This window comes from Halobellus sp. GM3, from assembly GCF_052545375.1.
Map to the genome: position 1 here is coordinate 393,827 of NZ_JBQWLT010000001.1, position 57,671 is coordinate 451,497.

General features: G+C 68.5%; 50 protein-coding genes and 2 tRNA genes (2 of these 52 running past the window's edge). 18 read left to right on the plus strand and 34 right to left on the minus strand.

Features of this window, described 5'->3' with window-relative positions:
* On the minus strand, positions 1-110 hold the start of the coding sequence (locus ACT3HL_RS01955) for a hypothetical protein (protein WP_445085117.1). 1,867 nt of this gene lie to the left of the window's left edge; only the first 110 of its 1,977 coding nucleotides appear in the window; the start codon lies at positions 108-110; its stop codon lies off the left edge, out of view.
* A gap of 305 nt (positions 111-415) precedes the next feature.
* Between ACT3HL_RS01955 and ACT3HL_RS01960 the strand changes: the two genes are divergently transcribed.
* From ACT3HL_RS01960 to ACT3HL_RS01990, 7 genes are read left to right on the plus strand one after another with little or no spacing between them, the layout of a single operon-like run.
* A complete protein-coding gene (locus tag ACT3HL_RS01960) occupies positions 416-4,165 on the plus strand; it encodes an ATPase, T2SS/T4P/T4SS family (RefSeq protein WP_445085118.1) in 3,750 nt (1,249 codons plus the stop codon).
* A complete protein-coding gene (locus ACT3HL_RS01965) occupies positions 4,162-6,213 on the plus strand; it encodes a type II secretion system F family protein (protein WP_445085119.1) in 2,052 nt (683 codons plus the stop codon). The genes ACT3HL_RS01960 and ACT3HL_RS01965 overlap by 4 nt, the downstream gene beginning before the upstream one ends.
* Positions 6,210-6,674 carry a DUF7287 family protein gene (locus ACT3HL_RS01970; RefSeq protein ID WP_445085120.1) on the plus strand — a complete coding sequence of 155 codons (465 nt, stop codon included), beginning with the start codon at positions 6,210-6,212 and terminating at the stop codon, positions 6,672-6,674. Before ACT3HL_RS01965 ends, ACT3HL_RS01970 begins: the two co-directional genes overlap by 4 nt.
* The gene (locus ACT3HL_RS01975; protein WP_445085121.1) at positions 6,674-7,258 is read left to right on the plus strand and encodes a DUF7288 family protein; all 585 of its coding nucleotides are present in this window, start codon (positions 6,674-6,676) and stop codon (positions 7,256-7,258) included. The genes ACT3HL_RS01970 and ACT3HL_RS01975 overlap by 1 nt, the downstream gene beginning before the upstream one ends.
* Positions 7,246-8,286 carry a hypothetical protein gene (locus ACT3HL_RS01980; RefSeq protein WP_445085122.1) on the plus strand — a complete coding sequence of 347 codons (1,041 nt, stop codon included), beginning with the start codon at positions 7,246-7,248 and terminating at the stop codon, positions 8,284-8,286. The genes ACT3HL_RS01975 and ACT3HL_RS01980 overlap by 13 nt, the downstream gene beginning before the upstream one ends.
* A complete protein-coding gene (locus ACT3HL_RS01985; RefSeq protein WP_445085123.1) occupies positions 8,283-8,831 on the plus strand; it encodes a DUF7266 family protein in 549 nt (182 codons plus the stop codon). The genes ACT3HL_RS01980 and ACT3HL_RS01985 overlap by 4 nt, the downstream gene beginning before the upstream one ends.
* A gap of 19 nt (positions 8,832-8,850) precedes the next feature.
* On the plus strand, positions 8,851-10,332 hold the full coding sequence (locus tag ACT3HL_RS01990) for a DUF7289 family protein (protein ID WP_445085124.1): 1,482 nt from the start codon (positions 8,851-8,853) through the stop codon (positions 10,330-10,332).
* A 12-nt stretch (positions 10,333-10,344) separates the two neighbouring features.
* On the opposite strand, the gene ACT3HL_RS01995 is transcribed toward ACT3HL_RS01990, so the two are convergent.
* From ACT3HL_RS01995 to ACT3HL_RS02015, 5 genes are all read right to left on the minus strand, one after another.
* Positions 10,345-10,719 (minus strand): hypothetical protein, encoded by a 375-nt coding sequence (locus tag ACT3HL_RS01995; protein WP_445085125.1) that lies wholly within the window; start codon positions 10,717-10,719, stop codon positions 10,345-10,347.
* Positions 10,720-10,816: 97 nt separating this feature from the next.
* Positions 10,817-11,614 carry a DUF7289 family protein gene (locus ACT3HL_RS02000; RefSeq protein ID WP_445085126.1) on the minus strand — a complete coding sequence of 266 codons (798 nt, stop codon included), beginning with the start codon at positions 11,612-11,614 and terminating at the stop codon, positions 10,817-10,819.
* Positions 11,615-11,894: 280 nt separating this feature from the next.
* Positions 11,895-16,436 (minus strand): glutamate synthase large subunit, encoded by a 4,542-nt coding sequence (gltB, locus tag ACT3HL_RS02005; protein WP_445085127.1) that lies wholly within the window; start codon positions 16,434-16,436, stop codon positions 11,895-11,897.
* Positions 16,437-16,640: 204 nt separating this feature from the next.
* Positions 16,641-18,770, minus strand: a complete 2,130-nt coding sequence (locus tag ACT3HL_RS02010) for a PAS domain S-box protein (protein WP_445085128.1) — start codon at positions 18,768-18,770, stop codon at positions 16,641-16,643.
* 115 nt (positions 18,771-18,885) lie between these two features.
* Complete coding sequence (locus tag ACT3HL_RS02015) at positions 18,886-20,040, minus strand: UbiA family prenyltransferase (RefSeq protein ID WP_445085129.1); 1,155 nt, start codon at positions 20,038-20,040, stop codon at positions 18,886-18,888.
* Between the two features lie 348 nt (positions 20,041-20,388).
* Between ACT3HL_RS02015 and ACT3HL_RS02020 the strand changes: the two genes are divergently transcribed.
* Positions 20,389-21,705 carry an RNA-guided endonuclease TnpB family protein gene (locus ACT3HL_RS02020; protein ID WP_445085130.1) on the plus strand — a complete coding sequence of 439 codons (1,317 nt, stop codon included), beginning with the start codon at positions 20,389-20,391 and terminating at the stop codon, positions 21,703-21,705.
* A gap of 346 nt (positions 21,706-22,051) precedes the next feature.
* On the opposite strand, the gene ACT3HL_RS02025 is transcribed toward ACT3HL_RS02020, so the two are convergent.
* The 8 genes from ACT3HL_RS02025 to thsB all read right to left on the minus strand — a co-directional run bounded on the left by ACT3HL_RS02025 (position 22,052) and on the right by thsB (position 32,138).
* A tRNA-Gly gene (locus ACT3HL_RS02025) sits at positions 22,052-22,122 on the minus strand.
* Positions 22,123-22,266: 144 nt separating this feature from the next.
* Positions 22,267-23,328, minus strand: a complete 1,062-nt coding sequence (locus tag ACT3HL_RS02030) for an FAD-dependent oxidoreductase (RefSeq protein ID WP_445085131.1) — start codon at positions 23,326-23,328, stop codon at positions 22,267-22,269.
* 160 nt (positions 23,329-23,488) lie between these two features.
* Positions 23,489-24,265, minus strand: coding sequence for a methyltransferase domain-containing protein (locus ACT3HL_RS02035; RefSeq protein ID WP_445085132.1), 777 nt, complete (start codon positions 24,263-24,265; stop codon positions 23,489-23,491).
* Positions 24,266-24,384: 119 nt separating this feature from the next.
* Positions 24,385-26,616, minus strand: coding sequence for a type II secretion system F family protein (locus ACT3HL_RS02040; protein ID WP_445085133.1), 2,232 nt, complete (start codon positions 26,614-26,616; stop codon positions 24,385-24,387).
* Positions 26,603-28,489 carry an ATPase, T2SS/T4P/T4SS family gene (locus ACT3HL_RS02045; protein WP_445085134.1) on the minus strand — a complete coding sequence of 629 codons (1,887 nt, stop codon included), beginning with the start codon at positions 28,487-28,489 and terminating at the stop codon, positions 26,603-26,605. The genes ACT3HL_RS02040 and ACT3HL_RS02045 overlap by 14 nt, the downstream gene beginning before the upstream one ends.
* A gap of 93 nt (positions 28,490-28,582) precedes the next feature.
* On the minus strand, positions 28,583-29,086 hold the full coding sequence (locus ACT3HL_RS02050; RefSeq protein ID WP_445085135.1) for a DUF7549 family protein: 504 nt from the start codon (positions 29,084-29,086) through the stop codon (positions 28,583-28,585).
* Positions 29,087-29,157: 71 nt separating this feature from the next.
* Complete coding sequence (locus tag ACT3HL_RS02055; RefSeq protein WP_445085136.1) at positions 29,158-30,147, minus strand: ornithine cyclodeaminase family protein; 990 nt, start codon at positions 30,145-30,147, stop codon at positions 29,158-29,160.
* Between the two features lie 341 nt (positions 30,148-30,488).
* Entirely contained in the window at positions 30,489-32,138 is a 1,650-nt protein-coding gene (gene thsB / locus ACT3HL_RS02060; protein WP_445085279.1) for a thermosome subunit beta, read from the minus strand.
* A gap of 443 nt (positions 32,139-32,581) precedes the next feature.
* Here thsB and ACT3HL_RS02065 point away from each other — a divergent pair.
* A tRNA-Ser gene (locus ACT3HL_RS02065) sits at positions 32,582-32,666 on the plus strand.
* Between the two features lie 383 nt (positions 32,667-33,049).
* Positions 33,050-33,226: a hypothetical protein gene (locus tag ACT3HL_RS02070; protein WP_445085137.1), complete on the plus strand. Its 177-nt coding sequence runs from the start codon at positions 33,050-33,052 to the stop codon at positions 33,224-33,226.
* Positions 33,227-33,336: 110 nt separating this feature from the next.
* On the opposite strand, the gene ACT3HL_RS02075 is transcribed toward ACT3HL_RS02070, so the two are convergent.
* Both ACT3HL_RS02075 and ACT3HL_RS02080 read right to left on the minus strand, forming a co-directional pair.
* Positions 33,337-34,917 (minus strand): 2-isopropylmalate synthase, encoded by a 1,581-nt coding sequence (locus ACT3HL_RS02075; RefSeq protein ID WP_445085138.1) that lies wholly within the window; start codon positions 34,915-34,917, stop codon positions 33,337-33,339.
* A 106-nt stretch (positions 34,918-35,023) separates the two neighbouring features.
* A complete protein-coding gene (locus ACT3HL_RS02080) occupies positions 35,024-35,371 on the minus strand; it encodes a DUF192 domain-containing protein (RefSeq protein WP_445085139.1) in 348 nt (115 codons plus the stop codon).
* A 134-nt stretch (positions 35,372-35,505) separates the two neighbouring features.
* On the opposite strand from ACT3HL_RS02080, the gene ACT3HL_RS02085 reads away from it, so the two are divergent.
* From ACT3HL_RS02085 to ACT3HL_RS02095, 3 genes are all read left to right on the plus strand, one after another.
* The gene (locus ACT3HL_RS02085; RefSeq protein ID WP_445085140.1) at positions 35,506-36,084 is read left to right on the plus strand and encodes a DUF7097 family protein; all 579 of its coding nucleotides are present in this window, start codon (positions 35,506-35,508) and stop codon (positions 36,082-36,084) included.
* 123 nt (positions 36,085-36,207) lie between these two features.
* Positions 36,208-36,756 carry a GMP synthase subunit A gene (locus ACT3HL_RS02090; RefSeq protein ID WP_445085141.1) on the plus strand — a complete coding sequence of 183 codons (549 nt, stop codon included), beginning with the start codon at positions 36,208-36,210 and terminating at the stop codon, positions 36,754-36,756.
* Positions 36,757-36,975: 219 nt separating this feature from the next.
* Complete coding sequence (locus ACT3HL_RS02095; protein WP_445085142.1) at positions 36,976-38,925, plus strand: DUF2070 family protein; 1,950 nt, start codon at positions 36,976-36,978, stop codon at positions 38,923-38,925.
* 104 nt (positions 38,926-39,029) lie between these two features.
* On the opposite strand, the gene ACT3HL_RS02100 is transcribed toward ACT3HL_RS02095, so the two are convergent.
* The 13 genes from ACT3HL_RS02100 to ACT3HL_RS02160 form a co-directional block, all read right to left on the minus strand.
* Positions 39,030-39,287 carry a DUF3194 domain-containing protein gene (locus ACT3HL_RS02100; RefSeq protein ID WP_445085143.1) on the minus strand — a complete coding sequence of 86 codons (258 nt, stop codon included), beginning with the start codon at positions 39,285-39,287 and terminating at the stop codon, positions 39,030-39,032.
* 4 nt (positions 39,288-39,291) lie between these two features.
* On the minus strand, positions 39,292-39,696 hold the full coding sequence (locus ACT3HL_RS02105) for a prefoldin subunit beta (RefSeq protein ID WP_445085144.1): 405 nt from the start codon (positions 39,694-39,696) through the stop codon (positions 39,292-39,294).
* Positions 39,697-39,751: 55 nt separating this feature from the next.
* Entirely contained in the window at positions 39,752-40,060 is a 309-nt protein-coding gene (locus tag ACT3HL_RS02110; RefSeq protein ID WP_445085145.1) for a KEOPS complex subunit Pcc1, read from the minus strand.
* Between the two features lie 12 nt (positions 40,061-40,072).
* Positions 40,073-40,207 (minus strand): DNA-directed RNA polymerase subunit P, encoded by a 135-nt coding sequence (locus tag ACT3HL_RS02115; RefSeq protein ID WP_445085146.1) that lies wholly within the window; start codon positions 40,205-40,207, stop codon positions 40,073-40,075.
* A 70-nt stretch (positions 40,208-40,277) separates the two neighbouring features.
* Entirely contained in the window at positions 40,278-40,550 is a 273-nt protein-coding gene (locus tag ACT3HL_RS02120) for a 50S ribosomal protein L37ae (protein ID WP_445085147.1), read from the minus strand.
* Positions 40,551-40,657: 107 nt separating this feature from the next.
* Complete coding sequence (locus ACT3HL_RS02125) at positions 40,658-41,992, minus strand: cobyrinate a,c-diamide synthase (protein WP_445085148.1); 1,335 nt, start codon at positions 41,990-41,992, stop codon at positions 40,658-40,660.
* Positions 41,993-42,049: 57 nt separating this feature from the next.
* On the minus strand, positions 42,050-42,862 hold the full coding sequence (locus ACT3HL_RS02130; RefSeq protein WP_445085280.1) for an adenosylcobinamide amidohydrolase: 813 nt from the start codon (positions 42,860-42,862) through the stop codon (positions 42,050-42,052).
* Positions 42,863-42,912: 50 nt separating this feature from the next.
* Complete coding sequence (locus ACT3HL_RS02135; RefSeq protein WP_445085149.1) at positions 42,913-43,923, minus strand: aminotransferase class I/II-fold pyridoxal phosphate-dependent enzyme; 1,011 nt, start codon at positions 43,921-43,923, stop codon at positions 42,913-42,915.
* Positions 43,913-44,944, minus strand: a complete 1,032-nt coding sequence (locus tag ACT3HL_RS02140; protein ID WP_445085150.1) for a nicotinate-nucleotide--dimethylbenzimidazole phosphoribosyltransferase — start codon at positions 44,942-44,944, stop codon at positions 43,913-43,915. The genes ACT3HL_RS02135 and ACT3HL_RS02140 overlap by 11 nt, the downstream gene beginning before the upstream one ends.
* Positions 44,935-45,579, minus strand: a complete 645-nt coding sequence (locus ACT3HL_RS02145; RefSeq protein WP_445085281.1) for an NTP transferase domain-containing protein — start codon at positions 45,577-45,579, stop codon at positions 44,935-44,937. The genes ACT3HL_RS02140 and ACT3HL_RS02145 overlap by 10 nt, the downstream gene beginning before the upstream one ends.
* A complete protein-coding gene (gene cobS, locus ACT3HL_RS02150; RefSeq protein WP_445085151.1) occupies positions 45,579-46,367 on the minus strand; it encodes an adenosylcobinamide-GDP ribazoletransferase in 789 nt (262 codons plus the stop codon). Before cobS ends, ACT3HL_RS02145 begins: the two co-directional genes overlap by 1 nt.
* Positions 46,364-47,326: an adenosylcobinamide-phosphate synthase CbiB gene (gene cbiB / locus ACT3HL_RS02155; RefSeq protein ID WP_445085152.1), complete on the minus strand. Its 963-nt coding sequence runs from the start codon at positions 47,324-47,326 to the stop codon at positions 46,364-46,366. The genes cobS and cbiB overlap by 4 nt, the downstream gene beginning before the upstream one ends.
* A complete protein-coding gene (locus ACT3HL_RS02160; protein ID WP_445085153.1) occupies positions 47,317-47,985 on the minus strand; it encodes an HAD family hydrolase in 669 nt (222 codons plus the stop codon). The genes cbiB and ACT3HL_RS02160 overlap by 10 nt, the downstream gene beginning before the upstream one ends.
* Positions 47,986-48,157: 172 nt before the next feature.
* Here ACT3HL_RS02160 and ACT3HL_RS02165 point away from each other — a divergent pair, with 172 nt between their 5' ends.
* From ACT3HL_RS02165 to ftsZ, 3 genes are all read left to right on the plus strand, one after another.
* Positions 48,158-48,772, plus strand: coding sequence for a double zinc ribbon domain-containing protein (locus tag ACT3HL_RS02165; RefSeq protein ID WP_445085154.1), 615 nt, complete (start codon positions 48,158-48,160; stop codon positions 48,770-48,772).
* A gap of 214 nt (positions 48,773-48,986) precedes the next feature.
* Positions 48,987-49,169: a ribbon-helix-helix protein, CopG family gene (locus ACT3HL_RS02170; protein ID WP_445085155.1), complete on the plus strand. Its 183-nt coding sequence runs from the start codon at positions 48,987-48,989 to the stop codon at positions 49,167-49,169.
* Between the two features lie 4 nt (positions 49,170-49,173).
* On the plus strand, positions 49,174-50,382 hold the full coding sequence (ftsZ, locus tag ACT3HL_RS02175; protein WP_445085156.1) for a cell division protein FtsZ: 1,209 nt from the start codon (positions 49,174-49,176) through the stop codon (positions 50,380-50,382).
* A gap of 138 nt (positions 50,383-50,520) precedes the next feature.
* Here ftsZ and ncsA read toward each other — a convergent pair whose 3' ends face one another.
* Positions 50,521-51,486 (minus strand): tRNA 2-thiolation protein NcsA, encoded by a 966-nt coding sequence (ncsA, locus tag ACT3HL_RS02180; RefSeq protein ID WP_445085157.1) that lies wholly within the window; start codon positions 51,484-51,486, stop codon positions 50,521-50,523.
* 313 nt (positions 51,487-51,799) lie between these two features.
* Between ncsA and ACT3HL_RS02185 the strand changes: the two genes are divergently transcribed.
* Positions 51,800-52,444: a DUF7095 family protein gene (locus ACT3HL_RS02185; RefSeq protein WP_445085158.1), complete on the plus strand. Its 645-nt coding sequence runs from the start codon at positions 51,800-51,802 to the stop codon at positions 52,442-52,444.
* A gap of 58 nt (positions 52,445-52,502) precedes the next feature.
* On the opposite strand, the gene ACT3HL_RS02190 is transcribed toward ACT3HL_RS02185, so the two are convergent.
* The 4 genes from ACT3HL_RS02190 to ACT3HL_RS02205 all read right to left on the minus strand — a co-directional run bounded on the left by ACT3HL_RS02190 (position 52,503) and on the right by ACT3HL_RS02205 (position 56,621).
* Positions 52,503-53,312: a methyltransferase domain-containing protein gene (locus ACT3HL_RS02190; protein WP_445085159.1), complete on the minus strand. Its 810-nt coding sequence runs from the start codon at positions 53,310-53,312 to the stop codon at positions 52,503-52,505.
* Between the two features lie 51 nt (positions 53,313-53,363).
* Entirely contained in the window at positions 53,364-54,746 is a 1,383-nt protein-coding gene (locus ACT3HL_RS02195) for an endonuclease/exonuclease/phosphatase family protein (protein ID WP_445085160.1), read from the minus strand.
* 87 nt (positions 54,747-54,833) lie between these two features.
* Entirely contained in the window at positions 54,834-55,664 is an 831-nt protein-coding gene (locus ACT3HL_RS02200; RefSeq protein WP_445085161.1) for a deoxyribonuclease IV, read from the minus strand.
* 132 nt (positions 55,665-55,796) lie between these two features.
* Complete coding sequence (locus ACT3HL_RS02205; RefSeq protein WP_445085162.1) at positions 55,797-56,621, minus strand: lipoyl protein ligase domain-containing protein; 825 nt, start codon at positions 56,619-56,621, stop codon at positions 55,797-55,799.
* Between the two features lie 135 nt (positions 56,622-56,756).
* On the opposite strand from ACT3HL_RS02205, the gene ACT3HL_RS02210 reads away from it, so the two are divergent.
* Positions 56,757-57,671: the 5' portion of an RIO1 family regulatory kinase/ATPase domain-containing protein gene (locus ACT3HL_RS02210; RefSeq protein ID WP_445085163.1), read on the plus strand. It continues 9 nt past the right edge of the window; only the first 915 of its 924 coding nucleotides appear in the window; the start codon lies at positions 56,757-56,759; its stop codon lies off the right edge, out of view.

A 57,671-nucleotide genomic window follows, 5' to 3' on the forward strand; every position in this document is an offset into this window, starting at 1 on the left:
CGGAACTTGATCGCCGGAACGGGGAACTCGTCGCCGGCGAACGACTTCTCGACGGAGACCACGTCATCTGAGACGGATATCGTTCGATCGACGTCGGGCTCGTTGCTCATAGGCCACCTTACCGAAACTGATCACATAAAACAACCGGGCAAAATACCGATCGTGATAGCGTCGTCGCCGACGACCCGTCCCCGTCGACGCGCTGAGTAGTCAGTCGGTGTCTCGTAGTCGCCCGCCGCTGATTGCGCAATCGATCGCGCGTCCGTCTCCGATCGAACGACGACGTGCGTACGGCTGCGATCGTGGTTCTCGACCGGGGCCGTCGTGGACCCCCCGCGTTTCACGACAACTGCCAGATAGATACGCGACCGGGGCGGCAGAAGTCTTTTTCCGTGACGAAGACGAGCCCCGAACGATGGCAACCGACGACGACGCGTCGGACGCCGATCCCGGACGGGACGGCGACGACGCGTTGGGGGGGGACGGCGAGGGTTCGCCGTCGACTCTCGAGGGGGGAGCCGTCGATCGGGTCGCCGGGGAGGGGGATGCGGCGCGAATCGACGCTGCCGAGGAATCGAGCGGAGATGACGAATCGGCCGGTGACGGTGGTGCCCCGGACGACGGGTCGACAGCGGCGGCTGTGCAGCCCGCGGCGGACGACGAACCGGAACCGAACAGCGAGACGGCCGTCGAGGACGATCCGGAAGCTGCCGAGGGCGATTCAGAGGCTACCGAGGACGATCCGGAGGCCGTCGAGGACGATTCGGTGGCCGCCGAGGGGCAGCCCGCGGACGACGGATTGGTCCCGAACGACGAAGCTGTCACGGGCGACGACGCTGTCTCGAACGACGACGCCGCCCCGGACGCCGGCCCGCGGGTGGCCCTCGGCGAGTACACGTGGGCCGAATTCCTCGAGGAGTACGGCGTCGACGGCGACGTCCGAGCGCTCTATCGGGGCTCCGACCCGCGCGAGATCGAGCGCGAGCGCGATGCCGACGAGGGGGGCACGCGCTGGGACGACGGCACGGCGGTGGAGCCCCCGACGCCCACCCGCGCCGACTGGGACGAAGTCAGCCTCGACCCGGAGTCGTTTCTCGCCTTCCATCCGACGGACGCCGCGGAGACGGTCGAATCGGCGATCGAGAGGGCGCTCCGGCTCGACGAGGAGTTCGAGGCGTTCTGTGATCCCGAGACGACGCCGGTGGTCAAAGACGTCTGGCTCTGGGAGCACTACAAACGCGAGTACTACTACGAGCCGGACGGCTCGCGCCCCCGCGACGACGACGGCGAGATCGAACGGTTCGACCCGGCAGACGCGCTGGGTTTCGATCCGGACGCGATCGAGAACGCGCTCGCTCGGGGGGCCGACCGCGCCGCGGAACTGGACGCGGTCGTCGACGACCGAACGGTGGACGTCGACCCGGCGTTCGACGAGGACGCGTTCTTCGCGGACGCGCGCGGCGCGACAACCGTCGTCAACCGCTACGACCTCGAGAAGGCGGTGCCGATGGAGAAGAAGCTCCACTTCCGTGAGGTCGAGCGCTACTGGGTGAACAAACCGCACTCGTTCGTGATCATCTTTCACTCCCGAAAGGAGAACGAGAAGAAGTACTACGTGGTCGAGCCGTACCAGAACCGGATCGAGGCCGACTTGGCGGAGTTCCTCACCGGCAAGCTCCGAACGGCGATCAAATACGACGACGAGAGCGTCATCGGCGAGGGACCGAACGCGCGGCGGCGCGTCATCGAACAGCAGGCGCTCGAACTGCTCGAACGCTACGGCCTCTATCGCGCGCCCGAACGGCCGAGACGCGCCGGGCTCTCGATCCTTCCGCCGACACGGGGTGAGGGGTCCGACGACGGAGTGCTGTCCGGAATCGACCTCGACCTCGGTCTCGGATTGGGGAGCGACGACGCCGAGTCCGCCGAATCGGGCGGCACCGGTGGAGCGAACGGATCCGTTGGGGCCGGCGGACCGATCGCGAGGTACGCCCGCGCCGTCGGACTAGGTGAGGGCTCGTTCGGCGGTCGGCTCGACTGGCTCTTCGAGGGCGCGTCGGCCGCGCGATCGGATCCCTCACTCGAGGGCATCGCCGCGCGTCCCGAACCGGCGGTACTCGCCGAGGACGCGACGTCATTGACCGACTATCAGGTCGAGAAACTGCTGTACGTCCTCCGGCGTGACTTCATCGGCTACGAGCGGATCGACGCGATCAAACACGACGTGAACGTAGAGGACATCTCCTGTGACGGGTACAACTCCCCGGCGTTCGTCTACCACTCCGATTACGAGCAGATCATCTCGAACGTCTACCACGGCGAGGAGGAGCTCGACGACTTCGTCGTCAAGCTCGCTCAGCGCTCGGGGAAGGGGATCTCCAAGCGGCGCCCGCAGGTCGATGCGACGCTCCCGGACGGGTCGCGGGCGCAGCTGACGCTCGGCCGCGAGGTGTCGGATCACGGGACCAACTACACCATTCGGCAGTTCAAGGACGTCCCGTTCACGCCGATCGACCTGATCAACTGGAAGACCTTCTCCTTGGAGGAGATGGCGTTCCTGTGGCTCTGCATCGAGAACGACAAGAGCCTGATCTTCGCCGGCGGGACCGCCTCGGGGAAGACGACCTCGCTGAACGCGGTCTCGCTTTTCATCCCCTCGAACGCGAAGATCGTCTCGATCGAGGACACCCGCGAGGTGGAGCTCCCCCAGCGCAACTGGGTCGCGTCCGTCACTCGGCCGTCGTTCAGCGACGACGACCGCGGGGACGTCGACGAGTTCGATCTCCTCGAAGCGGCGCTGCGGCAGCGCCCGGACTACATCGTGATGGGCGAGATCCGCGGGGAGGAGGGCCGGACGCTGTTTCAGGTGATGTCGACCGGCCACACGACGTACACGACGTTCCACGCCGACAGCGTCGGCGAGGTTCTCAAGCGCTTCACCACCGATCCGATCAACGTCTCGAAGACGATGTTCACCGCGTTGGACCTCGTCTCGGTCCAGACGTCGACCCGGGTGCAGGGAAACAAGGTCAGGCGGAACAAGTCGCTGACGGAGATCAACCACTACGACGCGGAGAACGACGAGATCAACGTCCAAGACGTCTACCAGTGGCAGGCCGAGGGCGACGAGTTCCTCAAGATGGGCGCGTCGAACACGCTCGAGGACGTCCGGTTCGACCGCGGCTGGACCAGAGCGACGCTTGATGAGGAGCTGTTCAAGCGCCGCGTGGTCCTCGCGTACCTGATCGACCGCGGGCTCAACACGTACTCGCAGGTCGCGGCGACCCTGCAGGCCTTCATCAACGACCCGGAGACGATCCTCGCGCTGATGGCGCGAGACGACCTCGAACGCAGCCTCGAAGACCTCCGCGAGATGGAGTCCGTCAAGATCGACGTCGACCCCGAGAAGGAGGAGATGGTCCCCCGACCCGATCCCGGCGAGGAGATCCGGGACCTCTGTGCCGACATCTTAGCGGAGGCCGAGGAGGACCTGTGGCCCGAGTACCGCGACCTCGAGGACGTGGACGTCGCGGAGGCGCTGCTCGACGTCGAGGCGGCCCCCGACGTCGCCGCGGAAAGCGGCGACCACCCCGAACTCGACGCGCTGGCGGAGCGGGCCGACGTCCCGGAACTGGAGTCCGGATCGGCGAGCGAGACCGATGGAGACGACGACGTATCGACGCCGCCGGCCCTCGAGGGGGATGTCGACGACGCGGCCGACGCGGAAGGTGCTGGCGGCGCGGAAGGCGTCGAAGATGCAGAAGACGCCGGCGACGCGGAAGGCGCTGGAGACGAGGGAGGTGCGGGCGAGGCGGCCGTGACTGTCCCTGAAGAGACCGACGCTGCTGCCGACTCAGCCGACGACGGCCGTGCGGGCGACCCAGCCGACGCTTCGGACGGTGACGTTGACACCGTCGCCGACGAGGAGACCATCGCTGACGCCGACGGTGACGCCGACGAGGAGACCGACGTCTCCGCTGATTCCGACGGCGCTGCGTCGGCAAACGACGGATTCGGGATCGAGGACCTGCTCGATGGGGCGGCCGAGGCCGACGACTCAGACGGCGACGACGAGGAGATGTGGGACTTCGGCGAGTTCGAGCAGGTCGACCCGGACGGTTCGGCCGCGGACGGCGACGCCGCTGATTCGGAGGAGGACGGATGAGCCTCGACGTGGGCGAACAGGAGGGCGGCGAACTCGACCGCGGCACCGACGCGCTGGGGGACCTCTTTTACCCGGTGTTCCGGTGGGCGTTCGACGAGGACGGCGACTTCGTCGCCGACGTCGAGGTGAAGCTCGAACAGGCGCGGATGCCGGCGACGGTCGAACTGTACCTCTCACACGCGCTCGCGGTTGGCGTCATCGCCGGCGGGGCGCTCTGGCTCGTCGGGTCGCTCCTCGCGTGGGCGCTCTTCGAGTTCGGGCTCCTCTCGCCGGACGTTATCAGCATCGGGCTGCCGGCACCCGACGCCGCGACGGCGACCGCGCTGAAGGCGCTCACCGTCCCGGCGACGGTGTTCGTCTCCGGGATCGTGTTCGGGACAATCGGGTTCGGGACGGGCTTCGGCGCGCTCGTCGCGGTCCCGTACTCGAAGGCGTCCGGGCGGAAGCGAGAGATCAATATGCTGCTTCCTGACGCGATCTCGTTTATGTACGCGCTCTCTGTCGGCGGGCTGAACCAACTGGAGATCTTGGAGGCGATGGGCCGTGCCGAGGACACCTACGGCGAGGTGGCAAAGGAGTTTCAGAGTATCGTCCGCGAGACGGAGTACTTCGGTACCGACTACCGGAACGCGATCCGCGAGCAGGCGATGACGACCCCCTCCGAGGATCTCTCGCAGTTCCTGACCGATATGCTCTCGATCGTCAACTCCGGCGGCGATATGGAGCGCTTTCTCGACGACAAAAAGGAGAAACACCTTCGAACTGCGAAGCAGGAACAGGAGACGGTGCTGGAGACGCTCGAACTGTTCGGCGAGATGTATATGACGCTGTCGCTGTTTCCGCTGTTGCTCATCATCATTCTCGTGATTATGAGTATGCTCGGACAGGCGCAAGAGCAACTCCTGCTTGCGACGGTGTACGGCCTCGTGCCGCTCACCGGCGTCGCCTTCCTCGTGCTCGTCTCGACGGTCAAACAGGACGAAATCGGCGACGGGTATCTCCGGCCCGCGGGCGGCTCCGACCGGCTCGCGCAGGCCAACCGCGAGGGGCTGTTCCACATGGGGCTGATCGAGAGCTTCGTCGGCGAGTTCCGGCTGTTCGAGCAGATCCGCGACCGCGAGGGGACGTACAAGACGGCGCAGTTGCTCCGGCGGCCCCACCTGTTCTTTCGCGACAACCCCCTGTACACGCTCGCGTTGACCGTCCCGGCGGCCGCCGCGCTCGTGGCCGTCGCCGTCGTCAACGGGGCCGCCCCGCTCGGCTGGCAGGGGATGCTCAACAACCCGATCTGGGGGACGTTCGTCTGGTGGTACGTCCCGGTGTACGTCATCGGGATTCCGCTGGCGGTGTTTCACTCGTGGAACGTCCGCTCGCGGAACGCCATCACCGGAAAGCTCTCGGACAACCTCCGGAAGCTCTCCAGCGCGAACGACACGGGCCAGACGCTTCTGGAGTCGATCGAGACCGTGGCGGCGACCTCCTCGGGAAAGCTCGCGGACGAGTTCGAGGTGATGCACGCGAAGGTGAACTACGGGATGAGCCTCCGGAGCGCCCTCGTCGAGTTCAACAACAAGTACCACATCCCGCGGCTCTCGCGGACGGTCAAACTCATCTCGAAGGCGCAGGAGGCCTCCAGTCAGATCACTGAGGTCCTGACGACCGCGGCGCAGGCCTCCGAGAACCAAGACGACATCGAGCGCGAGCGCAAATCCCGGACGCGGATGCAGGTGGCGATCATCCTGATGACGTACCTGACGCTTCTGGGCGTGATGGCGATCCTGAAGACGCAGTTCCTCGACGTGATGGCCGGGCTGTCCTCGCAGGCCGGGTCGGCCGGGGGAAGCGAGCTCTCCGGACAGGGGATGGACTTCGGCGGGGGCGTCGACATCGAGTTGCTGTCGGTACTCTTCTTCCACGCCGTGACCCTGCAGGCGGCGCTCTCGGGGTTCATAAGCGGCTACATCCGCGACGCCGAGATCGTCTCCGGCGTGAAGTACGTCGTCATCCTGCAGACGATCGCGCTGTTCGTCTGGATGGTGGTCGGATGAGCCGCGCACAGACGACGATCGACTTCGCGATCGGCATCGGGCTGTTCCTCCTCGTCGTCGCGCTCGTCGTCGCGTTCGTGCCGACGATCTTCACGCCGTTTCAGAGCACCGAGGGGCCGCAGACGGCCGATCGGATCGCGACGTCGCTCTCGACTGACCGCCTCGGCGACCCCACCGAGCCGTACGTGCTGAACGCGACCTGCACGGCGGCGTTCTTCGAGCAGCTGAACGGCGGCGGGGACACGCTCATCGACTGTCAGTTCGACACGACCGCGGACTCGACGAGCGCGATGTTCTCGACCGGCCCGACGCGCGACGTCAACGTCTCGGTGCGCTTCTCGAACGGGACGACTCGGTACGCCGCGGGGCCGCCGATCCCGGAGACGACGTCCGTGACGGCTGCGAGGCGCGCCGTCTCGATCGACCGCGAAGCGCACACGGTCCTCGTGAGGACGTGGTGATGGACCGCGCGCAGGCCCACACGCTGGAGGCCATCGCGGCCGCGATGATTCTCGTGTCGAGTCTCGTCTTCGCCCTGCAGGTGACGGCCGTGACGCCGCTGACCGGCAGCACCTCCAGTCAGCACATCGAGAACCAGCAGGCGGCCGTCGCGGAGGGCGTGCTGGCGTCGGCCGCCGAGAACGGGACGCTGACCCCGACGCTGCTGTACTGGAACGAGTCCGCCGAGAACTGGCACGGCGCGACGCGAAACGGCTACGTGCGGGCCGGCCCGCCGACGGCGTTCGGATCGGCGTTGAACGAGACGTTCCTCGAACGCGGGATCGCCTTCGATCTGACGCTGTACTACGTCGCAGACGACGGGGACCGGACGAAACGGGAGGTCGTCGACCTCGGCGAACCGAGCGACCACGCCTCGGCCGCCCGCCGGCTCGTCACGCTCTCCGACGACGACCGGCTGCGGTACTCCAACGAGTCGGCCTCGGAGACGACACTCTCGGAGGCGTCCTACGTCGTCGAGGACGCCGACCCCCGACAGCGACTGTACTCCGTCGTGGAGGTGGAGCTCGTCGTATGGCGGATGTGAGACCACCCCGGTCCGGCGGCGCATCCGGCGGTCCTACCGACAGCACGGTCGCCGGCTGCACACCCGCCGACCGCACCGATCGCACCGGCCACACACCCGCCGACCGCGGACAGTTGCTCCTCGTCGGCGCGCTCGCGCTCGCGGTGCTGTTCGTCTCGCTGGCGCTCCTTTTGAACACCGCCATCTACACCGGGAACCTCGCGACCCGGGACCCCGGGGTCGACGCCGCGCCGACGATCGAGTACGTCGAAGCGTCGAGGGCCGCCGGCGTCGACGCCCTCGGATCGGTGAACCACCGGAACAACAGCACCGACGCGGACGGGCACGCGGAACTCGCCGCGGCACTCCGCGACACCGTGTCCCGGTGGGACGGGCTCGCGTCACATCACCGGGCCGTCGCGGGCGACGCCGCGGCCGTCGAGGTCGTCGCCGTCACCAACGGCACGCGGATCCAGCAGGACGACGCCTCGCGGAACTTCACGAGCGACGCGTGGGACGAAACGTGGACCGTTGCCGAGGGATCGGACCTCTCGGGGATTCGCACGATGCGGCTGCGCGTCGACCAGTCGGCGCTCGCGGGCGCGGCCGGCGACGCCTTCCGCGTGAACGTCACTTCCGGCGGGACCACGCGGACCCTCTCCGTCTACGAGAACGGCGGAGAAACCGCCGTCCGCGTCACCGACGACGGCACGGTGCTCTCGACGCGCTCGTTCGAGCCGGACCCCGACGGAACGGTCGTGATCGACGTCTCGAACGGCTCCGTCGGCGGGGAGTCGTACTCGGACCTTCGAACGGTGCTCGACGTCGGAGTCGACACCGCGATCACGTACCACCGGGGCGGCAACGCGACCGGCACTTACACGATGGTGGTCGACGAGCCGACGGGCGACCTGGCGCATCCGGGGCTCCTCGAAGACGACCTCGGACAGCCGTACTGGACGCACGCGGTCTACGGCGCTGAGTTCCGGGTCACGTACCGAACCCCGGACCTCGATTACGAGGCTCGAATCGAGGTGGTCCCGCGGTGAGAACGCGCGGGGGCGCTGCCGACCGATCCGACCGCGCCGTCTCGATCACGGTGAGTTACGTCATCGCGCTGGGGATCACCGCCGTGTTGATCTCGGGGTTGCTCGTCGGCGCCGGCGGCTACGTCGAGAGCCAGCGCGACAGCGTCGTCCGCGAGGAGCTCTCGGTCGTCGGCGAACAGCTCGCGGCCGGGATCGACGACGCGGACCGGCTCTCGCGGTCGACCGCGACCTCGCGCTCCGTCCGCGTCGGCGTGGATCTCCCGCGGCGGGTCGCCGGCGAGTCCTATCGGATCGACGTCGCCGAGGTGTCGGACCCGCCGGATCAGCCGGGGCGATACGAGCTGACGCTCCGGCCGACCCGATCCGACGTGAGCGTCACGCTTACCGTGTCGACGATCGTACCGCTACGGGAGGGATCCACGGGCGGGGGCTGGACCGTGGTCCGCCTCGATACGAGCGGGGCGGACCCGAGGCTCGTCCTCGAGGACGGAGATCCGTCGGCGTCGCTGTCGCTCGTGCGGCCGACAGAGGGAGTGAAACTATGACGAAAGGGGCACTCGGTCAATGACGAACCGCGCGCAGGCGTCGAACATCGGGCTCGTCTTACTCTTGGCGCTGACGATCACCGGCGCCGGCGTCGTCGTCGCGGTCGGTTCCTCGGCGCTGGCGGACGTGCAGGATCAGACGTCGACCGATCGGGCCGAACACGCGATGACGCTTCTCGACGCCCGGACGGCCGTCGTCGGCCTCGGCGAGGGCTCCGTCCAGACGGTCCGACTCGGCCGCTCGGGCGGGGGCGGATACACCGCAGACGCCGACAGCGGCTGGATCGAAATCACCCACACCAACTACTCCGACGACAACACGGAGACGATCTACGAGGCGTCCCTCGGCGCGGTCACGTACCGGTCGTCCGGGACCGAGATCGCCTATCAGGGCGGCGGCGTCTGGCGGCATCAAGACGGGGGGACGACGATGGTCTCGCCGCCGGAGTTCCACTACCGGGGGACGACGCTGACGCTGCCGGTGATCCGCGTCCGCTCGAGCGACACCGCGGGCGGCGACGTCACCGCGACGATCCGTCGGCCGGACGAGATGAACCGCGTGTACCCGAACGAGGACGTCTGGTACGGCGATTCGAGCCGTCGATACCTCAATCCCGTCACGAACGGCACCGCCTCGGTGACGGTCCACAGCCGCTACTACGAGGGCTGGGCCGACTACTTCCGCACGCGGACCACCGGGAACGTCTCCGTCGACGAGGCGAACCGGACGGCGACGGTCGTCTTGGAGACGACGGACCCGCTGGGCGCGTTCGACTTCCCGGAGAAAGACGAAAGCGTCACCGTCCGCGGGATCCAGAGCGGCCACTCGGTCACGGACTTCGAGACGTCGATCAAGAAGGACAAAGGGACGTTCAACAACCTTTACGTCTCCTTCTACGTCGAAGAGGGCGACCGCGCCTACGAGGCGGTCGTCGAGGTGCCGAACGGGATCGGCAACAACTACTGCACCGGCGGCGCCGACGACGTCCCGATGACGATGGACGTCTACTACCACGACGAATCGACGACCGAGGGCGTCCACCGGTGGTCGAACGACACCATCTCCTCGAACACCGGACCGGTGCAACTGGCCTGCGACGGCGACGACACGGTGATTGAGGTCGACTTCACCAGCCCAGACCAGAACCTCACGTACGGCGAGAGCAACGTCGGCGAGGAGACCGCGATCGACTGGGACGACCGCGACGCCGGGGCGCCCGCGCCCGACCCGACGACCTTCGCGCACACCGGTGAGGACGGGGAGGACACGACGTACGACTACGGCGAGGCGGAGACTCTCCGCGTCCTCACGCGTCACTACTTCGCGATGTTCGGGTCCGAGTTCGACGTCCGAGTCGATCACGGGCCGGGAGACCGCGGGACCACGCAGATCGACAACAGCGCCTCCGGTGGGACGCTACAGTACGAGCGGGCCGACGGCGGGTCGTATCTCACCTACCTCCACGTGACCGAGAACAACGTGAGCGTCGACCTCGGGTGAGCGGCTGTGGGACTACCGGACGCGAAGTCCCTCGGTGAGGCTGAGTACCCCGTTGCCCAGTTCGATGACGGCGGTTTCCGTCGGACCGGGACCGATCTGACAGCGCCGTTGCTTCTGACTGTCGTTGTCGAGTACGGCTCGGATCTCGTACTCGCCGGGCGGGACCGCGTCGGTCTCGCTTTCGCTTGATCCCGGCTGGAGGTAGTACCGCTTCTCGAAGACGACCTCCCCGTCGGAATCTACGAGCTCGACGAAGAGGTCGTAGGCGCACCGGTGTGCGTAACTCCGGACGTGGAGATCCTCGCTCTGTACGGCGGTTTCTCGGACTGCGGTCGGCGACCTGTCGCGCTGACTGCCGGAGGGAGACCGAACTCGGTTCGGGACCATACCCACAGTTGTTCCGGAGCTAACAAATACCCGCGCTAGGCTCAAAGACCTCTTTGAGCGTGTCGTCGGGCTCGACTCGGCGGGTCTCGGATCCGACTCACTCGAAGGAGGTGGTCACGCGGATCCAGACGACCGTGACGCGGTCGACGTCCTCCACCGTACACGAGACTGTCCCGGCCGTGTCCGGCGCGGGCGCTGTGATCTCCGTACAGGAGAAGTCCTGCGATTCGTAGTGTCGCGCCCAGGCGTCCGTGTAGGGCGTCGTGACGTTCACCCGGACCATCTCGTGACCGGTGGACTCGTCGTAGAAGAGACGGGGCCGGTTGGCCGACATTCGGATCCTGACCGTCTGCGACCCGCCGACGGCGGCAGATCCCACGTGTTCCTGTCTGATCAGCGTGAGATGGACGCGGTCGTCGTCGACGACGAGCGGGGGACCGCGGACCACCGCCGCCCCGCCCGCGGCGCTGTCGCGGAGCACCGCGCCGTTGCTGAGTCGGATCTCGCCGCCCGCGTCGACGTCGTAGACGATCGGTGACGGCGAGTACTCCCACGATACGTTCGGCGCGCCCCCGCCCGGATCGACCGTCACGTTCACCGAGGCGTCCCCGACCGAGCGCAGCGTCGCCTCCGCGAGTTTCACCTCCGTGCCGCGGCTCGGCGCGCCCTCGATGATGTCCCCGAGGTTGTCCGCGAGCACGTCGAAGGCGCGCTGGGCGTTCTCGACGCGCTCGGCGTCGCGCGTCGCTTCGAGTTCCGCGACGCCGACGGCATAGACGGCTCCGACCGAAGCGACGACGAGCGAGAAGACGAGCACGAAGCTGACCGTCTCGCTCACCGCGCGGTCGGTTCGATCGGGTACCCCCGGGACGGCCCTGTCGGCGTCGCGTCGCACACCGGCGGTTTCGCGGTGAGGGAGTTAAGTATACTGTCGGACGGCCGAGCGGTCCACGCAATCGGCTCTTTCGCTGGCCGTAGATTTATGTGCGAACGCGGGACCAGCGCCCCCGTGACCTGAGAGCCACCCCGCGTCGGGCAGCGATCGTTCGGCACGTCGGCGCGGAGGAACCCGGCCGCCGGTCAGCCGGAAAACGCGGTGTGTCGACTGTTCGCTATCTATATCATCCGATGGATCGGCTCGCGGGAACCGGTAGAAAACCCTCCGCCAGCGCGGATCAATCGTCGCTCGTCTGCGCGAGGGCGTCGCCGTCGTCGTCGGCGCCCGTCGCGCCCGCCGCCGGCGGCAGCTCCTTCCGGACGTCGTCGCGGGCGCGCTCTTCGATGACTTCGGCGTAGGCGTCCGGCATCACCTTCACGAAGTCGGTGCGGGTCGACTCCCAGTCGGCGAGCAGCCGCGCCGCCCGCTCGCTGTCGGTGTACGCCGCGTGGTTCTCGACGAGCCGGCGGAGCATCTGCCGGTCGGCGTCCTCGAGGTCGTCCTCGAGCGACACCATCCCCGTGTTCGTCTTCGCGGCGAACTCGTCGTCGGGGTCGTAGACGTAGGCGACGCCGCCGGACATCCCCGCGGCGAAGTTGCGCCCGGTGTCCCCGAGGACGGCGACGACGCCGCCGGTCATGTACTCACAGCCGTGGTCGCCGACGGCCTCGACGACGGCTTTCACGCCGGAGTTGCGAACGGCGAACCGCTCGCCGGCGACGCCGTTGACGTACATCTCGCCCTGCGTCGCGCCGTAGAGCGCGACGTTACCGATGAGGACGTTCTCGTCGGGCTCGTACGCGGCGGTCTCGGGCGTTCGGACGACGATGCGGCCACCAGAGAGGCCCTTGCCGACGTAGTCGTTCGCCGCGCCGGTGAGGTCCATCGTCACGCCGCCGGCGAGGAACGCGCCGAAGGACTGGCCGGCCACGCCGTCGAACGTGCATCGGATCGTGTCGTCGGCGAGCCCCTCGCCGCCGTAGGCCTTCGAGATCCGGTTCGACAGCATCGCGCCGACCGCGCGGTCGACGTTCGAGATGGGCGAGTCAATCGCGACCGGCTCGCCGTCTTCGAGCGCCGGCTCCGCGCGCCTGATGAGCTCGTGATCGAGCTGGGCTTCCACGCCGGCGTGCGTCTGTTCTTCGGTCTTGCGTCGCGCCCCGCCGGCGGGTTCGGCGATGACGTCCGAGAGATCCAGGTGCTTGGCCTTCTCGTGGTCGGTCTCGCGCTGGGTGAGCATCGAGGGCCGGCCGATCATCTCATCGAGCGAGCGGAAGCCGAGTTCGGCCATGATCTCCCGCAGCTCCTGTGCGATGAACGTCATGTAGTTGACGACGTGATCCGGCTGCCCGGGGAACCGGTTCCGGAGGTCCTCGCGCTGGGTGGCGACGCCGACCGGGCAGGTGTTCTCGTGGCACTGCCGGGCCATCACGCAGCCTGAGGTGACGAGCGAGGCGGTCCCGAAGATGTACTCCTCCGCGCCGAGCAGCGCGGCCACGGCGACGTCTCGACCCGTCTTCATCCCGCCGTCAGTGGACACTCGGATGCGCGAGCGGAGGCCGGTGGCCCGGAGCATCTGGTTCGCCTCGGCGAGGCCGAGCTCCCACGGGAGGCCGGCGTTCTTGATCGACGTCTTCGGCGACGCGCCGGTCCCGCCGTCGTGGCCCGAGATGTGGACCACGTCGGCGTTGGCCTTCGCGACGCCGGCGGCGATGGTGCCGATACCGGCCTCGGAGACCAGCTTCACGTTGATGTCCGCCTCGGGGTTGGCGGCCTTCAGGTCGTGAATGAGCTGCTTCAGGTCCTCGATCGAGTAGATGTCGTGCAGCGGCGGCGGCGAGATGAGGCCGACCCCCGGCGTCGCAAAGCGGACGTGCGCGATCATCTCGTTGACCTTCTTGCCGGGGAGGTGCCCGCCCTCGCCGGGCTTCGATCCCTGCGCCATCTTGATCTGGAGCTCGTCGGCGCTCGTGAGGTACTCGGAGGTGACGCCGAAGCGCCCGGAGGCGACCTGCTTGACGTTGCACTCCTTTTCGGTCCCGAACCGCTCGGGCGGTTCGCCGCCCTCGCCGGAGTTGGACTTCCCACCGAGGCGGTTCATCGCCATCGAGTTGTTCTCGTGGGCCTCCGGCGAGAGGCTGCCGAGCGACATCGCGGCCGTCGAAAAGCGCGTGACGATGTCCTCGACGGGTTCGACCTCCTCGACCGGTACCGGGTCGCGGTCGGAGTCGAACTCCAGCAATCCTCTGAGCGTCTGGAGCTCCTGGGACTGGTCGTTGATGAGCTCGGCGAACTCCTTGTACTTCGCGTAGTCGCCGGAGCGAACCGCCTGCTGGATCGTGCCGACGGTCTGGGGGTTCCACTGGTGGTGGATCCCGTCCGAGCGATGCTCGTACTCGCCCTGGCGCTCGAGCTGCGGATCCTCGCCGTAGGCGACGGTGTGTCGCGTTCGGACGTCGGATTCGATCACGTCGATGCCGATGCCCTCGGTCCGGATCTCGGTGCCCTCGAAGTACTCGGCGACGAACGCGGAGTCGAGGCCGACCGCCTCGAAGATCTGTGCCCCCTGGTAGGACTCGACCGTCGAGATGCCCATCTTGGCCATCGTCTTCAGGAGGCCGTCTTCGAGTGCCTTCTTGTACGCCGCGATGGCCTCGCTCTCGTCTGCGCCGTCGGGGCCGGCGACGATGTCGGCGATCGTCTGGTAGGCGAGGTAGGGGTTCACCGCGTCCGCGCCGTAGCCGACGAGCGTCGCGACGTGATGGACCTCGCGGGGGTCGCCGGACTCGACGACCAATCCGGCGTGGTTCCGGAGGCCGTTTCTGACGAGGCAGTGATGTACTGCGCCCGTCACGAGCAGGCTCGGGATCGCGACGCGGTCCGGACCGAGGTCCCGGTCCGAGAGGACGACGACGTCCGCCCCCGACTCGATGGCCGCCGCGGCGTCAGCTCGGACGCGCTCGACGGCGTCTTCCAGCGAGCGATCGCGATCGTAGGTGGTGTCGACGACCGTCGAGGTCATCGCGTCGTCCCCGTCGAGCGACCTGATGCCCGCGGTCTGCGCATCGGTCAGGACGGGGGAGTCGAGGACCAGCTGGCGGGCGTGCGCCGGCGTCTCATCGAGGAGGTTGCGCTGCGCGCCGAGTCGGGACTCGAGCGACGTGACCAGCTCCTCGCGGATGTAGTCGAGCGGCGGGTTCGTGACCTGCGCGAACAGCTGTTTGAAGTAGGTGAAAAGCGGGCGGTTGAAGTCCGACAGCACCGACAGCGGCGTGTCGTCGCCCATCGAGCCGACGGGGTCCTTCCCGTCTCTGGCCATCGGCTCGATGAGGTGGTCCAGCTGATCGTGGGTGTAGCCGAACGCCGCCTGCGACGCGCGGAGGTGATCGACCGCACGGCGCGGCGCGTAGTCGTCGGCATCGACGAGCGCGTCGAGCTGTTTCTGTTCCTCCTCGACCCACTCGCCGTACTTCTCGTCGGTGAGCGACTCGAAGACCTCCTCGTCGGGGATGACCCGGCCCTCCTCGGGGTCGGCGACGAAGAGCTGTCCGGGCTGCAGGCGGCCGCGCTCTCTGATCTCGCTGGGGTCGGTGTCGAGCGCGCCCACCTCGCTGGCCATCACGAGCGTGTTGTCGGTCGTGACGTCGTAGCGGCAGGGGCGGAGCCCGTTTCGGTCGAGCACCGCGGCGACGCGGTCGCCGTCGGTGGCGGCGACGAGCGCGGGACCGTCCCACGGCTCGATCAGCGAGGCGTGGTAGTCGTACCACTCGCGGCGCTCGGCGTCCATCCGCTCGTCGTTACGGTACGCCTCCGGGATCAGCATCCGGAGCACGTGTGGGAGGTCGCGACCGCCCTGCAACAGCAGTTCGACGGCGTTGTCGACCGACGCCGTGTCGGACTGGTCCGGATCGTTGATGACGGGCTTGAGAGTCTCGAGATCATCGCCGAATTCGGGGTGCTCGAGGTCCGTCTCGCGGCTTCGCATCCAGTTGATGTTCCCCTGGATCGTGTTGATCTCGCCGTTGTGGACGATGTGTCGGTAGGGGTGTGCGAGGTGCCACGCGCCGAGGGTGTTCGTCGAGAAGCGCGCGTGGACCAACGCCAGCGTGGTCCGGAGGCGGTCGTCGCCGAGGTCCGGGTAGTAGTCCGCGAGCTGCTCTCCCTTCAGCAACCCCTTGTACACGAGCGTCTTCCGGGAGAGCGAGCAGATGTAGAACCGAGCGGCCGCCGCGGAGTCCATCTCGGCGATCTCGGTTTCGACGGCCCGACGGGCGACGTACAGCGCGCGGTCGAACGCCTCGTCCTCGATGTCGCCGCTCGGAGCGACGAACGCCTGCCAGACGTCGGGCTCGGAGTCGAGCGCGGTCGCCCCGAGGTCGGCGTTGTCCGTGGGGACGTCGCGCCAGTGGACGACGTCGAGATCGTGTTCGCCAAGTATCCGCTCGAAAATCGAGACGAGACCCTGCCGGGCGGCGTCGTCCTGCGGCATAAAGATCGATCCGACCGCGTACGATTCGGGGAGCGGGGCGTCGACGACCGACTCGAAAAACTCGTCGGGACGCTGAATCATCACGCCGGCCCCGTCGCCGGTGTTCTCCTCCGCGCCGGTGGTGCCGCGGTGTTCGAGGTTCTCCAACAGTTCGAGGCTGTCCGCTACGGTCCGGTGCGACCGACCGCCGTCGAGGTCGATGACGGCACCGACGCCGCAGTTCGACCGCTCGTCCGTCGGATCCGCGAGCCCGACGGACTCGCCAGTCGGGTGTCTCTGTGGCTTGGTCATATGACATCCTGTCTCTGCCCCTTAAAGGATCTTCTCCTGTAAGAATAAGGGTAATTTAATCACATATTAGGAGATATGTACAATACAAATCCGAGTCAATTCTCGTCCGATACCGGACGAGCGGAAGCAACGAGAGTGGCAACTGACGAGTCGTCTGACTACTCGGTTTCGACCGCCCCGGTGTCCACACGTCGGCAGAGGCGTCTATCCACGCCGGTCGACGTGGGTGAACTCGAACCGCGTACCGCCGTCGCGTTGCTCCACGGTGCTCTCCCAGCCGTGGGCCTCGGCGATCTCTCGGACGATCGCGAGGCCGATTCCCGTGCCGTCCTCGGCCGTCGAGTAGCCGCGGTCGAAGACGCGCTCGCTGTCGGTCGCCGGGATGCCCGGCCCGTTGTCGCCGATCGCGAATCCGCCGGGGACCGGCTCAACCCACACCGCGTCGCCGCCGTGCTCGATCGCGTTCGCGAGCACGTTCTCGAGGAGCTGTCGCAGCCTGTCGGGGTCGGCTTCGACGCCGTCGAGGCTCCGGTCGACCTCGAGCGTCGTGGGGCTGTCGTCACCGCCCACCACCGCCCACGCCGCCTCGACCGACTCGCCGAGGTCGACGACTTCCATCGAGCCGATCTCTTTGCCCTCGCGAGCGAGCCACAGCACGTCCCCGACGATTCGGTCCATCCGATCGAGGCTGTGTTCGATCTGTTCGAAGTGCGCCGGGTCGCCGTCCTCGCGGGCGAGTTCCAGATAGCCCTGTGCGGTCGAAAGCGGGTTCCGGAGATCGTGGGTGATCGTGCTGGCAAATGCGTCGAGACGTTCGTTCTGCCGTTTCAGCTGTATTTCCTGTCGCTTCTGTGCGGTGATGTCGCGACCGATTCCCACCACGCCGAGGAGCCCTCCCTCCGGGTCCTCGAACGGACACCCGGACAGCTCGTAGATCCGCTCGCCGTCTCTCGTCCGGACGGTCGCCTCCGTCCGAAGCGGCCGCCGCTCTTCGATTACCGTCCGGATGTGCGCCGCGATCTCGTCGGCCTCCTCGTCGGCGAGGAGCTCTTTCACGGGGATTCCGTCGAGCCGCTCCTCGGAGTAGCCCGTGAGCTCCGCCACGCGTTCGTTCCACCGCAACAGCCGCCCCTCGGTGTCGACCGCGTAGAACAGATCGAGTATCGAGTCGAGCATGCTCTCGACGAACCGCCGCTCCGTTCGATGCTTGCGCTCGTACTGTTTTCGCTCGGTGATGTCCCGCGTGATCACCACGAACCGGTCTCGGTCCCGGATGTTCAGCCGGCGGACGTGGACTTCCGCGGGAAACGTCGACCCGTCCGTCCGCCGGAACTCCGTCTCGACTGCCAGCCGGTCGTCGACCTCGATTCCCGAGAGGATCTCGGAGAGCTCCTCCGCTTCGACGTTCTCGTCGACGTCACAGATGTTCCGTCCGACGATCTCCTCGGGAGCGGCGTCGAGCGCCTCGCAGAACCGCTGGTTCACGTCGAGGATCGTTCCGCTGGCGTCGTGGATATTGATCATATCGGGCGACCGCTCGAAGAGCGCCTCCAGCCGGACCGTCTTCTCTCTGAGCTGTCGCTCGCGCTCCTTTCGCTCGGTGATGTCCCGGACCGTGCAGACGAGGCCGCCCTCCGCCGTCCGAGAGAGCGAGTGGTCCTCGACGAACGTGCTCCCGTCGGCGCGGAGACCGACGGTTTCGCCCCGCCAGAACCCCTTCGCGTCCACGTTCGGAAGCACCTCGTCGCGAATCTTCGGGACGTCTTCGTCCCGATACAGTATCCGCCAGTGTTCGCCCAGAAGCTCCTCGGGATCGTAGCCGTACAGGTCGGCGTAGGCGTCGTTCACGTACACGAACCGCTCGGTGTCGTCGAGGATACCGATCCCCTCCCGTGCGGTCTCGATCGCGTTGAGGTGTCGCTGCCGCTCGCTTCGAGCGCGAGCGCGCTCGACGTAGTTCCCGATCCGATTCGCCAGCAGCTGATACTGCTCGCTCCCCGGCTTCTTCTGGAGGTAGTCGGTCACGCCCGCGGAGATCGCCTCGCTCGCGATCTCTTCGGACCCCTTCCCGGTGAAGAGGATAAACGGGAGCTCGGGATGGGACTCCCGGACGACCTCGAGGAACTCGATTCCGTTCATCCCCGGCATGTCGTAGTCGCTGACGACGCAGTCGAAGGCCGGCTCGGCGGCCGAGCCGAGCCGTTCGACCGCGGCTTCGACCGCCGCCTCCGATTCGACGTCGAAGCGGTCGTCCTCGCGTTCGAGCAGCGTCGCGGTCAGTTCACCGAGATCCGGCTCGTCGTCGACGTGGAGGATCCGGATCGAGTCAGCCATTGCGCAGGGGTGCACGCAGGCGATAATAGTACTTGTGCTGTGCCCGCGACCGTCCGACCAACGGCGGGACCGCTCCCGGTCGGCGGGGTCCCGGTCGCCGTCCGAGTGCCGGCGCTCACGCGTCGTTTAGCGTCTCGTGAACGCCGATGACGAGCGCCGGAACCACGAGCATAAACAGGTGCTCTTCGAGCGGGATCCCGGCGGCTTCGACGCCGGTTCGTAACGGGATCGCGAAGACGCCCACCGACAGCGTGTACCAGTCCCAGACGAACGCGAGCGGGTAGAGGACGAGTACCGTCCGCAGCGTCCGCCACACGGCGCCGGCGCGGATGACGAGCGCGGCGGCGAGCGCACCGAAGGCCACCTCCGTCGCGAGGTAGGTGTACGGTCCGAGCACGCCGATATCGGGGAGACCGACGCCGGCGAGCGGCCGGAACCAGACGGCGGCGACGAGGAGCGCGAGGAACACGTACGCCCCGCGGACGAGGAGCATCGTCGCCAGCTCCGCGTCGGCGCGGGTCGAAAACAGCGCCACGACGCCGAAGGCGACGGCCGCGAGCGGCGCTGCGGCGGGGAAGATCCCGTCGACGGCGAGGACGACGACGAGCGTGAATCCGACGTACAACAGCGCGTATGCGAGCCGTCGGGCGCGTCTCCGTCCCAGTTCGACGGCCACCGTTCGCTTCCCGATGGATCGGTCGTACTCGTAGTCCGTCGAGTCGTCGATCACCTTCACGCCCGCGAGCGTGACGAGAAACACCACCCCGAACGCGAGCGACTGGACCGCGAGCCCCCCCGCCTGCGCGTAGAAGCCGCCCACGATCGCAACGGCGATTCCGAGCGGGTAGCCGAGCGTCGTCGTCACGGGGTTGGTGTCGAACTGGGGGGCGTGAAAGAAGCCGAGTATCCACATCGGCACCGCGAGCGCGGCCGCCGCGACGCCGCCGACGGTCCCGAGACCGATCGTCGCGGCCGCGAACCCGACCGTCGATCCGACGAGCGCCAGCCGACAGCCGGTCGCCGTCATCGGGTGGTCGTCGTCCTCCCCGCGTCGGTAGAAGTCGACGTACCCGTCTTTCACGTGGGCGGTGTAGACGGCGAAGAAGGTGGCCGAGGCGTGGAACACGAGCGGCGCGGGCGCGAGTCGGCCCGCGAGTACGGCCCCGAAGACGCTCGCTGCGAGCGGCGGCAGCATAAACACTGGGTGGACCTGCGACGCCAGCGCCTCGAGGTCGGCCCGACCTCCGTCCCCGTGCCGTGCGAATGCCATACGGTAACATTGGTCTCTACCGTGTAAAGGGGTTCGGCGGCACCGTCCCGCTCGAAATAGCGGCCGCATAGGTGCTCCTTGCGAGTGTGAGGACTACGGATATGCTATTTGGTAACACATATTTGTGATTGAGGGATAGCAATGGGAGATAGAAACCACCTCCACGTGTGCCGACACTGTGGGGTCGTTATACAGAACCAAGGAGAATACCTGCGCCTTTAGGCGCAGGATGAATCCGACAATACCCTACCCCACCCACCGTTCGATTGCTCGACTGGATATTCCACGCCTCTAACCCAAAATTTTACAATAGAACGCCACATAACTCATTATGGAAACGTTTCACGAATGCACATCCATCGCACATACCGAGCGAAAATCTGTAACCACTCACAAGTGGAACGGATGCTCGACCTGCACGGATGGAGTGCATCAAAACTGTGGAACGTTGCAAACTATCACTCCCGCCAAGTGTGGGAAGACACGGGCGAGATTCCCGACGATTCGGACTTGAAAAGCGAGTTGAAAGGCCATGACAACTACAAGGGACTCCACTCACAGTCCAGTCAGCGCGTTCTGGAGGAACTCGCTGAAGCCTTCAACTCGTGGTACGGCAAACGCAAGAATGACTCTCGTGCGAATCCGCCCGGCTACCGCAAACGAAACTACTACGACGACCACGGCAACCGCGTCCACGAAGAACACCCTCGTAGCACGGTGACGTGGAAGCAGAAAGGCATTCGTCACGATACCAAACACAACCGCGTCAGGCTCTCAAAGGGGGCAAACCACAAAGACCACCCGAGAGACTGGGACTACATTCTCGTTGAATACGAGGCTCGTCCCGAAGTCACGGTTGAGAATCTGCAACAGGTTCGAGCCGTTTACGACAAGTCGAAGGGACGATGGGAACTCCACCTCGTGTGTAAGCACGAAGTAGAGACGCCTGACGCTCCCGGTAATGAGACGGCTGGTATTGACCTTGGTATCTGCAACTTCGCCGCTGTCTCGTACAGCACGGAGGACGCCGACCTGTATCCCGGCAACCGCTTGAAGCAGGACGGGTACTACTTCCCGAAAGAAATCGCTAAATGCGACGACTCGGGAGGTCAAGAAGCCACTCGTCTGCATCACAAGTGGTCGGAGCGCCGCACGCACTTCTTCCACTCTTTAGCGAAGCACATCGTTGAGAAATGTGCTGAGCGTGGCGTGGGTCGAATCAACGTCGGAAAACTCGCTGGTGTCCGCGAGGACAATAACAGTGAGTCGAAGAACTGGGGGAAGCACGGAAATCTCGACTTGCACGGGTGGGCGTTCGACCGCTTCACGAAGGTTCTCACGTACAAAGCCAAGGTTGCGGGCATCGAAGTCGTAGAGGTGTCCGAACGGAACACGAGTAAGACGTGTTGTGTTTGCGGTACGGAAGACGACAGTCGGCGTGTCGAACGCGGCCTGTACGTATGTGAGCCGTGTGATGCGGCGTTCAACGCTGATGTGAATGGGGCGGAGAACATCCGTCTTGACTTGAATCAAAGTAACTCCGAGTCTTCGGCCAGTTTGGACGAGGATAGGAGTACCGGCTGGTTGGCACAGCCTGGAGTCTACCTGTATGACCTCTCCTGCGGATTCCAACCGCAGGAACAAGTGGTAGACTGCAAACCCTAATATCCCAACGCTCGGGATTCCCGCGTCTTCAGGCGCGGGAGGATGTCAAGGCCACCGCCTCTGTGACCCCGCCGAAGAAATGCGTCCACTGCGGAGCCGAGACGTTTTCGAGATATCGGGACTCTGCGGCTCCTTCTCACAAGTAGCGCTCGGATCGTTCGCTGCACTCCTGTGCGCGACTGTTCGGGTTCGGACTCTCGTCGTGGCGATTTTCGCCTCACTTCGTTCCTCGCAGGATGCGCCGGCCGGGATTGTGAACCACGGTCGCTCTGCTCGCTTCGCTCGCGACGCTCCCTGATTCAAATCCCTCCGTAGCGATTTTCGCCTCACTTCGTTCGGCAGAAAATGCGCCGGCCGGGATTTGAACCCGGGCCATGAGCTTGGAAGGCTCAGGTCCTACCACTAGACCACCGGCGCGCGTCTGACGGCGGCCGCGTTCGGGCGGTGACAACCGTCACCCGTGTGTTTCCGGTCACCGAATAAGGGTGTTACTCTTTCGAGCCGCCGCACGCGGATCCGCTCTCGGTCGCCGGTCGAGAGCGCTGATCGACCGCTCGGCGATCAGTCGTCGTCCGCCTCGGCGTCGACCGTGTCGATCGGGGGCGCGCGCGCCGCCTCGAACTCGGCGGCGGCGGCGCGGACGCGCTCGCCCATCCCGGGAACCGATGCCGGGTCGACGGGGCCGTCCTCCCGGATCGATTCGAGGTCGCGGGGGAACTCCCGGAGGTCGTAGTGGATGTCGATGCCGGCCCGCGTCCCCTCGCCCATCGCTGCCGGGACCTGTTTGTGCCCCGGCGTGACGTCGCCGACGGCGTAGACGCCCTCGACGGTGGTCTCCATCGCGTCGTCGACGACGACCGCGCCGTCGTCGTCCAACTCGCAGCCCAGCTGCTCGGGCAACGCGGTGTTGTAGTTCGAACCGTACATCGGGAACCCGCCGCGGTACCGCCGGACGGTGCCGTCGTCGAACTCGAAGGCCTCGAGCCAGCCGTCGTCGCTCTTCTGCATCCCGGTGATCTCCGCCTCGACGACGTCGATCGGGTGCGCTCGAAGCTGTTCGTCCGTCTCGTCGCTCCACTCGGGGGCCGCCCCCCGCAGGAGGAGGTCCACGTCGTCGGTGAAGTTGAGCATGATCATCGCGACGTGGGCGGCCGACTCGCCGGACCCCATCACGTACACCGGCCGGTCGACGAACATGTACGCGTCGCAGTGGAGACAGTAGTGCAGCCCCTTTCCCGTCCGAGGCACCGGCGGTCTGGGCCGCTCGTCGTTGAACCCGACCGCGAGGACGACGCGCTCGGCGAGGAACTCCGCGTCGTTGCCCACGAGTCGGAAGCGGCCGTCCTCGGTCCGCTCGGCCTCGACGACGAAGTCGCGGACGACGTCCGCGCCGTAGGACGTCACCTGCTCTTTCGCCGTCTGCAGGAACTCGTTGCCCGACGTCTCCTCGGGGACGCCGATCACGTTGTGCGTGTCCAGCATCATCGCCGCTCGACCCCCGCCGCGGTCGACGACGGCCGTGTCGTGACCCAGTCGGGTCGTGTACAGCGCCGTCTGCAACCCGGCCGGGCCGCCGCCGACGACGACTACCTCGTACTCACGTACGTCCGCTGTCTCGGTCATTCGTTCCACGATAGCGGTCCCGCCGACTTAAACGCAGAGTTCCCGTGCGTCGCCCGCGACCACCCGCGGGTGCGGGGCGTCGCTCGCGGCTTCAGGGTCCCCTCGGCGCCGGATCCACTGTCACCGGTGCGGTCACTCCGCCCTCAGCGACCGCACCGGTTCACGGCTCGACGACTGCGTAGCAGTTTCCGCTCGAAACGGTCGTACCGACGGTGGAGAGCTCGCTCGCAGCGAGGTCCGACGCGAACTCCTCGGGGTCGTAGACGTGGTAGAACCGGGGGACGCGCTCGCCGCCGGGAAGCGTCCACTCGACCGTCGTGTCGAACCCGGCGGTCGCGTCGAACCGATCGTGGGCGGTCGACCAGACGCTGACGAGCGCCCGGCCGTCGGGCGCGAGCACGCGTGCCAGCTCCGAGAGGCTCGCGACGCGACGCTCCCGAGAGCGGAGGTGATGCAGCGTCGCCACGTAGACGGCGACGTCGACGGCGCCGTCCCGAAGCGGGAGCGCCGCGGCGTCAGATTGGACGAGTCGAAGCGACTCGTCGAAGCCCCGCTGCAGTGCCCGTTTACGCGCCGTTTGCAGTAGCCCCCCACTGACGTCGATTCCGACGACCCTCTCGACGCGGTCGGCCAGCAGCTCCGCGTGCCGCCCGTTGCCGCAGCCGAGGTCGAGGCCCACGCGCGCTCGACCGCCGGCCGGCGAGTCCGTCCGGCCTCGAAGCGCTGGGGCGGCGCCCCCGCCGAGGACCGCTGCGGCCTCCGCGTCGATGTCGGCTTCCGCGTGGGCAGCGCTGTCGTCGCCGGAGGCCCCCGATCTCCCGTCGCCGAGGAACGCTCGCACCTCGGGCCACGGGTACTCCCGCGTCGACGCGAAGTGTTCAGCGATCCGGTCGTACGTCTCCCTGACCGGCGTGGGCGTCGCCGACTCGTCGTCCATACCGGCGCGACGCGCCCGCGGCACAAAGCCGCCGCGGTCCGCCGCTAGTCACCGCGGCCAACCGCCCGTCGCCGGGAACTGAGCCGCCAGTCCAGATCCGCGAGCCGGATCCCCGACGCTCACAGGAGCGCGAAGGCGACGTAGGCGATCGCCAGCAGGACTGCGGCGTGCTTCAGCCCGTCCGTGACGTCCCCCTCGCCGAGCTGTCCGGCGACGACCCCGGAACAGACGGCTTGGATCGTCGCGGTGTGGAAAAAGAGCAGCTCGTAGGCGTCGGTGTTGACCGACTGGAGCCCGCCGATGATCCCGGTGTCGACGCCGCCGATCTGCCCCGGGGTCGATCCGGTCGACTGGCTCGCCGCCTCTATCGCGGGGATGAACGAGACCGTGAGCGCCCCGATGATCCCGAGGAAGACGAAAAACGACACGTAGATGACGACGAGGTAGGTGAGCATCTCCTGTCTGCGCTCCCGCTTGAGGCGGCGTGTCTCCTGCGCCTCGTCGGCGGCGATGTTGAGCACCGGGCTGATGTCGCCGCTCGCGACCATCGCGTTCCTGATCAGCGTCATCGCCCGCGACACGGTGGGCGTCCGCGTCCGGCGCTCCATTCGCCTGAGCGCCTCGCTGACGGTCGAGCCCCACTGGATGTCGCGCCAGATCCGTTCGATCTCGTCGCCGAGCCGGCCGAGTTCGGCGTTCGAGAGGCGTTTCAGACAGCCGACGACGGTGACGCCGGCCTCGTTGATGCTCGCCATCCGATCGAGGAAGTCGGGCATCTCCGCTTCGATCGCCCGCAGCCGCCGCTTCTGTACCTCGTGTGCGAGCGCGACCCCCGCGAGGACGAGGATCGTCGCTTGGACGATCGGCCCGTCGACCGCCTCGACCAGCCGCAACAGCGCCGTGGCCGGCGCCGCAGTCCCCGACAGCACCGCGCTGAAGGCCGCTCTGAACGCGTCACCGGCCGACAGCCAAATCACGAGCGCGCCGAGGGGCACCGTCAGGACCAGCGAGTACACCGGCTGTCGGAGCACGGTCTCGATCGGGTCCGCGAGGGTCTGCCGGAGCCACCCGATGCGGTCGTACACCGCCAGTCGCTCCCGGTTCGCCGCGTCCCGTTCCGCGTCGCTCCGACGCGACTGAACCGTCCCACCGTCTGTCGACGGCGCGTCGCCGACGGGTGCCGGCGCGCGTTCGGCTGTTCCGGCGGTGTCGCCGCGGCTCGCGTTCCGAGTCCCGCTTCCGGTCCCCGAAACCGGGCTGACGTGCTCGTCTCCGTGGGAGTCCTGATCCGGGACGACCAGGCTCTCGGTCATACTGTCGACGTAGACGACGAACCCGAACGTCAAAAGCGGAATCGCGACGTAGCTCACCAGCCGCACCAGCGTGAGCGTGTCCTGGATCACCAGCCCCACGACGACGAGGACGGTGATGAAAAACAGCGGCCCCGCGACGAGGACGGTGACGTACACCTCCGCGAACGTCGAGAGGAGTTCGAGGTACTGCCGCTGCTGTGACTCGGCTTCCTCTTGGAAGCGCTCGTACTGGTCGTGGAGGAACGCCGAGACGCTCTGTCCCGACGAGAGGACGCTCGCGAGGTTCTCGGTGAACTCCTCGAGGTTCTCACTCGGCGTCCGCTCGGCCGTCTCTTGGAGCGCCGTCAGGATGTCGGTCCCGAAGGCGTCTATGTCGCGGACGGCCACGTGCAGTTCGCGCGCGGCCTCCCCGTAGACGTCCTGGTTGTCTGAGAGCGTCCGCAGCACCGCCTGAAAGGGCATCCCCGAGCGGGAGAGCGCGTATACGAACGCGACTGTCCGCGGGAGCGTCGCGTCGATTTCGATCCCGCGGGCGCGGGCCCGCTGATCGAGGTAGGCCCAGCGCCCCCAGTACGCCCCGGCGGCGAGCGCCGTCCCGACCGTCGCACTGGAGACGAGCAACAGTCCGAACAGCTGAAACACGCCGAGGCTCGGCACGTTGACGATCGACGCGAGAAACGCCAGCGACCCCGGCAGGACCGCCCGGATCACCTCGGGGTCGACGGCGAGCGATCGGAGGACCGCCGCCCCGATGTACACGCCGTACACGCTTCCGACGATGCCGGCGACCGCGGCGATGAGGAGCGTCTGAGAGGCGAACACCCGGTAGCTCTCGCCGACGAACGCGGCCCGCATCCGCGATCGCTGCCGGCGTCGGCTCGGCGTCGACTCGCTGGCGTACCGACCGAACAGCGGCAGCGACACCCGGGAGACGAGCAGGCGAGCGCCGGGACTGACCGGGAAGAGCGCGACCGGAAGCGCCAACAGCGTGACGAGGACCAGCGGCGCGTACCCGAGCAGCAGATCAACCGTCGCCATCAGTCTCGACGCTCCAGTCTTCGGCGCCGTTGCCGCTTCGGCTCTCGCCTCGGTCCGTCTCGCGCCCGTCGTCCTCCGGGGCGCGCCCGTCGTCCCCCGGTCCGCGTACGTCGTCTCCCTGTCCGACCCCGTCGATGGGATCGCCGTCCGCCGCACCCACAGCGACCCCTTGGTCGGTGTCCTCCGAGTCGCGAGCCGTCGATCCGAGCCGTTCCATCACCCGGTCGGGGTTCGCGTAGTACTCGTTGACGAGCGCCGTGAACTTCCGGTAGTCGGTCGTGTCGAGATCGACGAGGATCCGAAGGAAGCGCTCTCTGCGTCGCATCTCCTGTTTGAGCTTCGTCCGGCTCCACCCTCGCTCGCGCTGGATCTCCTCGAGCAGGTTCGAGTCCGAGCGCTCGAACGTGTCGGAGTCTGGAATCCAGCGGAACGCCCGGGAGTAATCCAGTTCGCCGGTCCGCTGGTCGATCTCGCCGACCTCGCCGATCGTCTTCGAGCGGCGAACGCGCTCGCCCTCGACGCGCGTGAGCGTCTGGACGCAGAGCAGATCCAGCGACTGCACCATCGCCCGCGGCACGTTGATCGGCTCGTTCTCCAGTCGGTTGATCACCGTCTCGATGCTGTCCGCGTGCATCGTCGAGAACGTCGTGTGGCCGGTGTTCATCGCCTGGAACAGCGTCACGGCCTCGTTCCCGCGTACCTCGCCGACGATGATGAACTCCGGGCGATGCCGGAGCGCAGAGCGCAGCAGATCGTACATGTCGATGTCGGTTCCCTCGTGGAGGCGCTCTCGCGTCACCGAGGCGAGCCAGTTGTCGTGATACAGCGCCAGCTCGCGGGTGTCCTCGATCGTCAGGACCTTCGAGCGCGGCGGGATGAACATCGAGACCGCGTTCATCGAGGTGGTCTTCCCCGACGCCGTGCCGCCGGCGAAGATCAGGCTCTTGTTGTTCTCGATGCAGAGCCACAGGTACGCCATCTCCTCGACGGAGAACGTCCCGTATTTGACCAGATCGACCGGCGTGAACGGCTCCTCGGCGTACTTCCGAATGGTGAACGCCGACCCGCGGGGCGTCACTTCCTCGCCGAGGGCAAGCTCGACGCGCGAGCCGTCCGGTAGCGTCGTCCCCACGACGGGGTCGCCGACGCTCACGTGTCGACCGGACTCCTGTGCGAGGCGGATCACGAAGTCGTCGAGGGCGTCGGGACCGAACGCCACGTTCGTCTCCACGTCGGTGTAGTCGTCGTGGTACACGAAGATCGGGAGGTCGTAGCCGTCACAGGAGATGTCCTCGATGTGCGGGTCGTGCATCAGCGGGTCGATCCGACCGAACCCCCGGAAGTCGCGGAGGAGATAGTACAAGAGCGCGTGGAACGAACGGACCGGGACCTCGACGCCGTACTGTTCGAGCAGGGTCCGCAGTTCCCCGCGGAGCGTCTCCTCGGCGGTCGGCTCCCTGTCCGTCCGGTACAAGAGCGGATCGCGGATGTCGACGCGGATCCGATCGAGGAGCTCGATCTCGAACTCGTCGAGCTCGGGCTCGACGGCGTAGTAGTAGTGTTCGCTGTCCTCGTCGTCGTAGGTGATCACGACGTAGGCGTAGGGGGCGTTCACCCAGTAGCGGTCGACGACCTCCTCGCCCGCCGGCACGTCGAACCCCGCGAAGATCCCGTCGTCGGGGCGATAGGGGCGAACGTCGAGTGCGGGCCCGCGAAGGACCTCGCCGATGCGCTGCAGTTGCCGCCGGAGGTCGGCGAACGTGCCGGTGTCAGCGGCCGCTCCGTCCTCGGCGGGCGTAGTCTCGGCGTCGGTGCCAGCGGCTCCCGCTTCGCCGTCCGCCCCCGACTCGTGCTCCGACTGTGACTCCCCCATCTCTCGGTGGTCCAACCGCGTTACCGACCCTTTTGATCGGAGTGACTTATAGGACGTGGGCGGGGAAGCCGACGGGCGCGCACGCCGGGGGCGTCACTGGCGCTCGACGGTTAGGAGCACGCCGCCGAAGACGAAGAGGAAGACGACCCCGATCGGCAGCGGAACGCCGGGGAACCCCCGAGTCGCGAGCAGGTAGGTCGCCACCGCGAGCACGACGCCCGAGAGCGTCAACAGCCCGCCGAGCAGCCGAACCGGATCCACTGGGCCCCCCTCGAGCCGCTCCTCGTACCGGTAGTAGAGAACCGACACGACGACGGCGACCGCGAGGAGCGCGGCGCCGACCGTCCAGACCCGATAGGCCGCCTCGATCGTCTGTCCCGCCTGAAACGCGGTCGCCGAGAGCGGGTCCGAAACCGTGACGCGGCGGGCGAGCGGCACGCCGAACGCGTAGCGGACCTGCACGAACGGGAAGCGGACGAAAAGCACCGACCCGCCGGAGACCCCGGTCGAGTAGGTGACGTTCCAGGGGACGAACGCGGCCAGCCACGTCGAGACGACCGCGAGCGCGCCCGCGTGCTCCGCGCGTACCCAGACCATACGTTGGCAGCGTCGGCGGTTCTGTAAAAGCTACCGGAGCGAGCCGATCGCTCGGGGCCGAGCCGGTTCGGCTATTCGAGACCGAGGAGATCGAACGGGTAGCCGTTGCCGTTCTCCTCGGCGTGTTCGTAGACGATGTGCGCCGCCGCGACGTCCTGAATCGCGAGCCCAGTCGAGTCGAAGACGGTGAGCCCGTCGTCGGCGACGCGGCCCGGCTTCCCGCCGGTGACGATCTCTCCGATCGAACCGTAGACGTCGTCGTCGTCGAGCACGCCCTCGCTCCACGGGACGTTGATCTCGCCGGAGTGCGTCGTCTGCTCGTAGTCGTCGATGACGAGCTTCGCGTCGAGGAGGATCTCGTCGTCGAGCTCGTGTTTGCCCGCCGCGTCGGCACCGATCGCGTTGACGTGCGTGCGCTCTCCCACGTCCTCGCGGGCGACGATCGGCGACTCCACCGGCGTGACCGTCGAAAGGACGTCGCAGGCGGCCGCCTCCGCGATCGATCCGGCGCGGACGTCGAACTCGTCTCCGAAGGCGTCGATGAAGTCGGCCACCCGCTCCTCGTCGAGATCGGAGATCACGACCGTCTCGATGTCCCGCACTTGGGAGATCGCGCGCAGTTGCGTGTACGACTGGACGCCCGCCCCGACGATTCCCAGCGACGCCGCGTCGGGAACGGCGAGGTGGTCCGTCGCGACCGCGGCCGCCGCGCCGGTCCGGAGCATCGTCAGCTCCCGGCCGTCCATCACGGCGAGCGGCACTGCGGTCTCGGGGTCTGAGTAGATCATCGTCCCGAGCACGGTCGGCAGGTCGAACTTCTCGGGGTTGTCGGGGTGGACGTTCACCCATTTGACGCCCGCGGCGTCCCACTCGCCGGTGTCGAGGTACGCCGGCATCGAACGGAAATCGCCGTTGTACCGCGGCAGGTCCACGTAGGACTTCGGCGGCATCTGTGCGTCTCCGCGCTCGAACGCGCCGAAGGCCTCCTCGATCGCCGGAACCAGCTCCGACATCGAGGCGTTCTCGCGGACGTCCGCCCCGTTCAACAGCAGCGTGTCCATACCGATCGTTCCCGCGTTATCCACTTAATTCGCACCCTTTCTAAATCGAATCCCAAATCTAGTACTAGAATGGTATTTTGCTCTAACCCAACGGAGGTAAAGCGAACGACCCCTCGTTCCGAGTGTCGGATGCCCCGCGGTGATCGATCGAAACGACTACGCGGGGGATCCCTCGGGCGCGGGGAACGCGTCGACTTCGATCGCGAGAGAAAACGAGGCGTTCGGGGCGTCGGGCCCCGTTTCAACGGGCCCGCGACGTGCGGGCTAGCGGTTCGGTGGGTCCGAGCGCTTCGGCGCTTTCGGCGTCGGTCGGCGTGGTGGTGTGCAGTCGGCTCCTGACTTCACATCGCGCCGCCCATACCGCCCATGCCGCCCATGCCGCCCATGCCGCCGGCGCCGCCGGGCGCGCCGCCCTCGTCGCCGTCGCCGCTCGTGCTCAGTTCGTCGGCGGCGATGATGTCGTCGATCTTGAGGACGAGGTTCGCGGCCTCGGTCGCCGAGGAGAGCGCCTGCTCTTTGGCGTGCGCGGGCTCGACGATGCCGGCCTCGAAGGTGTCCTCGACGTCGCTGCTGAAGACGTTCAGGCCGGCGTGGACGTCGCCGTCCTCGTGGGCCTCGCGGATTTTGACGAGCATGTCGATCGAGTCGAGCCCGGCGTTCTCCGAGAGGACGCGCGGGACCAGTTCCACGGCGTCGGCGAACGCCTCGACGGCGAGCTGCTCGCGGCCGCCCACAGAGCCGGCGTAGCTGCGGAGCCGACGGGCGAGCTCGACCTCGATCGCGCCGCCGCCGGCGACCACGCGGCCGTCGGAGACGGTCGTGGCCACGACGTCGAGCGCGTCGGTGACGCCGCGTTCGATCTCGTCGACGACGTGGTCGGTCGAGCCGCGAAGCAGCAGCGTGACCCCGTGGGCCTCGTCGCCGAGCCCCTCGACGTAGAACAGCTCGTCGTCGCCGTCGCGACGGACCGAACCGCTGCCGAGATCGTCGGCGGTGAGGCTGTCGAGATCGGAGACGACGTTGCCGCCGACGACGTCGCGGAGGAACGCGATGTCGGACTTCTTCGTCCGGCGGACCGCGAGGATTCCCTCCTTCGCGAGGTAGTGCTGGGCGAGGTCGTCGATGCCCTTCTGGCAGAAGACGACGTCAGCGCCCGAGTCGACGATCTGCTGGACCTTGTCCTTGAGCTGTTTCTCCTCTTGATCGAGGAACTTCTGGAGCTGGTCGGGCGACTCGATGTTGACCTGCGTGTCGACGTCGGCCTCCTCGACCTCGATCGGCTCGTTGAGAAGCAGGATGTCCGCCTCGTCGAACGCCGTCGGCATATCGTCGTGGACGGGGTCCTTGTCGATGACGGCGCCGTTGAGCAGCTCGGACTCCGTGGTCGCGCGACCGGTCTGCGTCTCGACGTTGACGTTCGCGAGGTCGACGATGTAGGAGCCGTCGTCGGCTTCGACCGTCACGGCCTCGACGGTGTTGACGATGAGCTCGGCGAGCAACTCCTTGTTGAGCTCGGAGCTCTTGCCGGTCATCGACGTCTCGGCGACCTTCGTCAGGAGCGCCGTGTCGTCGGGCTCGACCGACTCGGAGATGTCGTCGACCGCCGAGCGGGCCTCCTGGCTCGCGAGGTGGAATCCCTTGATGATCGCCGTCGGGTGGATGTCCTGTTCGAGGAGGTCCTGGGCGTTCTTCAGGAGCTCGCCCGCGACCGCGACCGCCGTCGTGGTACCGTCGCCGGCCTCGTCCTCCTGGGTCTCGGCGACCTCGACGATCATCTCGGCCGTCGGGTTGTCGATGTCCATCTCTTTGAGGATCGTGACGCCGTCGTTCGTGATGGTCACGTCTCCCATCGAGTCGACGAGCATCTTGTCCATCCCTTTCGGGCCGAGTGTCGATCGTACGGCCTCCGCGACTGCGCGAGCGGCCTGAATGTTGTACTCCTGCGCGTCGCGGTCCTTGACGCGCTGGGCGTCATCGCCCATAATGATCATCGGCTGACCCTGCATTCGCTGACTCATAGACAACGTGTGATTGTTTGTGATTCTATATAAATCCTTCGCTATCGGCTCTCACTCCCTCTCCCGTCCAGATCGGCTGACACGGCATATATCGGCGAATCAGTCCTGTATGATGGTAATTGTGTGGTACTGTATCTCACCCGTCGCCGCGGGAACCGCGCTCCTCGATCGTCTTTTATAAGCGATGCGGATCGTCGGCCGACTCATACTGATTGTTCTCGTCTCTCACCGGTGAGCGGCGCCAACGGGGCGGACGCTCACCGGTACCACGTGAGAACAATCGGTATCAGCGCGAATCCGCTCGAGGGCTGGCTCGTTCCAGAGTCGAATTCGAATCGACGACGGGAACGGAGCCGTGCCGCAGTCGCTCCGAAAATCGAAACCGATTAAACGCCCCGATGCCGAAGTACGGGTGAGCCGAGGTAGCCTAGCCCGGCCAAGGCGGCAGATTCGAAATCTGCTGTCCATTCGGACACGTGAGTTCAAATCTCACCCTCGGCGCTTCTCTCCGATCAACCCCGCAGCGGCGCGCCTGTCGCGCCGTGGTACGCGTTGATCGGAGTGGCCGACTGCCGAGATTTGAACCCGACGAGTTGCAGCCCGCGCAGCGAACGGAGTGAGCAAGCTGGACCGTCTCGGCTCGGTTCAAATCTCACCCTCGGCGCTTCTCTCTGATCAACCCTCCAGCGGCGCGCTCTTCGCGCCGTGGTACGCGTTGATCGAGGCTGTGCGACTTCTGAGAGTTGCACCCGGCGAGTCGCACCCGCGCAGCGAACGGAACGAGCGAGCGGGACCGCCTCGACACTGCGGGTCGACGCCGTGTCTCGGTTTCACTTTCACTCCGCTAGGCTGACTTACATACCCCTTCGGGTCGACGTCGGAGTATGCACGCGACAGCACTCGAAAAGCCGGCGGCGGACCGCGGCAGCGAAACGCGGCGGATCGACGTCACGGACGTCGAAACCGCTCGGGTCGCCGAATACGCGGCGCACCGGTCGACCACGGGCGATGTCCGGTTCGAGCGCCGCGGCGGGTGGACGTACCTCGTCGAGGACCGCTGAGGCCGCTTCACTCGGCAGCGGCGGGGCGAACGATTTCCGTGACCCGTGCCGCTCAGCGACGCGCGTGGCCACTCGTCGGTGCGGTCCGGAAGACCCGACGACTGTCCGACTCAGTCGTCCGCCAGCGTGGCGTCTTCGGGCCCGAGTTCGCCGTCGTTCCTCGAGGCGGCGTCGGCGGCGAGGAGCCGATCGAGCGCCTCGACCATCGCGTCGACGCTGCAGCGCGTGATGTCCGAATCCGAGGTCGCGACCGTGACCGAGCGGTCGCCCTTCGACATCTCCACCTCGACGGTGACGACGGCGTCGGTGCCGCCGGTGATGGCGTCGACGTGGTAGGAGTCCAGTTGCGCGTTGGCCTCGGAGCCGAGCGCGGCGCGGACGGCCTCGACCGCGGCGTCGACGGGGCCGCTGCCGGTGCCGGAGGCGACGCGCTCTTCGCCGCCGACGCGGAGTCGAACCGACGCGGTCGGCGTGCCGCCGCCGGACGCGGCGGTGAGGCCGACAAGCTCGACGTACCGATCGCGCTCGCGCCCTTGGACGTCTTCGGCGATCGCCAGGAGGTCGGCGTCGGTGACGCGCTTGTCGCGGTCGCCGAGGCGCTTCACGCGCTCGACGACGTCGGCGAGTTCGTCTTCGGTCACCTCGACGTCGTGTTCCTCCAAGGCGGCGCGGACGCCGGCGCGGCCGGCGTGCTTACCGAGGACGAGCCGCCGTTCCCGACCGACGAGCTCCGGCGGGTACGGCTCGTACATCGTGTCGTCCTTTAGCGTGCCGTCGGTGTGAATGCCGCTCTCGTGCGTGAACGCGTTCTCGCCGACGACCGCCTTGTTCGGCGGCAGCGGAACGCCCGTCGCGTGGGAGACCTGCTGTGCGAGGTCGTACACCTGCTCGAGGTCCAGCGTCTCGACCCCGTAGCCGTGCGCTAAGGCGATGGCGACCTCCTCGAGTGCGACGTTGCCGGCGCGCTCGCCGATGCCGTTGATCGTGCCGTGGACGAGGTCCGCGCCCGCCGCGAGGCTGGCCCAGACGTTCGTCATTCCCAGCCCGAGGTCGTCGTGCGTGTGCGTCGACACCGGTCCGAGCTCGGCGAGCCGCGAGACGTACTCGTAGGCCGTCTCCGGCGTCGCGTGCCCGACCGTGTCGGCGAAGCACGAGCGGTCCGCGCCCGCGTCGAGCGCCTCGCGCATCAGCCGCTCGAGGAAGTCGAGATCGGCGCGGGAGCCGTCCTCTCCGATGACCTCGACCCAGAGGCCGTGGTCCTTCGCGTAAGCGACGAGCTCGGCGGTCTTTTCGACCACCTCGTCGTGGGTGGTCCCGACCTTCCGCTCGATGTGCTTGTCGCTGGCGGGCACGACGATCGTGACGCCGTCGACGTCGCAGGCGAGCGCGAGGTCGATGTCGTTCTGGACGCCGCGGGCGAAACTCGTCACTGTCGCGTCGAGGTCGAGCGCGGTCACCTGTCGGATGGTCTCGCGCTCGCCCTCGCCGGTGCAGGCGCTTCCCGCCTCGATGAACTCGACGTTCGCTCGATCCAGCGAGCGGGCGATGTCCGCCTTCTCGTCGGGCGTGAGCGAGACACCTGGGGCCTGCTCGCCGTCGCGCAGCGTCGTATCTAGAAGCTGTACGGAGTCGTCAGAATCCACGGTGGATGCAAGGGGTAAGTTGGGGTTACCCCCGAATAAATCGACCACGAGTCATGTGCTCACACGGACTGTGGTCGCGCAGCTATATAAATTGACGCTTCTCGACGAGCCGTGCCGGTTCGACGCGTCTGCCGGTCTCGGGCGCGCGCGGCCCTCACTCGACGATCCGGACGGAATCGCCGATCTCGACGTCCGCGGCCGCCCCGGCGGGGAGTTCAACGACCGTGTCGGCGGTGGCGGCACCGATCCCGCGCCACGCGCGGAGTCGCTTCTTCGCGACGACCTCGCCGTCGACGAGCCAGAGCGCGTCGAGATCGAAGGGGACGAAGACCATGTGGAGGTCGCGCTCGCCGGGCTCGTCGAAGCGAAACACCATCGCGTAGCCCTCCGGGATCGACCGCCGAAACATCAGTCCCCGAGCCTTCGAGAGGAACGTCTCTACGACCTCGACGTCGTCTGCGAGCGTCTCTCGCTGGCCGTCTCGGTGGTGGTCGACTCGCACAGGTGGGCCCTCTCCGTGCGGGCGGATAAATCGACCGGCTGCCCGCGGTATGTCTGTCGCGCTGCGACTCGCTGACGCGGTCACCTCGACGTGGCACCGGCGGATTCAATTCGCTGCGGGCCGTCGCCTCGCGTGTGCGCGAGACACCCGATGGAACGCCGGTCGGCGTCGACGACCCCTACGAGCACGCCGGCGTCTGCGATCACCTCACCGACGACGGCCGCTGTCGGTTCGCGCTGGAGGGCGCCGGCCGCGACCCCGCGTTCGCGGCCGCCCGGCGCGCGGATGAGTACGAGTGCGTCGCGGCCGACGAGGCCCACGAATTCCGCGACTGTCCGCACTACCGCTCGACCACCGACGGCCGCGAGTGCGTCCGCTGCGGGCTCGAAGCCGTCCGGATCGCACACGAGGACTCGCGCTCGCTCCTCGAAGAACACCACCTCTCGTACGGGAGCGCCGGGGGCGGTTCCCCGTCTACCGGCGCTGGGAGCGACACCGACGCCGACGACGGGACCGACGAGCCGAGCCACGAGATCACCGTCGCGCTCTGCCGCTGGTGTCACGCGAAGATCCACCGCTCGTTCGCCCGCATCGACGACGACGCCGAACCCGACCCCGAGGCGTTCGCCGCCCGCGAGGAGCGCCGGTCGAAAGAACAGGTGGAACTCGGTTTTTCAACGGCCCGGGAGCGCCGCGAGTCGAACTCCGAGTGATGCGAATCGAGCACTGGATGACGCGGACCGGCCCCCGAGCACCGGCCGTCCCGATACCACGCAGACCGATCGCCCACAGACCGGGCGCTTTTTGCCTCTCTTCGCTGTAAGAGTCTGCAACTGATGGCTCGCATCGTCGTCATCGACAACCACGGCCAGTTCACCCACCTCGAGCGGCGGGCGCTCCGCGACCTCGGCGTCGACGTCGAGATCCTCGACAACGAGACGCCCGCGTCGGACATCGACGCCGACGGGATCGTGCTCTCGGGTGGACCGGATATGGACCGCATCGGCAACTGCCCCGACTACCTCGACCTCGACATGCCGGTCTTCGGCATCTGCCTCGGGATGCAGATCCTCGCCGCCGAGCTCGGCGGGACGGTCGGCTCCGGCGACTACGGCGGCTACGCCGACGTCGACGTCGAGATCCTCGACTCTGACGATCCGCTCGTCGGCTCGCTCGCGCCCGAGACGCGCGTCTGGGCGAGCCACGCCGACGAAGTGAAAGACGTGCCGGACGGCTTCACGCGGACGGCGACCTCCGACGTCTGTGACGTCGAGGCGATGAGCGATCCCGACCGGGGGCTCTACGGCGTGCAGTGGCACCCGGAGGTCGCTCACACCGAACGCGGCGAGGAAGTGTTCGAGAACTTCGTGGCGATCTGCGAGTGATGCTGATCGTTCTCGCGATGTGCCGGTGATCGCCACCACCCGGGTGGGCGATCGCCGGGACGAGCCGAGAACAGTCGGCATGAGTCTGTCGCCGCAGTCGGACGCTCCGAGCGTCCGGGCGTCCGGCGCCACACCGAGCTCCGATCGGACGTTTGAAGCATCTGACCGGGGTTCACACGAATTGACCCCCACGCGACTGCGACGCTCCCTCCACCACCGATGACCGCGACACAAAGCGACCTCGCAGGGCTCTCCCGGTACATCTTCCGCGCGCCGAGCTGGTACGCCAGCCTCTCGTTCGCGCTCCTCCTCGCGGCTCTCGCCGGCATCGCCGCTTTCGACTCCGGCGCGTACGCGCGGACGTGGCGGGGGCTGTTCTTCCTCGGCCGCGACGCGTGGGAGGGGATCTTCTTCATCGGCGTCCCGACGGTCGTCGCCGCCGCCGGGACCACGTGGCTGGACCGGCGCGTCGGCGGCAGGCTCACGCGCAACCGATCGTCGCTGCTCGCGCTCGTCTCCGAGACCATCCTCGTGACGATCGTCACGCTCGCCGCGATCGTCTCCGTGTTCACCGGGCTCGGCCAGCGGTTCGTCTTCGACGCGCTCGTCATCGGCCTCGCCTCGATCTTCGCCTTCCGGCTCCTCGTCGTGATGGCGGTCTCGGGATCGTCGGTGCTCGTCGCGTCGATCCCCGCCGGCCTCCAGACCGCGGCGGCGGCGGTCCTGCTCTTCGTCTACGGCGGCACGCTTCGCTTTCTCTCGGTCGGCGGCCCCCTCCTCGACGCGTACCTCACGGAGTACCTCTCGCGCACGGAGAGCGCGCCGGCGGAGCTGTCCGCGATCACCGCCGAGCACTTCCTCCTTCTCGCGCTCACCTGCGGGCTCTACGCGCTGGCGGTCTACGCCTTCGTCGTCGCCGTCGACCGACCGTGGCAGCGGAGCCTCGGCGTCTCCCTCCTAGATTTCCTCCGCGGGTTCGTCGGCCACGTCGCCGAGGGCTCCCGCGAACTCGAGGAGTTCTTCCAACAGCTCGGCGAGGAGGCGATCGTCCCCGTGTCGGTGCTCTCGTTCCGGACCGGCCCGGGGGCCGAGAAAGCTCGGTTCGTCCTGCCGATGATCCACCCGGGCCCGATGGGCGAGATCGGCGGCGGCAACTTCCCCGAGCGCGTCGCCGCCGACTGCTCGGGGCTCGTGTTCCCGCCGCACGCCACCGCCGGCCACGACTTCAACCTCGTCACCGAGCGCGAGGTCGACACGATCCTCGACGCCGCCCGGACGGCGGCCTCGAAGGTCGAGTACGGCCGCGACGCGACGCGGAGCGTCCGGGCCCGATCGGGCGAGGCGTCGATGCTCGGGCAGGCGTTCGGCGACGACGCGCTCCTGATCTCGACGTACGCGCCCGGCTACGCCGACGACGTCGAGTTCGGCGTCGGGCTCTCGGCGGCCACAGAGGCCCGCACGAGCGGCCTCGACGACGTCGTCCTCGTCGACGCGCACAACTCCAACGACGGGCTCTCCGGCCCGGATCTGGGGCACGTCACGCCCGGCTCCAAGCGCGCGTTCGATATGATCAGCGCGGCGGGAATCACGGGCGAGCGACTTTCTGCGGCCGATCAGGGCGACCTCGAACTCGGCGTCGCCTGGGACGAGACGCCGTGGACGCCAACCGACGGAATCGGACCGCTGGGCGTTCGCGTCGCCGTCACCGCCGTCGACGGACAGGAGACCGCCTACGTCCTCGTCGACGGGAACAATATGGAACCGGGGCTCCGCGACGAGCTCGTCGACGCGCTCGTCGGTAGCGGGGCTCCGTCGGAGTCCCGGGAAGCCGGCGCAGCCGACGACGGCACCGTCGACTCGGCCGAGGTGATGACCACCGACACCCACATCGTCAACACCGTCGAAGCGGACAATCAGGTCGGCGCGGCGATCGACTGGGGCGACCTCCGGACGCTCGTCTGCGACCTCCTCGCGGAGGCCCGCGCGGACCTCGAGCCCGTCGAGGCGGGCGTCGCGGTCGAGCGCACCGAGGTGACGGTCTTCGGTAACGACCGCACGGAGACGCTCGCCAGCCACGCGAACGCGGTCGTCGCGATGGGCGGGGCGTTCGCGGTCTCGGTCATCCTCGCCGCGGTGGCGGTGAGCGTCCTGATCTTCCTGTTCGCGTGAGCTCGGTATTCTGTTCGCGTGAGCGTCCTGCACGTCGCTTCCTCGGTCTGAGCGGCCGCTGATCGAGTGAGCGTGAGATAGAGCGGAGCGCGCCGTCCCGGCCCTTACGCCGAGTCCGACTCGAACAGTTCGTCGACGGCGTCGCCGGCCGCGCGCGCGGCCTCGTCGGCGACCGTTTCTGCGGTGTCGCCGGTCTCCTCGTCGCCGTCCGGCGCGTTGACGTACACGTCCACGTCGAGGACGCCGTCCTCGAACGTGACGGTCACGTCGAAGTCGGTCAGCTCCGACTGCTTGTAGTGGGCGAGAATCACGCCCTCTGCGGCCTCGGCGGCCGTCTGGACGACCTCTTCGTCGGTCGGCATCGGCTTATGCGCCGCCGGCGCCGCCCGGGCCCATCGGTCCGCCGGCGCCGCCGGGACCGCCGGCACCGCCCTGCAGCATCTGCTGGAGCTCCTGCTGGAGGCTCTCGAACTGCTCTTCGACGCGCTCTTCCTGCTTTTTGAGCTGTTCGGTGCGGATCTCGAGGCTGTCGACCTTCTCCGAGAGCTCCTCGTGGGCGTCGTCGTAGTCCGTCTCGACGAGCAGCTCGCCGATCTCGCGGTACATCGTCGTCTCCTCGTCGATGTCGCCGAGGGCGTCGAGCGCCGTCTTCGACTCGTTGAGCGTCGTTTCGGCCTGTTCCTTCTGGGCCGCCACCTTCTGTGCGGTCTCCTGAAGGTCCTGCAGTTCTTCGAGTTTCTCCTGCGCTTCCGGCGGCAGATTACCCTGCATACCCGGTGCGACGTGATGCGGACTGAAAAAGGCCCGTATTCCCACCCGGTCGTCGCTACGGCTCTCCGGCGGCGGGCCGATCCGTCCGATCGCTCGCGTCGGCGGCCACGTCCTCGGCGACGGCGACGAGCCGCATCCACGTGTTCAACCCCGCGCGAAACGCCACGAGGTCCGCGGCCGCGACGTCGACGCGGACGACGCGGCCGTCGCGCTCGACGCCGGCGCGGGACCGCTCGTCGACGATCTCGTCGACCTCGACGCGGACGCTCTCGGCGACGACTCGCGCGCGCCGCTCGTCGGCGTACTCGAAGTCGATTGCGGCCTCGTGATCGGCCCCGTCTGCGGAGGCCTCTCGGCTCGCCATCGAAGAAGAACCTTATTCGACCGGGACGTTCTTGACGTCCGGCGCGCGCTCTTTCAGCAGAACGCGGTGACCGCAGTACGGACAGCGGACGCCGCCGTATTCGTCCAGTTCGACGTCGCGCTTGCATCGGGAACACTTGTAGCTCATTGAGTAGTGTGTCGGTGTGAGGCGTGTTGGGTCTTTCGTGTATCCTGTCGCGTCACGTCGCGAGCGGCGCTCACTCTTCGCCGTCGCCGGAGAGCGCGGCGCGGATGGAGCGGCGGACCTGCTTGCCGCCGGGGGTCTGCGGTCGGTAGCTCCCGCCGGTGAAGACCTCGCCGGTCTCCTCGTTCTTCCAGATCCCGGGTTCGAGACGGGTGACACTATCCTCGTCGACGGTCGCGTTGCGCATCTCCGCTTCGATCTCCTTCACGCGTCGGCGGGCGACCCGCCCGTATCGCGCACCGAAGCGACCGGCGCTGCCGGTCGTTCGCGCCTTGTTCTCGGCCATAGTATCGCGGTGTACCCCCGGCGTCGGGATAAACCCTGCGAGATGCGGTCGGTGGGCGGCGCCTCGAGGCGGTGGCCGGATCGAGGCGATACCTCCCGCGGCGCCCGTTACGAGACGGTTTCGAGCAGGTAGTCGAACGCGCCGGACCCCACGTGAAAGTGCGCGTAGGTCCCGAGCGTCCGGTACTCGCGGAGGCCGTCGTTCGCGCCGTCGACCCCCGCGCCGCGGACCATCTCGAAGGCGTACCGCGCGTCGGTCGCGGCCGTCGCCGAGGAGTAGTGGAACTCGTGTCCCCGGCGCGTCTCGCCGGCGGGCGCGATGAGGCAGTCCTCGCGCGCGCGGACGCCGACGTGGTCCAGCGCGACCGGACTGTCGGTCATCCGCGTCTCCACCGGGAGGACGCCGGCCATCCCGTGCTCGGTCCCGTCGCGCGTCGTCAGCGACTCGCCGAGGGCCATCAGCCCGCCGCACTCTCCGAGGACCGGCAGTCCCTCCGCCGCGAGCGTGGCCAGTTCGCCGAGCGTCGCCGACGCCGCGAGCGCCTCCGCGTGCCGCTCGGGGTAGCCGCCGGGGAGGTAGACGACGTCGCAGTCGGGGACGGGATCCCCGGCAACCGGCGAGAACGGTTCGACGGCCCCGCGGGCGGCCAGCCGATCGCGCGTGCTCGGGTAGACGAATCGAAAGGCGTCGTCGGCCGCGACCGCGACGCGGACGCCCGTCTCGTCGGCGGCACGGAGTGACGGCGCGGTGTCGAGACCGGGCCGGCGCGCGATGTCGAGAAGGGTCTCGGTCTCGATGTGCCGCGCCGCGGAATCGAGCGCGTCGTCGGCGACGGGCGACTCGTCGCCGAAGTGGAGTCCGAGGTGACGGTCCGGGATCTCAAGCCCGTCGAGCGGCGGCGTCCGACCGACGTACCGCAGTCCCTGGACGGCGTCGCGGATGCCGCGCTCGTGGCGGCCGCCGTGCGCACGGGCGGCCAAGAGCCCGACGACGTCGACGTCGTGGCCGGCGCGCTCGGCGTACTGCTGGAAGCCGAGCGCCGTGGCGGCGACGCTCTCCATCCCGGCGGTGGCGTCGACGACGAGGACGACGGGCAGATCGAGCGCGTCCGCGACGGCGGCGGTGCTGACGTCGCCGTCGTAGAGGCCCATCATCCCCTCGACGACGCAGACGTCGCCGTCGCCGGCGCCGCGGGCGTAGGCGCGACGGAGCCCGAGTTCGCCGCCCAGCCACGGGTCGAGCGTCCGCGAGGGGCGGCCGACCGCGGCGGCGTGGTGGCTCGGATCGATGAAGTCCGGTCCGGCCTTCGCGGCGACGGGGGTCTCCCCCGCCCGTTCGAGCGCGCGGCAGACGGCGAGCGTCGCGACGGTCTTGCCCACGCCCGATGCCGTCCCCGCGAGCACGACTCCGGGGAGGTCTGAGGGGACCGCGTCGGTCGTCATCGGGACTGTGTGGGGTGCGCAATCGGTTAAATGATTCCGTCCCGGTCGCCGTCGGGTTCACCGGTCGGGTTCGCCATCCGCCACCCGACTCACCCTCGCGCGTTCATCGGTCACGACGCCGTATTCGGCGTCTTCGACCGTGGCTGGTACGGTATCGCCGCCGCCGTACCGCGAGTCGAGCGCCGCGAGCAGCGCGTCCCGAACGCAGGCGCGGGCGGCCGACCCGACGGCGGTGGCGCTCCCCGAGAACGCCGCCGCCTCGCCGGCGGGGTCGCAACCGACGAGGACGGCGTCGGAGGTCGTCCCCGGGAACCCGGTCCGCGCGAGCAGCGTGGCCGCCTTCGCCTCCGCGGCGACGGCGACGAGGTTCGCGAGCGCGCCCGGCGCGAGCGAGCGGGCCGTCCCGACGACGACGTTGACGGTCCCGGTTCGGGGGCGTTCGTCCGCGTCGGAGCTCCTCGCGGTCGGGGGTCGATCCGTTCCCCGCTCGTCCGGGACCGGCAGCGCCGCCGGATTGCTCACGCCCGCCGTCACGACGGCCTCCACGTCCCCGAGTCGCGCGCGGCGGGCGTGCCGCATCGAGACGCCGGTGAGAAGCGCCGGCGAAGCGTCGGGGGGCGACCCGACCGCGCCGGGGTCCGACGCGATCGCGTCGGTATCTGACGCGGACGCGTCGGGAACGGGGAACCCGGCTGCCCGGCGGCGACGGTTCACGTACGCGGTCACGTCGGTGTCGTCCCACCCCTCCGGCACTGAGAGGATGTAGGCCGCGTCCGACCGGGACTCCCCGCCGTCGTGGCCCGTCGAGAGCCACCGCGTCCCCGGGCGGGAGAGCCGACAGACTTCCTCTCGGACGGTCGCCGCGAACACGCGGGACGAGTTCGCGCCGGCGCGCAGCGCCGTGCCCTCGTCGCCGTCGCTCATCGGTCCAGCAGGGCGGCGAGCAGCCGGTCGTTCTCGTGCGGTCGGCGCACCGCCACGCGCACGTGCGAGTCGAGCCGCGAGAAGGTCCGCGCGTCGCGGATCTCGACGCCCGCCGCGCGGGCGTCCCGGCGGATCGAATCGACGGACCGCTCCGGTCCGACGTCGAGAAGTAGGAACGGCGCGTCCGAGGGCGCGACGTCGAACTCGGCGGCGAGCGCCTCGCGCATCCGGGCGCGCTCGGTCGCGACCCGCTCGCGCGTGCGCTCGACGAACTCGGTTCTGCCGAGGCAGTACGTGCCGACGGCGGCGGCGGGCGTCGAGAGCCCCCACGCCGGCCGGGCCGCGCGGAGTCGGTCGCCGAGGTCGCCGGTCGCGACGGCGAAGCCCGCGCGGACTCCGGGCAGGCCGAACATCTTCGTCAGCGAGCGGGCGACGATCGCTCCCGACTCGCCCGCGAGGCTCGGCGCGTCGGTGAAGTCCAGAAACGCCTCGTCGACGACGAGCGCCGTTCCGGCGTCGCGACACTCGGCCAGAAACGACCGGAGCGCGTCCGGATCGGCGAGGTCGCCGGTCGGGTTGTTCGGTGTGCAGACGACGGCGGCGGCGCACTCGCTCGGGTCCGAACCGAGGAGGGAATCGTGGGCGACGCCGACCGGACTGCCGCCCTGCAGTCGGACCTCGCGGGCGTACTCGCCGAAGCTCGGTTCGGGGACGAGCACGCGGTCCCCGGGCGCGACCGTGACGCCGAAGGCGAGACGGAGCGCCGCGAGGCCGCCGGCGGTCGGCACGACGGCCGCGGGGTCGCAGTCGACGTACGCGGCGGCCGCCGCGCGGAAGTCCGCGAAGTCGTCGGCGTACCGGGTCGAGTCCGCGAGAGCCGCCTCGTAGACGCCGGCGACGCCCTCGGGCCGAACCGGGTTCGTGTTCGCGCTGAAGTCGACGAGGTCCGGGTCGCCGCTGCCGCCGTGCGGGACCCGCTCGACCGCCCCGACGCTGTCAGGGTCCATTCGGACCCTCCCGGTCGGCGCCGGTCTCGTGACGGTCGCCGTTCAACCGTTCGAGCACCGCGAGCGTCGCGTCGGCGACCGCCCCGAGCCGACCGGCGTCGTCGGCGAGGTGGAGCGCGCCGCCCATCGCCGCGCCCTCCTTGCCGACTCCGTCGGCGTAGGCCGTCAGGGGGCCGGCGTCGTCGGCGTCGAAGCCGGGGTCGGAGACGGCGAGGTCGAGACCGAGCGCGTCGGCGGCCTCGCCGAGCCGCGGTACGTCGGCGGCGAGATACGACGTCGTCGCGAGCGTCGCGCGCTCGGGAACGCCGGCGTGGCGGACGAGCGCGGCGGCAGCGAGCAGCTGTGTCCCGCCGCCGAGGACCACCTCGGTCCCGGACTCGAGCGCGCCGGCGGTCAGTCCGGCGGCGACGGCCAACACCGGATCGCCGACGAACCGCGCGGTGCGCTCGGGCGTGTGTGCGCCCGAGCCGGGTTCGATGTCTGAGGACTCCAACGCCGCCTCGACGACGCGCTCTTTCAGGTCGAGCGGGTTCTCCGGGAGCGAGGACGACGTCGAGCCGACGACGTCCTCGCCGAGCGCGCGGAGGACCGCCATCGCCGTGGTCGTCCCGCCGGGGATCGTCTCGCCGACGACGATCCGCTCGTCCGGCAACGCGCGTCCGAGGTTCCTCGCGGCGGCGAACGCGCCGGGGGCCGTCGGGACGGGGTCGCGCTCGCGGATGTCGCGACCGGGGCGCGCGCCCACGGCGATCGCCGGCGCGCCGGTCGGCTTCGAGAGGCCGCCGTCGACGACGGTCACGTCGAAGCCGAGGAGCTCTCGGACCGCGCGCGTCACGACCGCGGGCGTCGGACAGCCCGTCGGGCTCACGGGCGTCACGGGCGCGCGGACGGTCCGCCCGTACGTCAGAATCTCCGCGTCGGCGCTCGGCGTGTGGACGAGCAGCTCGCGCGAGGCGCCCGCGGCGCTGATGCCGTCGATCTCGGCCGTGCGGGTCGTCCCCGCGACGAGGATCACTCGCACAGCGCCTCCGCGAGTTCCCTGTCTCCGGGTCGGTTCACGTTGACCGCGAGGCGGGCGTCGTACGTCAACGCCACGGTGTCATCGTCGCCGGCGACGACGTTCAGCCCGGTCGGGGCGACCGGTCGCCCCCCGTGCTCGAAGGCGGTGTCGACGGACGCACCGAGGCGACGCTTCAGCGCGACGGGGACGCAGACGGTCAGCGACGGCGCCGAGGCGTCGGTTTCGGATTCCCTCTTCGCCCGCTCGACGGCGTCGTCGACGTGCACCGATGCGAGCAGCGGGAGATCGGCCGGCACGGTGAGCGCCGGCCGGCCGACCTCCTCGAGCGCCGCCTGCAGATCGGACACGTAGCCGTCGCCGGGGGTCTCGACCACCGAGGTCGAGAGCCGGCGCGCCCGCTCGGCCGTCGCGGGCGCGTGCGGCGAGACGACGGCGTGGACCGCGTCGATCTCTCCGGTCGCCGCAGCCCGGCTCCCCCGCACCGCAGCGATGACGCGGTCGAGCATCGCTTCGCCGCCGACCTCGACGAGCGGCTTTTCGCGCCCGGTCGGCGCCGGTCCGCGGTCACCGTCGTCGCTGTCGTCGCCCGCCCGGCGTCCGTCGCCGCGAAGCCGCGTGCCGCGGCCGCCGCACATCACCAGAGCGTCCACGCGATCACCCCCGCGTGAACGGCCGCGACGCGCCCCAGTTCGTTCGCCGCGCCGAGGACGTCACCGTTGATCCCGCCGAGCGCGCCCGTCGCCCAGCGCCCGAGCAGCCACGCGGCGGCGACGGCCGCGAGGAGGGGCGCGAGCGCGACTCCGACCCTCACGCCGGCGACGGGGGCGAGCGCGACGACCGGGAGGACCGCGACGGCGACGGGAACGAGATCGGCTGGCGTCGACTGATCGGTTAGCGCGGATCCGAGCCCCTCGTGCGCCGCCTCGCGCGTGCAGACGAGCAGGGCGATGCCGGCCTTCGCGCCGACTTCCGCGGCGACCGCGAGGACGAACGCAGCGCGGTGGGCCATCCCCGCGAGCGCGAGCGCGCCGAGGCCGAGGGTCGCGATCGCGAGCGCCACCGCAAGCGCGCCCCCGACGCCGATCTGCGAATCTTTGAGGACCTCGCGCCGGCGGGCGGCGTCGGCGGCGCCGTGAACCGCGGCTGCGTCGCCGAGATCCGCCAGTCCGTCGGCGTGCGTGACGCCGGTGAGGAGCGCGAGCACCGCGAGGTACAGCGCGGCCGCGCTCGGGGCGGGGATCGGGAGCACGAGCGGCACCGCGGCGAGCGCGCCGACGGCGTAGCCGACGAGCGGGATCGATTCCGGCGCGCGCCGGAACGCCTCCCACGACGCCTCGCTCCCTCCAACGGGCAGGCGAGTGAGGAACGCCAGCGCGCCGCGGAGCGCGCTCGGGAGCTCGCGCGCGCGGCGTAGTCGGCTCACAGCCACGCGACCACCCCCGCGAGGACCACCGCGAGCGCGCCGGCGCGCCGCGTCAGTCGCACGGCGTTGGAGCCCGCGTCGACGTCGGGGAGCGATGCCGCCGTCGCCCGCGTCCGCGACGCCCCCGTTGGATCGAGGTCGTACGCGCCCGGCTTGCGTAATCGAGCGCGGAGCAGCGCCGCCATCGTCGCCATCGGCCACCCGGAGTTCGGCGACGACGGGCGGCGGGCGAGCGATCGGACGCGGCGCCGGAACGGGAGCGTCGGCGCCCCTCCGACGACGGCCAGCAGCAGCGCGGTGAGCCGTGCCGGCAGCCACATCACGGCGTCGTCGAGCCGGGCGGGCGCCCACCCGATCGGCTTCGATCGGTACCCGAGCATCGAATCGAGGGTGTTGACCGCCTTGACCCACGCCGCCGCGCCGGCCGCGAGCGGGAGGGCGAGCGCGGGGTCGACGACGACGGCGCCGACGACGGCGAAGGCGAAAAGCGGGGCGACGAGCCCGTCGGCGAGGTTCTCCGCGAGGCTCTCGACGGCCGCAGAGCGCACGTGCGCGGCGTCCAGCGCCGAGGCGTCGCGCCCGGCGAGCGTGCGGAGGTCGCGCCGCGCCGCGTCGAGGTCGGCGTCGCTCGCGCGGATCACCGCGCGCGCCTCGCCGAGCAGGAGCCGCAGGCTCGTCGTCGAGAAGAGGACACCGGCGGCGACGACCGAGCCGACCGCTGGACCGATCCGCGCGCCCGCGGCGACGGCGGCGGCCGCGACGCCGGCGAACCCCAGCGGGAGGACGAACGCGACGAGGAGCCCTCTGGCTCGCGGGCGCGAGCGATCGACCGAGCGGCGTTCGATCCCCCCGACGACGCGCCCGAAGAGCGCGACCGGATGGATCCGCCCCGGCGGTTCCCCGGCGACGGCGTCGAGGCCGGCCGCGAGAGCGACCGCGGCGGCCGCCGTCAGGGGCATAGCGACCCGCCCTCCCCCCCGAGCGTCCCGTCGCGGAGCTGTGCGGTGAGCGATTCGAGAGGGGTCTCGGTCACGTCGAGGAACCGCCCGCCGAGCGTCGCGATTCCACCGTCCGTCGCGGGGTCGTCGCCGACGTGGGCGAGGGCGTCGACCGCGACGCCCAGTTCCTCGGCGACCGCCTCGAAGGCCCGCGCGTGGGGCTTTCGCCAGCCACAGCCCACGCTCGTCACCACGGCGTCGAACGCCCCCGGTTCGATCTCGGCGCGGCGCAGTGCGCGCGCGGCCAGCCCCGGAATCGAACAGTTCGAGAGGATACCGACCGGACCGCGCGCCGCGGCGGCGGCGACGGCGTCCGACGCACTTTCGCGGGGGTCGACCACGGGGTCGAAGGCGGCCGCGACGGCGCTGTGCACGGTGCTCGGCGCGGCGGCGACGCCACGGGACCGGAGCGCGGCCGACACGTGTTCGGGGAGCGGCACCTCGGCGCCGTCGGGCACGTCGACGTGCCACTCGGCGTAGGCGTCGCCCCAGTCCGCGGGAACGGCGACCTCGCGCTCGCGGAGGGCTCTGGCGACGGCTGCGGCGGGGTCCGCCGGCGGCTCCACCTCGAGGAGCGTTCCGAAGAGATCGAACGTCACTGCCCAATCGGTTACTGCCACTACGTTTGCGTCGGTGAAAGTGAACTTGACTGTGTCGGATACTGCGATTCGCGAGTGACGGCCGCAGTGTCGATCGGGTACTCCGTGGACGGTGGCCGGTGTCGGACGCGCCAGATGACGTCTGTCTGACGCGTGGGAAGATTGATATACTCGGTTGCGTATGTTGCACTCGATGAGTAAGATCACGTTCCGCGCCGACGACGACCTCGTCGCGCGGTTGGAGGCGCTCGAGACCTCCAAGAGCGAGGCGATGCGCGAGGCGCTTCGCGGCTACCTCGACGGCGCGGAGCGTGACGGCGACACGAGCGGCGGTCAGCGGTCCGAGGCGGACCGTGGTGCGGACGCCGCGACCGAAAGCTCGGAGACGGACACCGTCGACGGGGTCATACGCGAACGCGTCGACGCGCTGGTCGCCGACCGACTCGACGAACTCCTCGGAGAGGGCGCCGCCGACCGACCGCGCCCGCGCGGCGCCCGAGACCTGAACGTCAACGTCACCGTCGACGGCGTGCGTGCGGATCACACTGACGATCCCGAGGAGGCGCGGACCCCGCCCGAGTCGGATCGTAAGACACGCGTTGATCCCGGCTCGGCGACGACCGGCTCGCAGGCCTGTGAGAAGTGCGGCGAACGCGTCGACGACGAGCACGTGTACTGCCCGAACTGCGGCGAGAAGGCGTCTCACCGTGTGTTCTGTGAGTGCGGTGACGAGCTCAGATCCGACTGGGCGTTCTGTCCGGGCTGCGGCCGTCGGACGTCAGCGGCTGACGTACTAGAACGCCCGTAAACGTCACCGAATCGGTTGTAAACGCCGGTTCTGCCCGGAGTGTCTTACAAACGGCGTTACATTTATAAGGTATGCCTCTGTTGGTAACTTCCGCGTAAGACGGTCGTCTTACAGCGTCGGTGGGGGCAAGGGGAGAGACCCGCTGTCTCCCGGTTCCGGCGGTGTAAGACATTCGCACGGTACGTGCGCGCCGTCTTACCGGGGGAATATACCAATGGAGCGTGTGACACTACGAATTCCGAAGCAGCAGATCGAGGAGGTCGAACAGATGGTCGAAACGGGGGAGTTCCCGAATCGATCTGAGGCGATCCGCTCGGCTGTGCGCGAGATGATCAACGAACAGCAGGACGGGCGCGACCGGCGCGACTCGGCCGCGAAACACTGGGCCAAGGTGTAAGACGATGCAGGACATTGTCAGAGAGGCCATGAAGCGCGACGAGGAAGAGCGCGACGCCACCACCGGGGCCGAGGAGGACGACGAGTTCGGGAGCCCCCGAATCGTCATCGTCGGGGCCGGCGGCGCCGGCAACAACACCGTCAACCGCCTCTACAACATCGGTGTCGACGGCGCGGAGACGGTGGCGATCAACACCGACAAACAGCACCTGAAGATGATCGAGGCGGACACGAAGATCCTCGTCGGCAAGTCCCTCACGCAGGGGCTCGGAGCCGGCGGTGACCCCTCGATGGGCGCGCGGGCCACCGAGATGGCTCAGGGGACGATCAAGGAGGTCCTCGGCGAGGCCGACCTCGTCTTCGTCACCGCGGGGATGGGCGGCGGGACTGGCACCGGCGCCGCGCCGGTCGTCTCGAAGATCGCCAAAGAGCAGGGCGCGATCGTCGTCGGGATGGTCTCGACGCCGTTCAACGTCGAGCGGGCCCGGACGGTCAAAGCCGAGGAGGGGCTCGAAAAGCTCCGCAACGAGGCCGACTCGATCATCGTCCTCGACAACAACCGGCTGCTCGATTACGTCCCGAACCTCCCGATCGGCAAGGCGTTCTCGGTGATGGACCAGATCATCGCCGAGACCGTCAAGGGGATCTCCGAGACCATCACCCAGCCCTCGCTCATCAATCTGGACTACGCGGACATGTCCACGATTATGGACCAGGGCGGCGTCGCGGTGATGCTCGTCGGCGAGACCCAGGACAAGAACAAGACCCAAGAGGTCGTCAACGACGCGATGAACCACCCGCTTCTCGACGTGGACTACCGCGGGGCCTCCGGCGGCCTCGTCCACATCACGGGCGGCCCGGACCTCACGCTGAAGGAGGCGGAGGGGATCGCGAACAACATCACAGAGCGACTGGAAGCGCGCGCGAACGTCATCTGGGGCGCACGCATTCAGGACGAGTACAAGGGGAAAGTTCGCGTTATGGCGATTATGACGGGCGTCCAGTCCGCACAGGTGCTCGGCCCGTCGACGCAGAAGCAGGCCGACCGATCCCGACAGAGTCTCGAGTCTTCGGAGTTCGATGCCAGCGAAAACGTTGAGGTGGCCCAGAGCAACGCCGGATCCAACGGATCGAAAGCGACCGGCGGCTCTTGGCAGTCCGACGGCGGAAAGAACCAGCGCGAAACGAAGAACGGACTCGACGTCATCCGGTAGACGTCGATATCGCCCGGCCGAACGCGTCGGCCGGGACGCGCCGATAGACCACCGGCGCGCGTTGTCTCCAGTTTTCGCGTTCCGTCCGGATCCGATTTTTCCTGCGCTCGGTCCCGCGAGCGACGCGCGTCTGACGAGTCAGACCGCTTGCAGCGACGACAGCAGCCGGCACTTCCGACAGACCTCACGCGTCGTCTTCGACCCACAGCGCTCGCACTCCCGCATCTCGGCCGTCGAGTCGCCGCGGTAGCGCTCGACCGCCATCGACGCCATCTCCTCGTAGCCGGACATAATCGAGTGACGGGTCCCGGGGTGGCCCTCCTCCAGTTTCAAGAGTAGCTCTTGGATCTCGCCGCGGAACGCCTCCGAGGCGTGCGGACACTCCGTGATGTGCGCCGGGAGCTCTCGCAGGTGGGCGTACAGCGCCACTTCCTTCTCGGGCACGTCGCGGAGCGGCTTCGCCCGCGGCACGAAGTGCTCGGAGTCGGTGCGCTCGTCGAACGGCCCGAGGCTGGCGTCGAAGTGCTTGGCCATCTGCCCGACGTCGCCCTCGAAGACGTTCATCAGCGCCGTCTGCGCCTCGTCGTCGAGGTTGTGACCGGTCAAGAGCAGGTCGGCGTCGAACTCCTCGGCGTAGGTCTCCAGCAGGTCCCGCCGGAAGACACCGCAGTACGCACAGGGGGCCATCCCCTCGGGATCGTCCTCGACGACGTCGTCCATTCGGACGTCGAACTCCTCCTCGTAGGTGACGAGTTCGTGACGCAGCTCCAACTCCGCGGCGAGTTCCACGCAGGCGTCGACGCTCTCGTCGCGGTACCCCTCGATCCCCTCGTGGATCGTCAGCGCGATGATCTCGATGCGGGGGTCACGGCCGAACGTCTCATCGAGGATCTGTGCGAGCACGACGCTGTCCTTCCCGCCGGAGAGCCCGAGCACCCACCGCTCGGGGTCGTCGGGCGAGGCGTCCTTCGGCACGAGCCCGTCCGATCGGATCCGCCGACGGACCCGCTTTTCGACTGATGCACGGAAGTGGTCCTCACAGAGGTGTGCACCGGAGTAGCCGGCGTGCATCACGGCGTCGCTGCCGCATTTGTCGCACTCCATCGAGTCACCGTTGGCGACGCTGCAGGATACGGGTTTCGCCTGACGATGCGGCCGCCGCGGCCGCCCGAATCGGAACGCGTGACGAGGGAGAGGGGGATGGGGGGGGAGGCACCCCGGGGCTGCGTTGCCCCGGATGGTCACCGAGAGGGTGACCGATCGATCGACACCCCCGAGGTGCCAGCGACACCTAGGGAGACCGTACTCAAAATTCCTCCGAAAACCCTGTACGGGGGCGACTTCAGCGCACACTCGTCCCGGACGCCCTCGCGACCGGCGTCGAAACGCATTCGTTCGTCGCGCTCGGAGGTCGCGTATGCAACGCGCGAGTGCGCTCGACCGGATCGAATCCGTTCTCGACCGCGTGGAGGCGGGTCCGCTCCCGGTCCCCGTCCGCGAGGTCTGGGTGTACGGCGACGTCGCGCTCGGCCTCGATCCGATCGAACGCCTGAACGTCTACGTGACGAAGGACCTGCTGCTCCGGGGGGACGCCGAGGCCGCGGCCGCGTTCGAGGCCGCCCACGGCGTGAAGGGCGTCGGACAGACGGTCTCCGCGGAGTGGGCCGAGGCCCACCCCGAGCGCGTTCGGGCGAACGCGAGCGGCCACGCCGCGCCGGAGCGGTGTCTCGCGGCCGACCTCCTGTCGGACGACGAGCCGGTTCACCTTGAAGTGTGTAACGCTCCCTTCGAGGACAACGTGAGACAACGGCTGAAGGGCGCGCTCGCACGTGACGCCTACGAGCAGATTCTGGACCCGCGCGGGGTCTGCCTCTACGCCGACGGACAGCGCTCGCCCTCGGCGCTCGAGAAGCTCCGCGAGGGCGACCTCGTCTTCCCGACGCTGTCGGAGTCGCTGGCGATGCTCGGCGCCGACGAGGCGACCGCCCGGGAGGCGGCAGAAGCGATCAGCGACCACCGGGCGTCGCAGTCGGGGCGGACGGTTCGCGGCGACGTGGTCTGACGCGGCCGGCCGTTTGCGGTGACGTCGTCTGAGGCGAGCGGGAAGCGAAACCGCACGGCTACGTGCCGTCGCCCACGCGGCCGACGACGACGTCGAAGGGCACCACCTCGGAGCGGCGGTAGGTCCCCGCCCGCATCGCCTCGATCACCGCTCGGCCCATCTCGCGCCACTCGCGACGGAGGGCGTCGTACTCCCGTTCGGACAGCGTCCGCCGCAGTTCCCGCTCGTGATCGCCGAGCGCCGCGCCGCTGGCCTTCCGGGCGGCCGCCGTCAGCGCCGTCTCGGAGTACGGGGATTCGACCACCTTCCGGTGGTAGTAGCGTCGCGTCTCCACGTCGTCGAGACCCGCCTTGCGGAACAGCGATTCCAGCCGGTCGCCCATCGCGACGTCGGTTTCGACGCCCGCGATGTACGCCTCGCGGACGCTCCGTTCCAGTTCGACTTCCGCGGTGACCGTCGAGTCGACGCCGACGTCGGCGTTGTCGGGCTCGATGGCGGCCACGCGGTCCGTCGAGAGGCAAGCGAACGCCGAGAGCGCGGACACCGGATCCGGGAGGTTGACCAAGAGCGCCTGGCAGACGACGAGGTCGAAGCTGTCGTCGGCAAAGGGCGGCCGCGTCGCGTCGCCGGCGACGACGTCGAGTCCGGTCTCCTCGCGGGCGACCGCGAGGAGGTCGGTATCGGCGTCGAGGCAGACGACCTGCCCCGGCGACTCCTCGTCGAGGACGCGGGCGAGTTCGCCCGTTCCGGCCCCGGCGTCGAGGATCCGTCGGCGATCTGAAAGCGAGAGCGGGTCGAGCGCCTCCCGGGACCGCTCCCACATCCCCTCGCGCGTCCGACGCAGGTACTCCGGCGAGAACTTCCGCACGTCGCGGGCTACCGCCGGCGCGGTGAAAAGCGGGTCGGTTGCGCGTCGCGGTCAGCGCCGTTCGCGCTGTCGCAGCCACCGCCGGATCCCCGCCCCGACCGTTACACCGACGAGCGCTGTGAGACCAGTCCCCACGCCGAACCCGGGTATTTCGTTCGCCGTCGACGGCCGCTCCGAACCGGCGGTGTCTGCTCCGCCCGTCGTCTCCGTCGGTCCTGTCGACTCAGTCGTCATCGTCCGGTTCGAGACCGACTCCGACGGCTCTTCCGTGACCGATTCGTCGGGTTCCGCTGCCAACTCGACGAAGACGCCGGTATGATCGGACGGCCACAGTTCGGTGCCGTCGGCCGTGGTGAACGTTTCGACGCCCAGACGACGCGAGTCGGTTCCCGTCAGCTCCCGCCCCCGCACGAGAACGTGATCGATCCGTCGCGTCAGCCCGTTCTCCTCGGACGAGCGGAACGAACTCGGGCGACAGCACGTCCCGCCGATCTCACTGCCGACGGCGTCCGACAGCGACTCTGTCAGGATGCCGTACGCATTCTCGCGACCGGTCTCGCTCTCGTCGGAGGTTCCCGTCCGGTCCGGGCCGCCGTTGAGGTCCCCGAGCAGGACGACCGGTTCGGAGACCGCCGCGAGCGCCTCGGAGAGTTCCGTCGCCTGCGCCGTTCTGACCGACTCGAGACCCGCTTCGAGGTGCGTGTTCACGACAGTGACCGCCCCGTCCCCGACTCGCAGCGTCGCTCGCGCGTATCCCCGTTCGATCTCGACGGACCGCCCGGGTCCGATCGGGAGCGACAGCGCCTCGTCGTAGCCCGCGGTCTGCGTCTCGGCGACTTCCAGTTCGCCGTCCTCGCGGACCAGGATCGCGTCTCGATCGGTGAGACGGACGTCGACCGGGTCGCCGTCGACGCGAGCCGGAAACTCCAGATCGGCGTTCGTCGCGACCGCTTCCGGGGTGTAGGGCGCGTCCCTGGCGTCGAGCGCCTCCCGGAGCGCGGCGAGGAAGTCGACTACGACCTCCCCGGCGTCGGGTTTCTCGGGATCGCCCCCCGATCGAGGCCCGCGGCGGACGATCGCAGCCTCCTGTACGCCGACGACCGCCGGCCGCACCGCCGCGAGCGCGTCCGCGACGGCCGCCATTCGCGCCCGCGGCCGCCCCGCTCGAACGTCGTCGTACAGGGCTCCGACGCGTTCGGGAATCGGCGCGTCGGTGTCCGAGCGTGCGACCGAGAGGAGGTCCGCTCCCAGTCCCAGGTTCTGCGTCGCGACGGTCAGCCCGTCGGCGACGACATCGGGCGGTTCGGCGTCGGCGGTCCCGTCGTCGCCGTTCGCCGCGACCGTCCCTGCACCGCTATGGAGGAGTGACGCACCGGCGAGCGCGCGGCCGCCCGTCCGGAACAGTCGCCGCCGAGAGATCGAGGTCTCGTCCACGGTTACGGGGGTTGGGGACCGTATCTGATGAACCTTCGGTGGTCGGCGTCGACGGCCCCGTGGCGCTCGACGGAGATCGCGATCAGATCACTCCTCGCGGAGTTCCCGGACGCGCTGGATGTTCCAAGCGAAGCCCTTGCCGTCCTCGTTCGGGGTCTCCAAGACGAGCGGCACGCCGTCGATCGCCGCGTGGTTGACGAACGCGCGCATCCCCGCTTCGCCGATCAGTCCCTCGCCGACGTGGGCGTGTTCGTCCTTGTTGGTCCCACACTCGTGTTTCGAGTCGTTGAGGTGGACGCAGGCGAGCCTCTCGAGGCCGACCGCGGCGTCGAGTTCCTCGATGGTCTCATCGACGCCCGCGGCGGTCGAGAGATCATAGCCCGCGGCGAAGGCGTGTGCGGTGTCGAGACAGATCTCGAGGTCCTGTTCGCTCTCCTCGAGGACGTATCCCAGATGCTCGAACTCGCCGCCCATCTTCGTACCCGACCCCGCGTCGGACTCGACGAGGACGGTCACGCCGTCGGGGACGTCGAGTTCGTCGAGCGCCGAGACCGCGTTGTCGAGTCCCTGTTTCTCGCCCGCGCCGGTGTGTGCGCCCAAGTGGACGTTCACGTACGGGATGTCGAGCAGCGCGGCGGCCTCGACCTCCCGTTGCATCGAATCGATCGACTTCTCGCGGAGGTCGTCTTTGGGCGTACACAGGTTCACGAGATACGACGAGTGGATGACCCACGGCCCGACGTCGTTCTCGGCCGTCTGGTCGCGGAACGCCGCGGCGTCGTCACCGTCGATGTTCGGGTTCTGCCAGACCTGCGGTGAGTGGGTGAAGATCTGTCCGCAGTTGCCGCCGTCCTCCAGTTGTCGGTCCACCGCGTTCGCGACGCCGCCGGCGATAGACTCGTGTGCGCCAACTCGCATACGCGACCGTGATTCCCCGGGAGTAAAGCCACTTCGGAGTCCGACGGTCCGCGAGCGGTCGCTGTCTGCGGGCCGTCGTCTGCGGTCTGGACCGATCGTCGAACGGCGATCGGGACGGTCGACGGACGGCACTCAGGATCGATCGGGTCGGCGCCGGACCCACTCGTCGTCGGCGTACTTCTCGTCGGCGCGCTCGCGCGCGCGCTCAAGTTCGTCGTCCGTCCACCCGCCGCCGTCGGCGTCGGCCCACTCGGTGAGCGTCGATTCGACCGCGGCGACCATCTCCGACCGAGAGACGTCAGCCAGTTCGTCGACACCGACGACGCGCTCTGTGAACTGTTCGGGGTCGACGTCGTGGCCGGCGAAGGCGGCGAGGTGTTCGGCCGCCCGAACCGAGTAGGTGAGCGAGCCGTGCTGGATGACGGACTCGCGGCGGCGGTACTGCGCGTTGCCGCTGATCTTCCGCCCCGCCGCGACGATGTCGTGGGCGGGGTGCAGCTCGCGGAGGTAACACGCGGGTCGCCAGATCTCAGACACCGGCTCGGAGACGTAGTCGGCGTCGATGCCGAGACGGGCGAACGCCTCGAGAATCGGCTCACAGAGCAGGTGATACGCCTCCAGTAGATCGCCCGGCAGCTCGGATTTCGGCGCGACGATCGAGTAGGAGACGTCGCCGTCGACGTCGTGGTAGATGCCGCCGCCGCCGGTCTGTCTCCGGGTGACAGAAATTCCGCGGTCCGCACAGTGCTCCCAGTCGACGGTTTCGGGGTCCTGACCGTACCCGAGCGAGAGCGTGCTCGGTTGCCAGCGGTACACCCTGACGGTTCTGGGTCCGCCGGCAGCGGCGGTTTCCCCGGCGATCTCGTCGAGCGCCATCTGCATCGGTCCGTCGCGCGCCTCCTCGGCGATGAAGCGCCACTCCCGGTCGGCGAGCGGCCCTGCCGTCTCGTCGGTCATACCGGAGGCTACGGCTGACGTGGGAAAGCGGTTTCGTCGTCGGCGTACGGGATCTATTTGATATAGCTAAATACGGTATATTTGGTGGTCGGGCAGACTCGCGGTCCTTTTACGCGTCGCTACCCACCGGTCGGTATGGTGCGGAACGTCGCCGGCGTGATGGCCGAACTCGAACCCGAGGACTTCTATCTCCTCTCCGGCGTCGAGCAGGGGATGCGCTTCTCAGAGTGGGTGAACCGGGGGAAGCTCCCGTCGCTCTCGAATCTCACCCCGGAGGAGGTCGAGTACCGGCTCGACCGGTGTGCGACCCGGGAGCTGATCGAACGGAAGACGATCCAGTACGAGGGGTACACCCTGACCGCCGAAGGCTACGACGCGCTCGCACTTCGGGCGTTCTCCGAACGCGATACGATCGAGGGCGTCGGCGCGCCGCTCGGCGTCGGTAAGGAGAGCGATGTCCTCGAAGTACAATCGTACCGGCCGCTGGCCCTGAAGTTTCACCGCGAGGGGTACACCAACTTCCGCGAGGTGATGCGCGAACGCGATTACACCTCCGAACACCGGCACGTCTCGTGGCTCTACACCGCCCGAAAGGCCGCAGAACGGGAGTACGACGCGCTCGAATCGCTCTTTCCGTCGGTCTCGGTTCCGCGCCCGATCGACCAGAACCGCCACGCGATCGTGATGGCGAAACTCGACGGCGTCGAACTGGACCGGGCGACGCTCCCGGCCGAACAGGTCACGGGTGTGTTCGATTTGATCCTTCGGGAGATGGCCACCGCCTACGAGGCCGGCTACGTCCACGCGGACATGAGCGAGTACAACGTCGCCGTCAGCGAGTCCGGGGTGACGATATTCGATTGGCCGCAGGCCGTCCCGACGGACCACGACAACGCGCGCGAACTGCTCGACCGCGACGTCGCGAACCTCCGCTCGTATTTTGAGCGGAAATACCCCGGACAGGTCCCCGAACTCGACCTCGAGTCGGTAGTCGACAGCGTCGCCGCAAACGAGTTCGAGTCCGTTCGCGACCACGTCGTGTCATCGACT

Coding starts and splice junctions, on each gene's coding strand:
- ACT3HL_RS01960 (WP_445085118.1), top strand. CDS start 416: ATGGCAACCGACGACGACGCGTCGGACGCCGATCCCGGACGGGACGGC.
- ACT3HL_RS01965 (WP_445085119.1), top strand. CDS start 4,162: ATGAGCCTCGACGTGGGCGAACAGGAGGGCGGCGAACTCGACCGCGGC.
- ACT3HL_RS01970 (WP_445085120.1), top strand. CDS start 6,210: ATGAGCCGCGCACAGACGACGATCGACTTCGCGATCGGCATCGGGCTG.
- ACT3HL_RS01975 (WP_445085121.1), top strand. CDS start 6,674: ATGGACCGCGCGCAGGCCCACACGCTGGAGGCCATCGCGGCCGCGATG.
- ACT3HL_RS01980 (WP_445085122.1), top strand. CDS start 7,246: ATGGCGGATGTGAGACCACCCCGGTCCGGCGGCGCATCCGGCGGTCCT.
- ACT3HL_RS01990 (WP_445085124.1), top strand. CDS start 8,851: ATGACGAACCGCGCGCAGGCGTCGAACATCGGGCTCGTCTTACTCTTG.
- ACT3HL_RS01995 (WP_445085125.1), bottom strand. CDS start 10,719: ATGGTCCCGAACCGAGTTCGGTCTCCCTCCGGCAGTCAGCGCGACAGG.
- gltB (WP_445085127.1), bottom strand. CDS start 16,436: ATGACCAAGCCACAGAGACACCCGACTGGCGAGTCCGTCGGGCTCGCG.
- ACT3HL_RS02010 (WP_445085128.1), bottom strand. CDS start 18,770: ATGGCTGACTCGATCCGGATCCTCCACGTCGACGACGAGCCGGATCTC.
- ACT3HL_RS02015 (WP_445085129.1), bottom strand. CDS start 20,040: ATGGCATTCGCACGGCACGGGGACGGAGGTCGGGCCGACCTCGAGGCG.
- ACT3HL_RS02020 (WP_445085130.1), top strand. CDS start 20,389: ATGCACATCCATCGCACATACCGAGCGAAAATCTGTAACCACTCACAA.
- ACT3HL_RS02030 (WP_445085131.1), bottom strand. CDS start 23,328: ATGACCGAGACAGCGGACGTACGTGAGTACGAGGTAGTCGTCGTCGGC.
- ACT3HL_RS02035 (WP_445085132.1), bottom strand. CDS start 24,265: ATGGACGACGAGTCGGCGACGCCCACGCCGGTCAGGGAGACGTACGAC.
- ACT3HL_RS02040 (WP_445085133.1), bottom strand. CDS start 26,616: ATGGCGACGGTTGATCTGCTGCTCGGGTACGCGCCGCTGGTCCTCGTC.
- ACT3HL_RS02045 (WP_445085134.1), bottom strand. CDS start 28,489: ATGGGGGAGTCACAGTCGGAGCACGAGTCGGGGGCGGACGGCGAAGCG.
- ACT3HL_RS02050 (WP_445085135.1), bottom strand. CDS start 29,086: ATGGTCTGGGTACGCGCGGAGCACGCGGGCGCGCTCGCGGTCGTCTCG.
- ACT3HL_RS02055 (WP_445085136.1), bottom strand. CDS start 30,147: ATGGACACGCTGCTGTTGAACGGGGCGGACGTCCGCGAGAACGCCTCG.
- thsB (WP_445085279.1), bottom strand. CDS start 32,138: ATGATCATTATGGGCGATGACGCCCAGCGCGTCAAGGACCGCGACGCG.
- ACT3HL_RS02070 (WP_445085137.1), top strand. CDS start 33,050: ATGCACGCGACAGCACTCGAAAAGCCGGCGGCGGACCGCGGCAGCGAA.
- ACT3HL_RS02090 (WP_445085141.1), top strand. CDS start 36,208: ATGGCTCGCATCGTCGTCATCGACAACCACGGCCAGTTCACCCACCTC.
- ACT3HL_RS02095 (WP_445085142.1), top strand. CDS start 36,976: ATGACCGCGACACAAAGCGACCTCGCAGGGCTCTCCCGGTACATCTTC.
- ACT3HL_RS02100 (WP_445085143.1), bottom strand. CDS start 39,287: ATGCCGACCGACGAAGAGGTCGTCCAGACGGCCGCCGAGGCCGCAGAG.
- ACT3HL_RS02105 (WP_445085144.1), bottom strand. CDS start 39,696: ATGCAGGGTAATCTGCCGCCGGAAGCGCAGGAGAAACTCGAAGAACTG.
- ACT3HL_RS02110 (WP_445085145.1), bottom strand. CDS start 40,060: ATGGCGAGCCGAGAGGCCTCCGCAGACGGGGCCGATCACGAGGCCGCA.
- ACT3HL_RS02115 (WP_445085146.1), bottom strand. CDS start 40,207: ATGAGCTACAAGTGTTCCCGATGCAAGCGCGACGTCGAACTGGACGAA.
- ACT3HL_RS02120 (WP_445085147.1), bottom strand. CDS start 40,550: ATGGCCGAGAACAAGGCGCGAACGACCGGCAGCGCCGGTCGCTTCGGT.
- ACT3HL_RS02125 (WP_445085148.1), bottom strand. CDS start 41,992: ATGACGACCGACGCGGTCCCCTCAGACCTCCCCGGAGTCGTGCTCGCG.
- ACT3HL_RS02135 (WP_445085149.1), bottom strand. CDS start 43,923: ATGGACCCTGACAGCGTCGGGGCGGTCGAGCGGGTCCCGCACGGCGGC.
- ACT3HL_RS02145 (WP_445085281.1), bottom strand. CDS start 45,579: ATGTGCGGCGGCCGCGGCACGCGGCTTCGCGGCGACGGACGCCGGGCG.
- cbiB (WP_445085152.1), bottom strand. CDS start 47,326: ATGCCCCTGACGGCGGCCGCCGCGGTCGCTCTCGCGGCCGGCCTCGAC.
- ACT3HL_RS02165 (WP_445085154.1), top strand. CDS start 48,158: ATGAGTAAGATCACGTTCCGCGCCGACGACGACCTCGTCGCGCGGTTG.
- ACT3HL_RS02170 (WP_445085155.1), top strand. CDS start 48,987: ATGGAGCGTGTGACACTACGAATTCCGAAGCAGCAGATCGAGGAGGTC.
- ftsZ (WP_445085156.1), top strand. CDS start 49,174: ATGCAGGACATTGTCAGAGAGGCCATGAAGCGCGACGAGGAAGAGCGC.
- ncsA (WP_445085157.1), bottom strand. CDS start 51,486: ATGGAGTGCGACAAATGCGGCAGCGACGCCGTGATGCACGCCGGCTAC.
- ACT3HL_RS02185 (WP_445085158.1), top strand. CDS start 51,800: ATGCAACGCGCGAGTGCGCTCGACCGGATCGAATCCGTTCTCGACCGC.
- ACT3HL_RS02200 (WP_445085161.1), bottom strand. CDS start 55,664: ATGCGAGTTGGCGCACACGAGTCTATCGCCGGCGGCGTCGCGAACGCG.
- ACT3HL_RS02205 (WP_445085162.1), bottom strand. CDS start 56,621: ATGACCGACGAGACGGCAGGGCCGCTCGCCGACCGGGAGTGGCGCTTC.